Origin of the sequence: Amycolatopsis sp. lyj-109 (assembly GCF_046548995.1) — a bacterium.
In the GTDB taxonomy this organism is placed as follows: Bacteria; Actinomycetota; Actinomycetes; order Mycobacteriales; family Pseudonocardiaceae; genus Amycolatopsis.
In genome coordinates, this window is the sequence record NZ_JAJPWR010000001.1 from 796,099 (window position 1) to 853,769 (window position 57,671).

Consider the following 57,671-nt stretch of genomic DNA (forward strand, 5'->3'; position numbering starts at 1 on the left):
GTCCATCCCGACGAAGTTGCCCTTGCGGAACGTCTCGAAGTCCTCCTGGACCGGCGTGAGCCCGCTGAAGTCGGACGAGAACGCCGCCGGGTCGGACAGCACCCGCGAGACGCCCGGGTGGTCGAGCACCCGCCACGTTCCCGCTTCCTCGTCGTGGTGCACCGGGCCGCCGCGTTCGCGCAGCTCGGCCGAACGCGCCAGCAGGCCTTCGAAGGCGAACGATTCCTGGGTGGTCATGATGTCTTCTCCTCGGTCGTCGTCGGCGGGGATGCGGGGACGAGGGTGTCGCTGCGGGGGAAGCGGCGCAGCGTGGGGCTGACCGTGACGACCAGGGTGACCAGCGCGATCCCGGCCGCGCACAGCACGACGGCGCCGGTGCCGGGGAACGCCTGCACCACCAGGCCGCCGAACGCCGGCCCGGTCGCCGCGGACACCCCGCCGATCACGCCCATCACGCTGGTCAGGCGGCCGCGCAGCCGGTCGGGGGTGAGCAGCAGCTGGTAGGTCCCGATCGTCGTGTTGGCGGTCGGCGGGAGCAGGGCCATGGCGACGAACAGCGCGCCCAGCAGGTAGCCGTCGTGGATCACGGCCGCGAGCGGGGTCAGCAGGGTCAGCACCCAGAACACGCTCATGATCGACACGTAGGGGCTGAGCCGCCGCTGCAGGTAGGGCGCGATCAGCGACCCGGCCACGCCGCCGACGCCGAGCATCGCGGCCATCACGCCGATCTCGCCCGAGGTGACGCCCCGCTCCTTGGCCAGCACGATGATGACGATGTAGTAGGCGCTGAAGAAGAAGTTCAGGCTCACCGCGCACGCCACCGTGACGCGCACGTGCCGTTCGCTCCACACCCAGCGCAGCCCCTCGGCCATCTCCTTGCCGAGGTGCCCGCCCTCGACCGGCGCGGCCTCGCGCCGCGGTGCACGAACGAACGTCAACGCGACCAGCGAGACCAGGTGGACGAGCACGTCGAAGGCGAACGGGACGGCCCGCCCGACGCCGTAGAGGAACCCGCCGACCGCGGTGCCCGACAGCTGCCCGAGCGCGCCGCGCGCGGAGTTCATCGCCACCGCCGTCGGCAGCTGGGCCGGCGGGACGACACCGGCCAGCATCGCGCCTTCGGCCGGGCCGAACAGCGACCGGCAGCAGCCCATCACCGCCGCGACCGCGATCAGGTGCGGAATGCGCACGCCGTCCCACCAGATCGCCGCGACCAGGCTCCCCACCGCCAGCGCGTACCCCGCCTCGCAGCCGAGCAGGATCTTCTTGCGGTCCCACCGGTCCGCCAGCGCGCCCGCGGGCAGCCCGGCGACCAGCTGGGCCATCGCGTCGACGCCGAGGACCAGCCCGGACAGCGCGGGCGAGCCGGTCACCGCCAGCACCAGCAGCGGCAACGCGATCATCGACGCGCTGAACCCGGCCTCGGACAGCGCCTGGCTGCCCCACAGCACCTGGTAGTTGCGGTTGCGCGAAAGCCGCGTGGTCACCGCCGCTCCTTCCGGTGGGCCGGGGCCTGGCTGTCGGCGGCGATCCGCCGCAGCGCGGCCGCGAAGTCGCCGGCCAGCGCTTCGGCGGTCCGCCGGTCGTGGCGGCCCGGCTGGTAGATCAGCGAGAACACGAGTTCGCCGTCCTGGACCGCGCCGACCAGGTCGAGCAGGTGCGGGTGGTGCTCGGCCGGGTCGTGGTCGCGGCCGAGCGAACCGCGGACGGCGGCGTAGAGGCTCTCGGACGTCGTCGTCCCGCCGGACCCGTCCCACTGGCCGAGGTAGTTGAACGAGATCTGCGGTGTGCTTCCCGCGAGCCGCTCCCGGACGTCCGGGGCGCCGAGGTGGCGGAGGGCGCCGTAGCCGAACCCGTTGCCGGGCACGGCCCGCAGCTGCTTGCGGACGGACTTGACCAGCGTCCGCCAGTCTGTGTCCTCTGTGTCCTCGATCGACAGTGCCACCGGGAACAGCGTGGTGAACCAGCCCACCGTCCGGTTGAGGTCGACGCCGTCGAGGACGTCCTCCCGGCCGTGGCCTTCCAGCGCGATCGACACGTCCGGGCGGCCGGTCCACCGGGCCAGTGCCCAGGCCACGGCGGTGAGCAGGACGTCGTTGACGCGCGTGCGGTAGGCCGAGGGCGCCGAGCGCAGCAGGGCGTCGGTGTCGCCGGCGTCGAGCACCACGGTGACCTCCGCGGTGCCGGTGTCGTCGCCGTCGTGGTCCACCGGCAGGTCGCCCGAGGCGGGCAGGCCGGTCCAATACGCCAGTTCGTCGTCGAAGCCGCCGGTGCGGACGTGCTCACCCAGGCGGTGCGCCCAGTCGCGGAACGACGTCGTCCGCGGGCCGAGGTCGATCGGGCCGCCCCGGGCGGCCTGGCGGTAGGCGGTGTCGAGGTCGTCGAGCAGGATGCGCCAGGAGACGGCGTCGACGACGACGTGGTGCGCGGCCAGGAACAGCCGCGGCCGCCACGCCGGATCGGCCGTGGCCAGGACGGCGGCCAGCAGCGGGCCCTGCGTGAGGTCGAACCCGGCGTGGACGTCGTCGGCGACGCGGGTCAGGGCGTCCGGCCGGTCGGCCTCGGGTACGGCGGTCAGGTCCTCGTGGCGCAGCTCGGGCACCGGCTCGACGTCGGCGTTGTGCTGGCGCCAGTCCCCTTCGGTCTTTTCGAACCGCATCCGCAGGGCGTCGTGGTGCGTCCACACCGCGGCGAGGGCCCGGCGCAGGGCGTCGGCGTCGAAGCCGTCGGCGAGCTCGACCAGCATCGACTGGTTGAAGTGGTGCGGGTTGACGGTGTGGGTGGCGAAGAACCAGTCCTGGATCGGGGTCAGCGGCACCGGCCCGGTGACCGGGCCGTCCGCCTCGGTTGTCTCGGCCACCGCGCCGGCTTCGGGGGCCAGTGCGGCGACGGTCTGGTGCAGGAAGATGTCCTTTGTGGACAGCCGGAGGCCGGCCTGCCGGGCCCGGGACACGACCTGCATGCTGAGGATGGAATCGCCGCCCAGCTCGAAGAAGTTGTCGGCGGTGCCGACCCGGTCCAGGCCGAGGACCTGCGCCCAGATCTCGCAGAGCACCCGCTCGGCCGGGGTCACCGGCTCGACGTGCCGGGTGGCCGGCTCGGCCGCGGCGGCGACCACGGGCAGCGCGCGGCGGTCGACCTTGCCGGACGGGCCCAGCGGCAGCGCGGGCAGCTCCAGCAGGGCGGCGGGCACCGAGTGGCCGGGGAGCGACCGGGTGAGGAATTCGCGCAGGGCCGCGGCGCCGACCGGCTCGGTCCCCGGTTCGGCGACGAAGCAGGCGACCAGGCGTTTGTGGCCCGACTCGTCCTGCTGGACGGCGGCCACGGCGGCGGCGACCCCGGGATGCCGGGTCAGGGCCGCCTCGACTTCGCCGAGTTCGATCCGGAAGCCGCGGACCTTGACCTGGTCGTCGGCGCGGCCGGTGAACTCCAGTTGCCCGGTGGCGGTCCACCGGACGACGTCGCCGGTGCGGTACATCCGCTCGCCCGGCGCGCCGAACGGGTTGGCGGTGAACCGGTCGGCGGTCAGGCCGGGCCGGTCGAGGTAGCCGCGGGCCAGGCTCGGCCCGGCGACGTACAGCTCGCCGGCCACCCCGACCGGCACCGGTTCGAGGGCGGCGTCGAGCACGTAGCCGCGGGTGTTCGGGATGGGCCGGCCGATGGGTGGCGGCGTGCCCGGGACGAGGGGATCGCTCCAGGTCGCGACGATGGTCGACTCGGTGGGGCCGTAGGCGTTGATCATGCGCCGGCCGGGCGCCCACCGGTCGACGAGCTCCGCCGGGCAGGCGTCCCCGCCGACGACGAGCGTGCGCAGGTCCGGCAGGTCGGTCGCCGGGACGGTGGCCAGCGCGGCGGGCGGGATCAGGGTGTGGGTGATCCGGTGGGCGGCGAGGAACTCGGCGAGGGGTTCGCCGAGCAGCGGCTCGGGCGGGACCACGACGAGCGCGGCGCCCGAGGGCAGGGCCAGGCAGAGTTCGAGGATGGAGGCGTCGAAGCTCGGCGAGGAGTAGGCCAGGACGCGGTCGCCTTCGGTGACGCGAAGGTGCTCGGCTTCGGCGGCGGCGAAGGACGCCAGCCCGGCATGGGTGACGACCACGCCCTTGGGGCGGCCAGTGGAGCCGGAGGTGTAGATGACGTAGGCGGGGTGCTCGGGGCGGACGGCAACGGGTGCGGCAGGCTCAGGCGCGGCAGCGGGTTCGGCCGATTCCGCCGCGGGCAGCACCGAGCCGCCGCCCTCCGGCGCGTCGCCGAAGAGCGCCGGTTCGTCCAGCGTCAGCACCGCCACGCCCTCGGGCACCGGCGGCGCCAAGCCCTCCAGCGTCAGCACCAAGGCCGGGCGGGCGTCGGCGAGCATGAACGTGATGCGCTCGATCGGGTAGGTCGGATCCACCGGGACGAACGCCCCGCCGGCCTTCCACACCGCGAGCTGGGCCACCACGATCTCCACCGACCGCGGCAACGCCAGCGCCACGATCCGCTCCGGGCCGATCCCGTGCCCGGCCAGCACCCGTGCGAGCCGCGAAGCGCGGGCGTCCAGCTCGGCGTACGTCACCGACTCGCCCGCGATCACCGCCATCGCGTCCGGCGTCTGCCGCGCGCGGGCCGCGACCAGCTCGGGCACCGTGAAGGGCGCCACCGGAACGGCTGTGTCGTTCCACCCTTCCAGGACCAGTTCGCGCTCGGCCGCGCCGATCAGCGGCAGCCGGGCCAGTGGCCGGTCCGGGTTGTCCGCGACGGCCGCCAGCAGCACACCCAGCTGGGAGGCCAGGCGGTCGATCGTGGCCGCGTCGAACAGGTCCGTGTTGTACGTCAACGCCGCGCGCAGCACGTCCCCGTCCGGCTGGAATTCGACGGTCAGGTCGAAGTTCGCCGCCGTCGCGGGCTGGGCGATCTCCTCGGTTTCGAGACCGGGCAGGCTGGTTGCCTCGCGGGGGCTGTTCTGCAGCACCACCATCACCTGGAACAACGGCGTGCGGCTCGGGTCACGGCCCGGCTGGACGGCGTCGACGACCCGGTCGAACGGCAGGTCCTGGTGGTCGAACGCCGCGCGGACGCCCGCCGCGACCTCGTCGAGGAACGCCGTGAACGCCAGGTCGGGGCGGACCCGGGACCGCAGGACCAGCGTGTTGACGAAGAACCCGACGAGCCCTTCGAGCTCCGGCCGCTCCCGGCCGGAGGTGACCGTGCCGACGGCGACGTCGTCCTGGCCGGCCCAGCGGCCCAGCAGCACCTGGCACGCCGCGACGAGCGTGGTGAACAGGGTCGTCTCGCGCTGCCGGCTCACCTGTTCGAGCCGCGCGGTCACCGCCGCCGGGACGGCGATCTCCTGCGTCGCGCCGCGGGTGGTGCGCACCGGCGGCCGGGGCCGGTCGGTGGGCAGTTCCAGCGGCGTCAGGTCGCGCAGGCGCTCGGTCCAGTAGTCGATCTGGCCGGCCAGGACGCGCTCGGCGAGCCGGCCGCGTTGCCAGGCCGCGAAGTCCGCATACTGCACCGGCAACGGCGGCAGGTCCGCCGGTTCGCCGCGCAACGCGGCCGCGTAAAACGCGCTGATCTCTTCGGCGATGAGCCCGTTCGACCAGCCGTCGGTGACGATGTGGTGCACCGCCACGGTGAGCACGTGCTCCCGCGGCGCGAGCCGGATCAGCTTCGCCCGCAGCAGCGGACCTTCGCTGAGGTCGAAGGGGTGTTCGCTGTCGGCACGCAGGATCTCCGCGAGCTCCTCCGCGCGGGCGTCGACGACCGGCAGCGGGACCGGCGACGGCGGGTGCACGACCTGGACGCCGTGGCCGTCGGCCGACCCGAACGTGGTGCGCAGCGGCTCGTGCCGGGCCACCAGCTGGGTGAACGCCGTGGCGAGCGCGTCGACGTCCAATTCGCCGCGCAGGCGCACGGCGGAACTCGTGACGTACTCGGTGCCGCCCGGCTCGAACTCGTCGAGGAACCACAGCCGCTGCTGGGCGAAGGACTGCGGCAGCTCGCCGTCGCGGGGGACGGCCGGGATCGGGTCCTGGGCGGTGGCGCCGACGGTTTCGATCGCGGCGGCGAGCCGGGACACCGTCGGGTGGGCGAACACCGCCCGCGGCGACAGCGATACGCCGCATTCGGCCAGCAGCCGGGACACCAGCCGGATGCTGAGGATGGAGTCGCCGCCGAGCTCGAAGAAGTTGTCCTGCGCGCCGACCCGCTCGACGCCGAGCAGCCGCTGCCAGATCCCGGCGACGGCGCGCTGGGTCGGCGTCGACGGCTCGGCGTAGGGCCGCCGCGACGGCACCGGGCCGTCCGGGGCCGGCAGCGCCCGGCGGTCGACCTTTCCGTTGCGGTTCAACGGAAGCTCCGGCAGCACCAGGATGACGGCGGGCACCATGTACTCGGGCAGCGCCGCGGCGGCGTGCGCGCGCAGTTCGTCCGGATCGGCGGCACGCTCGAGGACGACGTGCGCGATGAGCCGCCGGGTGCCGGCGGCGTCCGCGTGCACGCTCGCGACCGCCTGCGCGACCGCCGGGTGCGCGGCCAGCACGGTCTCGACCTCGGCGGGCTCGATCCGGAAGCCGCGCAGCTTGACCTGGTCGTCGGACCGGCCGAGGAACACCAGTTCGCCGCCCGCGCCGCGGCGGACGACGTCGCCGGTGCGGTACATCCGCTCCCCCGGCGCGCCGAACGGGTCGGGGACGAAGCGCTCGGCGGTCAGGCCGGGCCGGCCGAGGTAGCCGCGGGCCAGGCCCGCGCCGGCCAGGCACAGTTCGCCGGGGGCGCCGGCGGGCAGCGGCCGCAGCTCGGCGTCCAGCACGTACGCGCGCATGCCGTCGAGCGGCCGGCCGATCGGCACCGGCTCGGGCACGCCCGCCTCCCCGGTCATCCGGAACGAAGTCGCGAAGGTGGTCGTTTCGGTGGGGCCGTAGCCGTCGACCACCACCAGGCCGGGGCAGGCGGCCTGGACCGTCCGCACCACGGCGGGCGGGACGACGTCGCCGCCGGTCCACACCTCGCGCAGGCCGCGCAGGGCGTCCGGGGCGTCCTGCGCGAGCAGCCGGAAGAGCCCGGCGGTCAGCCACGCCGACGTCACGTCGTGTGCGGAAACCGCGCGCCGCAACGACACCGGAGTCAGGTCGGGCCCGTCGGGCAGGACCGTCGCACCGCCGGTGAGCAGCGGGACCCACAGCTCGTAGGTGGAGGCGTCGAAGGCCAGCGGCGAGTGGGCAAGCACCCGGGTGTGGGCGCCGCCGGCGAACCGGCCGTCCTGGGCCAGCGCGGTGATGTCGCGGTGGCGCACGGCGACACCCTTGGGGACGCCGGTGGAGCCGGAGGTGTACATCACGTAGGCGAGGTTTTCGGGCCCCGCAAGCGTTTGCGGCGCGATGGGAGACCGCTGCTCGCCGACGGTCAGCACCGGTCCACTGTGGACGGCTTCGGCGGCAGGCACCCCGGTGTCGCCGGCGACCACGACCGTCACCCCGGCCTCGGCGAGCACCGCCCGCAGCCGCTCGTGCGGCGCCCGGGTGTCCAGCGGGACGTAGGCCGCGCCGGCCTTGAGCACGGCGAGTTCGGCGACGACGTGGTCGACCGACGGTTCGAGCAGCAGCCCGATCCGGTCCTCGACGCCGACGCCGAGGCCGGCCAGCCGCCCGGCCAGGTGGTTGGCCCGCTCGTCGAGCTCGGCGTAGGTCAGGGTCCGGTCGCCGGTGAGCACGGCGGGGTCGTCCGGCCGCCGCCGCACCTGGTCGGCGAACAGCGCGGGCACCGTGGACGGCGTCCCGGCGGCGCCCGGGCCGTGGGCGTCGGCGAGCACCCTCGCCCGCTCGGCGGCGTCGACCCACGGCACCCGGGCCAGCGGCCGGTCCGGGTCCGCGGTGACGGCGTCGAGCAGCCGGATCAGCCGGTCGGTCATGGTGGTGACGGTGCCGGCGTCGAACAGCGCCGGGTCGTAGGCGAGGTCGAGCGCGAGGCCATCGTCGAGGGACGCGCGCAGGCACAGCGGGAAGTTCGTGGCGTCGGCCGAGGCGACCTCGACGACCCGGGGCGCGCCCGCGGTGGCGGGCTCGCTGATCGGGTAGTTCTCGAACACCACCATGCTGTCGAACAGGTTCTGCCCCGCGGGGACGTCGCTGAGCGGGCGCAGCCGGGCCAGCGACACGAAGTCGTGGTCGCGGGCCTCGCTCTGGGCCGCCTGCAGCTGCCCGAGCCACCGCGCCACCGGCAGGGTGGCGTCCACGCGGACGCGGGTGGGGATCGTGTTGATGAACAGCCCGATCATGGTTTCGACGCCGGTCAGGTCGGCCGGGCGGCCGGAAACCGTGGTGCCGAAGACGACGTCCCGGTCACCCGAGAGCATCGCCAGCAGCAGCGCCCAGCCGCCCTGCACGACGGTGTTGACGGTCAGGCCGTGGGTCCGGGCGAACTCGCGCAGCCGCAGTGTCGCGGCCGGCGGCAGCTCGATCCGGACCGAGTCGGTGGACCGGGACTGGTGGGCTTCGGCCGGCGGGCGGTCGTAGGGCAACGCCGTGGGCGCGTCGAAGCCGGCCAGGGTGTCCCGCCAGAACGCGTCGGCGGCGGCCTGGTCGCGCCCGGCCAGCCAGCCGAGGTAGTCCCGGTACGGGCGCCGGGTGACCAGGGCGGGCCGGACGCCGGCGGTCGCGGCGGCGTACTGCTCGCAGGCCTCGGCGAAGACCTGCGCGGAGCTCCAGCCGTCGAACAGCACGTGGTGGGACGTCCACACGAGGTCGACCTCGTCGCCGGGCAGGGCGGCGATCGTCAGCCGGGTCAGCGGCGCCCGGGTCAGGTCGAACGGAACCGCACGGTCGGCCGCCAGGGCCTCGGCCAGGGCGGTTTCGCGGTCCGCCGGGCCGAGGTCACGCCAGTCGTGGTGGGTGACCGGCAGGGTCGCCGCGCGGTCCACCACCTGGACGGGCTCTTCGACGCCGGTCCAGACGAGCCGGGTGCGCAGCACCGGGGTCCGGTCGACGACCCGCTGCCAGGCGGCGGCGAGCGCGGCCGGGTCGGTGACGCCGGCGAGCCGGATGCGGACCTGCTCGAAGTAGGCCGGGGAGCCGTCGTCGACCAGGGTGTGGAACACCATTCCGGCCTGCAGTGGAGTGAGCGGGTAGATGTCCTCGACTTCGCGGCCGTCGCCGGCCAGCGTGTCCACTGTGGACTGGTCGAGGCGGACCAGCGGGAAGTCCGACGGCGTGCGGCCGCCGGCGTCCGGAGTGGCGCAGTGGGCGGCGATCTCGCGCAGCGCCGTCAGGACCTGCTCGGCGAGCCCGCGCACGGTGTCCTCGCGGTGAATGTCCGGCGCGTAGGTCCAGGCCAGTTCGAGCCGGCCGCCGTCGACGATGCCGACGACGTCCAGGAGGGCCGTGCGCGGCCGTTCCGGGTCGACGTCGGGACCGAGGTCGCCGCCGAAGCCGCGGTACAGCCCGTCATCGCCGCCGGCGGTCCACTGTCCGTGGTAGTTCAGGGAAACCTGCGGCACCGGGTCGTCGTGCCGCCGCAGCGCGCCGTAGCCGAGGCCCTTGCCGGGCACCGCCCGCAGCTGCTCCTTGACGGCTTTGAGCGTCGGTCCCCAGTCCTCGGCCGCCGGGACGGTGAGCGCGACGGGGTACTCGGCGGTGAACCAGCCGACCGTGCGGGAGAGGTCGAGGTCGGCGAAAATCTCCTCGCGGCCGTGTCCTTCCAGCGAGATCAGCACGCGGTCGCGGCCGGTCCAGCGGGCCAGCACCCGGCCGAGCGCGGCGAGCAGGACGTCGTTGATCTGCGTCCGGTAGACCTCCGGCACCTGGTGGAGCAGGGCGTCGGTGGTCTCGGCGTCCAGACCGACGGTGACCGTGCGGGCGCTTCCGGCGGTGTTCTCCCCCGCCGCGTCCACCGGCAGGTCGGGGACGACGCCGTCGAGCACGCCGGTCCAGTACGGCAGTTCGTCGTCGAAGCTGTGCCCGGCGAGGCGGTCGGCCCAGCGGAGGTAGCTCGCCGGAGCCGGGCCGAGGTCGACCGGCTGTCCGGCGGCCACTTGGCGGTAGGCGGTTTCCAGGTCTTCCAGGAGGATCCGCCAGGACACGCCGTCGACCACCAGGTGGTGCACGACCAGCAGCAGCCGCGGTGGTGTTCCGGGAGACGTGATCAGCACGGGCGCGACGAGCGGGCCCTCCCCGACCTTCAGCGTGGCGCGGGCTTCGGCCGCGACCGTGCTGATGTCCGCTGTGTCCGATTCGGACGCGTGCCGCAGGGCCGGGAGTTCGGCGCCGGGCCGGAACTCCTGCCGGCCGTCGCCGGTGAACCGGGTGCGCAGGGCGTCGTGGCGGGCCAGGACCACGCCCAACGCGGTTTCGAGGGCCGGGAGGTCCGTGTCGGGGTCGAGTTCGGCCAGCGTGGACATCGTGAAGTGGTCGTGGTGGCCGGTCTCGAAGAACCACCGCTGGATCGGCGTGAGCGGCGCCCTGCCGGTGAACCCGGCTTCGGGTTCGGCGGCCGCTTCGGCGCCGGCGACGAGCGCGAGTTCGGCGATGTTCTGGTGGCGGAAGACGTCCCGGGAGGTCAGCCGCAGGCCGCGGCGCCGGGCCCGGGAGACGACCTGGATGCTGAGGATCGAATCCCCGCCGAGGGCGAAGAAGTTGTCGTCCACGCCCGGTTCTCCGACGCCGAGGACGTCGGCCCAGATCTCCGCCAGCAGGCGTTCGGCGTCGGTGCGCGGCGCGGTCCGGCCCTCGGCCGGGGCCGGGTGGACGGCGGGCGCGGGCAGCGCGCGGCGGTCGACCTTGCCGCTGGTGGCCAGCGGCAGCCGGTCGAGGGGAACGAACACCGACGGCACCAGGTGGTCGGGCAGGGTTTCCTTCAGGGCCGTCCGCAGCCGCGCCGGATCCGCCGCGGAACCCGGGACGACGTAGGCGACCAGCCGGGCGTGGCCGTCGTCGTGACGGGCGACGACCACCGTGTCCGCAACCTCGGGCAGGGCACGCAGGGCCGCTTCGACCTCGCCGGGCTCGACCCGGAAGCCGCGGATCTTGACCTGGTCGTCGACGCGGCCGAGGTACTCCAGGTGCCCGTCGGCGGTCCACCGGGCACGGTCGCCGGTGGTGTACATCCGGCTGCCGGGCGGGCCGAACGGGTCGGCGCGGAAGCGATCCGCGGTCAGCCCGGGCCGGTTGAGGTAGCCCCGAGCCAGCTGGACGCCCGCCAGGTGGAGCTCGCCGGGCACACCGATCGGCGCCGGGCGCAGCCGGTCGTCGAGGACGTACGCCTGCACGTTCCCGAGCGGACGGCCGATCACTTCGCGGGCGGTCTCGCCGATCCGGCACAGGGTGGCGTCGACCGTGCACTCGGTCGGGCCGTAGAGGTTGAACGAGGTGACGCCGTCGAGGTCGCTCAGGTCGCGCCACAGCGCCTCGCCGACGGCTTCCCCGCCGATCAGCAGCACCGAAGGCCGGTGTCCCCCGAACCCGGCGTCCAGGAGGTGCCGGATGAACGACGGCGTCGAGTTGACCAGGTCGATCCGGTGCTCGGCGAGGTAGCCGGCCAGCAGGGCCGGGTCCAGGCGGGTGTCGGCGTCGATCACGTGCAGCTCGTGCCCGGCCGTCAGCATCAGCAGCACGGTTTCCCAGGACGCGTCGAAGGTGAACGCGGCGGTCAGCGCCACCCGCAGCCGGTCCTTCCCGGCCGCGGCGGCGAACCGGCCCGCGTGGTCGACGGCGAAATTGGCCAGGGCGCGGTGGCCGACGAGCACGCCCTTCGGCGTTCCGGTGGAGCCGGAGGTGTAGATCGCGTAGGCGGCGTGGTCCGGGCTGATCGAGGTGCGGAGGTTCGCGTCCGTTCCCTCGGCGGCCACCGGTTCGGTGATGACGAGCACCGGCTGGGCGTCGGCCAGCAGCGCTTCCCGGCGCCGGGCGGGCAGCTCGGGGTCGAGGGGCAGGTGGACCGCGCCCGCCTTGAGGACGGCGAGGATCGTCACCACGAGTTCGGCCGAGCGCGGCAGGGCGACCGCGACCAGGCGCTCGGGCCCGGCGCCACGGGCGACGAGGGCACGCGCGATCCGGTTGGCCCGGGCGTTCAGCTCGGCGAAGGTCAGCGTCGTGCCGCCGCAGACCACCGCGGTCGCGTGCGGCGTCCGGGCGGCGAGAGCCTCGAACAGCTCGACGACTCCTGCGTCCGGCACCGGCCGGTCGGTCTTGTTCCACGTCTCGACGACGAGGTCGTGTTCGGCCGCGGGCAGCAGCGGCAGTGCGTCGACCGGCCGGTCCGGGTCGGCCACGACGGCGGTGAGCAGGACCGTCAGGTGCTCGGCGAACCGCTGCACGGTCGCGGCGTCGAACAGGTCGGTGTTGTAGTTGAGCAGGCCGCGCAGACCGTCCGGGCGCTCCTCGAACTCGACGCTCAGGTCGAACCCGGCGGTGGTCATCGGCAGCGTCAGCTCACTCGCCGTCAGCCCGGCGAGCGCGGGCAGGCGGTTGCCCGCGTTCTGCAGGGTCACCAGCACTTCGAACAGCGGGGTGCGGCTGGGGTCGCGGTCGGGGCTCAGCTCGTCGACGATCCGCTCGAACGGCACCTCCTGGTGGGCGAACGCGTCCAGGACCGTCCGGCGGACGGCGCCGAGCAGCTCGCCGAAGCCTCGTCGTCCGTCCACTCGGGACCGCAGGACGACGGTGTTGACGAAGAGGCCGACGAGGTCCTGGACCTCCGGGTGGTCGCGGCCGGAGGTCACCGTGCCGACGGCGACGTCGTCCTGGCCGGACCAGCGCCGCAGGACCAGCTGGCAGGCGGCGACGAGCGCGGTGAACAGCGTCGTGTCGCGGTCCCGGCTGAGCCGGCGCAGCCCGGCGAGGGCCTCGGCGCCGAGGGTGAACGCGTGTTCGGCACCGTTCGACGTCCGGGTGGCCGGGCGTGGGCGGTCGGCCGGCAGGTCCAGGGGGCGCAGGCCGTCGAGTTCGTGGCGCCAAAAGCCGAGCTGCTCGTCGAGGAAGTCGCCGGTGAGGCGCTCGCGCTGCCACGCGGCGAAGTCCGCGTACTGGATCGGCAGCCCGGGCAGCCCGGCCCGCTCGTCGCCGTAGAGCGTGGCCAGTTCGCTGATCAGGACGCCCATCGACCAGCCGTCGGTGACGATGTGGTGCAGGGACAGGACGAGCGCGTGCTCGTCCGGGGCCAGGCGGACGAGCCTCGCCCGCAGCAGGGGGCCCCGGGCGAGGTCGAACGGCCGGGCGAGATCCTCGGCCAGCAGCCGCCGCAGGTCCTCCGGGCCGGTGGCGTCGGTGACCGGCAGCGCGAGCTGCCACGGCTCCCCCACGACCTGGCGCGGGCGGCCGTCGACGGCCGGGAACGTGGTGCGCAGCGACTCGTGCCGGGCGATCAGCGTGGTGAGCGCCCGGGCGAGCGCGTCCGGCCGCAGGTCGCCGCGCAGCCGCACGCCGAAGACCGTGACGTGGTCGGTGCTGCCGGGGGCGAAGTCGTCGAGGAACCACAGGCGCTGCTGGGCGAAGGACAGCGGCAGCTCACCGTCGCGGTGCACCGGCGTGATGGCCGCGGACAACGGTGTGGCGGACGCGGCGGGCAGCGCGGCGGCCAGGCCCGCGACCGTCGGGTGGTCGAACACCGTCCGCGGGGACACGTCGACGCCGAAGGCCTCGCGCAGCGCGGAGGTGAACCGGATGCTGAGGATGGAATCCCCGCCCAGCTCGAAGAAGTTGCCGTCGGCCCCGACGCGCTCCAGGCCGAGCGTCGCGGCCAGGACCGCCGCAACCGTGCGTTCGGCTTCGGTGCGGGGTTCGGAAAAACTCTCGATGGCCGTCGCGGCGGGGGCCGGGAGGGCCCGCTGGTCCAGTTTCCCGTTGCGGGTCAACGGCAGTTCGTCGAGCGTGACGAACGCCGAGGGCACCATGTAGTCCGGCAGCGACCGGCTCAGGTGCTCGCGCAGCCGGGCGGTGCTCGGCGGGGCGTCCGGGGTCGCGGCGACGACGTAGGCGACCAGCCGCTTGCGGCCGGGCTCGTCCTCGCGGGCCAGCACCGCCGCCGAGCCGACGTCGGCCAGGGCGAGCAGGGTGGCCTCGATCTCGCCCGGTTCGATCCGGAAGCCGCGGATCTTGACCTGGTGGTCGGCGCGGCCGTGGTAGCGCAGGGCGCCGCCCGAGGTGCGGGAGACGCGGTCGCCGGACCGGTACATCCGGGATCCGGGCGCACCGAACGGGTCGGCGACGAACCGGGCGGCGGTCAGCCCGGGGCGGCCGAGGTAGCCGCGGGCCAGGCCGTCGCCGGCCACGTACAGCTCGCCCGGCACCCCGGCCGGGACCGGGTTGAGGTCGGCGTCGAGGACGTACCCGGCCAGGTCGGGCAGCACGGTACCGATGACACCTGGAGTGTCCACATCGGACTCCAGGTCGTGGTGCGTGACGTGCACGGTGGTTTCGGTGATGCCGTACATGTTCACCAGCCGCGGGGCACGGTCGCCGTGGCGAGCGAACCACCCGGCCAGCCGGCGCGTTTCCAGGGCCTCGCCACCGAAGATCACGTACCGCAGCGCAAGCCGGGCGCCGGGATCGTCCTCGTCGGCCCGGACGAGCTGGTAGAACGCCGAGGGCGTCTGGTTGAGCACGGTGACGCCTTCGTCGGCCAGCAGGCGCAGGAACTCCCGCGGCGATCGGGACACGGCGTGCGGCACCACGACGAGCCGGCCGCCGTGCAGCAGCGGGCCCCAGATCTCCCAGACGGAGAAGTCGAACGCGTAGGAGTGGAACAGCGTCCAGACGTCGTCGGGGCCGAACTCGAACCGCTCGGCGGTCGCGGCGAACAGGCGGGTGACGTTGCGGTGCGGGATCACCACGCCCTTGGGCAGCCCGGTCGAACCGGAGGTGTAGATGACGTAGGCGGGGTGCTCCGGGGTGCAGCGCAGCGGCGGGTCGGTGTCCGGGCCCGTCTCGACGGTGACGTCTCCGGTGACGTCTTCCGGGGCGAGGACGGCGACGGGGTCGGTGTCGGCGACCATCCGCTCGACGCGCTCGGCCGGCGTGGCCGGGTCGATCGGCAGGTAGGCGGCCCCGGCCTTGAGCACGGCGAGGATGGCGACGACCTGTTCCGGCGAGCGCGGCAGACGCAGCGCGACGAACCGTTCGGGCCCGGCACCGAGCGCGATCAGCCGGTGCGCCAGGCGGTTCGCCCGCGCGTTGAGCTCGGCGTAGGTGAGCCGGCTGCCGTCGCCGGTGAGCGCGACCGCGTCCGGACGCGCCGCCACCTGGGCGGCGAACAGCTCGGTGATGGTCGGTGCGGGCAGCGACCCGGTCTCGTCCGCGACCAGCTGCGCGCGGTCCGCGGCCGACAGCCACGGGAGCCGGGCGATCGGGCGGTCCGGGTTCTCGGCGATGCCGAGCAGCAGGGTCTCCAGCCGGGCGGCCAGCGCGGCGGCGGTTTCCTCGTCGAACAGGTCCGGGTCGGTGCCCAGCTCGAAGCCCAGGCGCCGGTCGACGTAGGCGCGCAGGGTGACCGGGAACGTCGTGGCGTCGAGAGCGGTGACCTCGCGCAGGGTGACGCCCGCCTGTGCGGCCGCGTTCTCGTCGAAGGGGTAGTTCTCGAACGCGACCATGCTGTCGAACAGGTTTTCCCCCGGCGGGACGTCGCTGAGGGCGCGCAGTTTCCCGAGCGCGAGGAAGTCGTAGCGGCGGGCCTGGTTCTGCTCGTCCTGCAGCCGCTGCAGCCACGGCAGCACCCGTTCGCCGCTGTCGATCCGCGTGCGCGTCGGGACGGTGTTGATGAACATCCCGATCATGGTCTCCACGCCCGGCAGGTCGTCGGGACGGCCGGAGACGGTGGTGCCGAACACGACGTCGGACTCGCCGCTGGAGTGGGCCAGCAGCAGCGCCCACGCGCCCTGCACGAGGGTGTTGACGGTCAGGCCGTGGCGCCGGGCCACGTCCCGCAGCCGTGTGGTGTCCTCTGTGGACAACAGCGTCCGGACCGTCCGTGACGAGCGCGTCCGGTGCGCACTCGCCGGCGACCGGTCCCAGGGCAGCGGGGTCGGGGCGGCGAACCCGGAAAGCACGTCCCGCCAATGGTTTTCCGCCGCCGTGACGTCCTGCGCGGCGAGCCAGCCGAGGTAGTCGCGGAACGGCCGGTGGGCCGGCACGCGCGGAACCCGGTGTTCGGTGAGGGCGGCGTACTGCTCGCACACCTCGGTGAAGATCTGCGCCAGGCTCCAGCCGTCGAGCACGATGTGGTGGGAGGTCCACATCAGCAGCACGCGGTCGTGGGTCAGCGCGACGACGGCCAGCCGCATCAGCGGCGCGGTGGTGAGGTCGAGCCCGGCGGCGGCGTCCTCGGCCGAGAGCCGGTCCAGCTGGGCGGCCTGCTCGGCTTCGGAGAGCCCGCGCCAGTCGTGGCGGGTGATCGGGACGACCGCCCGGTGCCGCACGATCTGCAGGGGGTCCTCGACGCCGTCCCAGACCAGTTCGGTCCGCAGGACCGGGGTCCGGTCGGCGACCTGCTGCCAGGCCAGTGCGAACGCGTCGGGGTCGCGGACACCGTCCAGGAGCATCCGGGCCTGGTCGACGTAGGCGTCGGCCGTCGGATCCAGCAGGCTGTGGAACAGCATGCCCGCCTGCAGCGGAGTGAGCGGGTAGATGTCGTCGACGTCGCGGCCGTCACCGGCCAGCCGGTCCACAGTAGACTGATCCAGGCGGGCCAGCGGGAAGTCGGACGGCGTGCGGCCGCCGGCGTCCGGTCCGGCGCAGTGCGCGACGATCTCGCGCAGCCCGGTCAGCATCGCCTCGGCCAGCTCGCGAACGGTGCCGGAGTCGGTGACCTGATCGGAGTAGGACCAGGTCAGCGACAGCGCGCCGGATTCGACGACGCCGGTCACGTCCAGCTGGTAGGTGCTTGCCTCGTCCGGAGCGATGTCCGCGCCCGGGCTGTCGTGCCGGCCGCGGAACAGGCCGTCCGCGCCGGCCTGGGCGTCCCAGCGGCCGTGGTAGTTGAAGCAGATCTGCGGCAGCGGGAACGCCTGCAGCGCGTGCCCCGGTGCGCCGGGCTCGCCGAGGTACCGCAGGGCTTCGTAGCTCAAGCCGCGGCGCGGGACGGCCCGCAGCTGCTCCTTGACCGCCTTGAGGGTGGCGCCCCAGTCCCCCGACGGCGGCAGGTCGAGCGCCACCGGGAACTGCGTGGTGAACCAACCCGCCGTGCGGGAGAGGTCGACGCCGTCGAGGATGTCCTCGCGGCCGTGTCCCTCCAGCGCGATCAGCACTCCGTCCTCGCGCGTGTGCTCGGCCAGTGCCCGCCCGAGCGCGCTGAGCAGCACGTCGTTGACCTGGGTCCGGTAGGTGGCGGGGACGCGGTGCAGGAGCGCGTCGGTGTCCTCCGCGCCGAGGGTCACGGTCAGCGTGCGGACGGAGCCGGTGGTCCCCGCCCCCGCGCGGTCGGCGGCCAGTGCCGCCGGGACCCGGCGCGCCACGGACGTCCAGTGCTCGAGGTCGTCGTCGAACCCGCCGTCGCGGACGTGCTGGTCCAGCAGGTGCGCCCACTGGGTGAACGGCGTGGCCGTGGCCGCGAGCCGGACCGGGGCGCCGGCGACGACCTGGCCGTAGGCGGTTTCGAGGTCGCCGAGCAGCAGCCGCAGCGAAACGCCGTCGGCCACCAGGTGGTGCACGGCCAGGAACAGCAGCGGCGGCCGGGTGCCGCGCAGGAGCAGCACCGCGCCGGTGAGGGTGCCGGTGGTGAGGTCGAGGCCGGCGCGCACCTGCGCGGCCGCCGCCTCGATACCGGCGCGCTGCCCGGCGTCGCCGAGCGAGGACAGGTCCCGGACCCGCAGCACTCCGGTCGGCGGGGTGGGCGTGACCTCCTGCCGCCACTGCCCGTCAAGGGTGAAGAACCGGGTCCGGAGGGCGTCGTGGCAGGCGACGACCGCGTCGAGCGCGGTCCGCAGCGCCTGCTGGTCGACGTCGGCGGGCAGCTCCAGCAACTGCGACATGGTGAAGTGGGCGAGCGGGCCGTGGGTGTCGAAGAACCAGTGCTGGATCGGGGTGAGCGGCGCCGGGCCGGCGACCGGTCCCGCCGCCGGGGTGTGGACCGCGGCCGTCTGCACCGCGGTGGCGAGCCCGGCGATGGTCTGGTGCAGGAAGATGTCGCGCGAGGTGAGCCGCAGGCCGGCCTGACGGGCCTGGGCGACCACCTGGATGCTGAGGATCGAGTCGCCGCCGAGGCCGAAGAAGTTGTCCTCGACGCCGATGCGGTCGTTGCCGAGCACCTCGGACCAGATCGCCACGAGCTGGTGCTCGACGGCGGTGCGCGCGGGCACGTAGGTCCGGCCGCCGTCCGCGGGGGCGTCGGGGGCGGGGAGCGCCCGCCGGTCGACTTTGCCTTGCGGGGTCAGCGGAATCGCGTCGATCGGGACGAACACCGACGGCACCAGGTAGTCGGGCAGGGTGGCCCGCAGGGCAGCACGCAGCCCGTCCGGCGTGGGCGGGACCGCACCGGCGCCGACGACGTAGGCGACCAGCCGGGCGTGCCCGCCGTCGGGGCGGTTGGCGACGACGACGGCCGCGGTGACGCCGGGCAGGCGCACCAGCGCGGCCTCGACCTCGCCCGGTTCGACGCGGAACCCGCGGATCTTCACCTGGTCGTCGAGGCGGCCCAGGTACTCCAGTTGCCCGTCCGCGGTCCAGCGGACCCGGTCCCCGGTGCGGTACATCCGCTCGCCCGGCTCGCCGAACGGATTGGCGACAAAGCTACCCGCCGTCCGGCCGGGCCGGCCGAGGTAGCCGCGCGCGAGCTGGGCCCCGGCGAGGCACAGCTCGCCGGGCACGCCGGCGGGCAGCGGCCGCAGCTCCTGGTCGAGGACGTAGGCGCGGGTGTTGGCGAGCGGGCGGCCCAGTACCGGGCGGGCCGTTTCGCCGACCCGGCACGAGACCGCGTCCACTGTGTACTCGGTGGGACCGTAGAAGTTGTGCGCCACGGTGACTTCGGCGGCGGCGAGGTCCCGCCAGAGGGTGTCATCGAGGGCTTCGCCGCCGAGCATGAGAATCTGCGGCCGGTGCCGCGGGTCGGTCAGCAGCCCGGCGGGGATCAGCCGGCGCAGGTAGGTCGGGGTGAGGTCGAGGAAGTCGATCCGGCGCTCGGCGATGTGGTCGACGAGGGCGTGGGCGTCGAGCCGGACGTCGTCGCCGATCAGGTGCAGCTCGTGGCCGTCGGCCATGAGCAGGGGGCCTTCCAGGGACGTGTCGAACGACAGCGTGGCGGTCAGGGCCACCCGCAGCCGCCGCCCGGGCGGGGCGAAGTCGTGGCGGTGGTTGAAAAGCAGGTTGGTGAGGTTGCGGTGCGGGACGGCCACCCCCTTCGGCCGGCCGGTGGACCCGGACGTGTAGATGACGTAGGCCGGGTTGTCCGGCCGCAGCGGCGCGATCCGGTCGGCGTCGGTGAGGTCCGCGGCGGAGTACTCCTGCGGCGCGGCGGCGATTTCCGGTGGTCCGAGGACCAGGACGGCCCCGGCGTCGCGCAGCAGCAGCTCTTTCCGGTCGGCCGGCAGGGCGGGATCGATCGGCAGGTACACCGCACCGGACTTCAGCACGGCGAGGAAGGCCACGATCGCGTCGGCGGTGCGCGGGAGGGCGAGCGCCACGACCCGTTCGGGGCCCGCGCCCAGCGTGACGAGGTGGCGGGCGAGGCGGTTGGCCATCGCGTTGAGCTCGGCGAAGCTCAGCGCGATGTCCCCGGCGACGAGCGCGGTCTCGTCCGGGCTGCGCTGGGCCTGCGACTCGAACAGCTCGGTGACGGTGGCCGCGGGCACGTCCAGTTCGGTGGCGTTCCACCCGGTGAGCAGCCGCCGCCGCTCGTCCCCGGTCAGCATCGGCAGCTCGCCGACCGGCCGCTGTGCGTCGGCGGCGATCGCGGTCAGCAGCACGGTGAGGTGCTCGCCGAGCGCGACGGCGGTCCGCGCGTCGAACAGGTCGGTGTTGTACTCCAGCGAGCCTTCGAGCGCGTCCGCGGACGGCTGGAACTCGACGGTCAGGTCGAAGTTGGCGGCGCGGCGGGCCACCTCGACCGGTTCGGCGGTCAGCCCGGCGAAGTCCGGCTGCCCGCCGGCGCTTGCGTGCAGCAGCACCATCGCGTCGAACAGCGGGTTGCGGCTGGCGTCGCGGTCGAGGCGCAGCGCTTCGACGAGCTTTTCGAACGGGGCTTCGGCGTGCTCGAAGGACTCCAGCACGGTCGTGCGGACGGCGTCGAGGAAGGTCCCGAACGACGCGGTCCGGTCCACAGTGGACCGGATGACCACGGTGTCGACGAAGAACCCGACCGTCCGCTGCAGCTCGGGGGCGTTCCGGCCGGAAACCACGGTGCCGACGGCGATGTCGGTGCGGCCGGTGTAGCGGGCGAAGAGCACCTGGCAGGCCGCGACCAGCACGGTGTACAGGGTGGTGTCGTGGAGCCGGGCCAGCTCGGCCAGCCCGGAGGCGACCTCGGCCGGGACGCTGAAGTGGTGCACGGCACCGGCCGTGGTGCGCACGGCGGGCCGGGGCCGGTCGGACGGCAGGTCGAGGGGTTCGACGCCGGCGAGCTGGGTCGTCCAGTAGGCGAGGTGCCGGTCGAGGACGGGCCCGGCGAGCCGGTTCCGCTGCCAGACGGCGAAATCGGCGTACTGGACCGCCGGCTCGGGCAGCTCCGCGGTTTCGCCGCGGACGGCGGCCGCGTACAGCGCGGCGAGCTCGCCGACGAGGATGCCCATCGATTCGCCGTCGGTGACGATGTGGTGGGCGGTGATCAGCAGGACGTGCTGCTCTTCGGCGACCCGGACCAGCAGCAGCCGCACCAGCGGGCCGCGGCGGAGGTCGAACGACCGGCCGTACTCCGCTTCCAGGACTTCGTCCAGATCGGCGGGCCGCAGCGCCGGATCGGTGGTCAGGTCGACCGTCCGCACCGGGATCTCCGGATCCGGGTGGACGACCTGCACCGGGGTGCCGCCGGCGTCGTCGATGGTCGTGCGCAGGGATTCGTGGCGCGCCACCAGCCGCGCGAGCGAGCCGGTGAGCGCGCCACTGTCCAGCGGCCCGGTCAGCCGCAGCGCGACGGCGCTGTTGTACTCCGCGTCCCCCGGGCGGAACTCGTCGAGGAACCACAGCCGCTGCTGCGCGAACGACAGCGGCAGGGCGGTCTCCCGGGGCGCCCGCCCGATCACGTCGGACCGCTCCGCCCGCCCGGCCAGGCGGCGCTTGAGCGTCTCCCGCAGCTCCGCGGGCAGCGCGTCGATGCGGCTCTTCCTCGAGGTGGTCATCGCTTTCGTTCCTCACAACGCGAGTCGGGGTGGTCAGCTCGTCGTGAGTGGTAATTCGGGTTAGAACCCGAATTACCACTCACGACAAGCCGCGGCAGAACAAGTCCAGGGGGTTCAGCAAGCGCGCAGGCGGCGCCGGGCGACCCGGCCCCCGGCCTGCATGGCGCTCACCGTTCCGGTGGCCGGATCGGTCAGGAAGCGGCCGCCGATGATCCGGCGGCCGGTGCCGGGTTCGCGGACCGAGAACGACCCGTCGCGCAGCAGCGCCAGCTCCGGGTAGACCTCGCCGTCGACGACGAGGACGGCACCGCCGTCCGCACGGACGTCCACCTGGTACTCCAGGTCGCCGTTGGTGTAGCGGCCGGTCAGGTCGGCGGCCGGGCGGGCCGCCCGGGCGAGGTCGCGGGGCAGCTCGTAGTCGCCGACCGGGAGGCCGTCGGCGCGCAGGGCGGCGACCAGGTCCGTCCAGAGCGCCGAGCCGGTGCTCCCGTTGGTGGTGAGCGCGACGATCCGGCCGTGCTCGGCGTCGATCCGCAGGTGGCAGGAAGTGCCGTCGGCGGTGCCGTCGTGGCCGGTCCAGAGACATCCGAGGCTCCGCCTCGGGCCGGGGGCTCCGCCACCCGGAACCCCCGAACAACAGTGACATCCGAGGCTCCGCCTCGGGCCGGGGGCTCCGCCACCCGGAACCCCCGAACAACGGCAGTCCGCGTCGGCGCCGCGGTAGCCGGCCAGGCCGAGCCCCCAGCCGTCGGCCAGCCCGAACGGCTCGGCGCCCGGCACCGGGCGGCGCATGAGGCCGGCCAGGTCCACGGGCAGCGGACCGGCACCGCCGCAGAACATGCGCCCGAACGTGGCCAGGTCCTCGGCGCTCAGCGCGAGCGCCCCGGCCGCGGCCTCGGCGGGGGTCAGGGTCTGCGCGACCGGCCGGGCGCGGCCGGTTTCCGCGTGCACGGCGTGCCCGCTCAGGTGCGCCCCGGACCGGCGCCGCGCGCCCGGCTCCACGACGAACGCGGCGTCGATGCCGAGTTCGCCGAGCAGCATCGTGTCCACCGCCTCCCACCAGCTCATCCCGGTGATGGCCTCGACCACGTACCCGGCGAGCACGTACCCGGTGTTGGAGTAGGAGAAGCCCAGCCCGGGCGGCTGGACGAGCCCGGCGTCGCGGCAGGCCCGCAGGTACCGGCGGGCCGAGGCGGTCCCGTCGGCGGCGGCACCGAGCGCGGCCGGCAGCCCGCCGGTGTGGCTGAGGACCTGCCCGATGGTGGGTCTGCCGACCTGGGGGCCGAGGCCGTCCAGGTGCTCGCCGAGCGGGTCGTCCGGGTCCAGGTCGCCGTCGGCGACGAGCAGCATCGCCAGTGCCGCGGTGAACGCCTTGGTGATGGAGCCGACCGGGAATTTCGCTTCGGCGGTGATCTCGCCGGCCACGGCGGAGCCCGACCGGCCGCCGTCGTGCACGACCAGCTGGGCGGCCGGGACGCCGTGCTTGTGGGCGAGACCCACGAGCAGCCGCTGCAGCCGCCCGTCGGCCGCGGGCCGCGGGTCGCGGACCGGAACCCCGAGCGAGGACTGGGAAAACGTCGAAGGAGAGGGCATGAGCGGGGGACCTTCCGCGTCGGTTCGGTGGGGACGGCTCCTGCCGCGGCCGGTCGTGAGTGGAAAGCGGCCCCAAGGCGGCCTTCGGTGCGTCACACGCACCCAAGGCGGCCTTCGGTGCGTCTGACGCAACCAAGGCCACATTGGGACGCTGGAAACCACTCACGAGGAGCCGCGGCGGCTCAGCCGTCGGCGGCCATCTGCCGCTGCAGGCTCAGCGGCCGCATGTCGGTCCACACCTCGTCGACGTGGTCCATGCACTCCTGGCGGCCGCCGCGGAAGCCGTCGGCGCGCCAGCCCGCGGGTACCTCGTTGGCGAGCGGCCACAGCGAGTACTGGCCCTCTTCGTTGACCAGTACCTGGAATTCGGCGTCTTCCTGCATGGGTTTCACCTTTCTGGTAAGGGTTTTCAGTGGTCTTGGCCGGCGGCGAGCCGTTCGAGGTCCTGCAGGACCCGTTCTTCGACGAGCTCCGCCAGTGCCAGCACGGTGCCAGCGGTGAGCACGTCCTTGGGGGTGATTTCGACGTCGAAGGCGGACTTCGTCATCGAGGTGATCTGCAGGCTGCGCAGCGAATCGCCGCCGAGGGCGAAGAAGTTGTCCTCGACGCCGACCCGGTCGAGGTCGAGGGCCTCGGCCCAGATGGCCGCGAGAACCTCTTCGGTCTCGGTTTCCGGGGCCGCGTACCCGCCGGTCTCGGCAGGCGCTTCCGGTGCGGGTAATGCCTGCCGGTCCAGCTTTCCGTTGGCCGTCAGGGGAATCTCGTCGAGCCGGACGAACGCCGCGGGCACGTAGTGCGCCGGGAGGGTCGCGGCGACGTGCTCCCGCAGGCCGGTGCCCGGCTCCCCCACGACGTAGGCGATCAGCCGCTGGTCGATCGCGACGACCGCGGCGTCGCGGACTCCGCTGTGCTTGCGCAGCACCGCCACGATCTCGCCGGGCTCCACCCGGAAGCCGCGGACCTTGATCTGGTCGTCGGCGCGGCCGAGGAAGTCGAGGGTGCCGTCGGCGCGCCACCGGACCAGGTCGCCGGTGCGGTACATCCGGGTGCCCGGCGCGCCGAACGGGTCGGCGAGGAACCGGGTGGCGGTGAGCCCCGGCCGGTCGAGGTAGCCGCGGGCGAGCCCGGCCCCGGAGACGTACAGCTCCCCCGCGACGCCGATCGGCACCGGCCGGAGCGCGGCGTCGAGGACGCGGACGCGGGTGTTGCGGATCGGACGGCCGATCGGCGGGGTGGCCCCGGGGTCGAGGGGGTCGCTCCAGGTCGCCACCACCGTGGTTTCGGTGGGCCCGTAGGCGTTGATCATCCGGCGGCCGGGTGCCCAGCGGGCCACCAGGTCGGCCGGGCAGGCCTCGCCGCCGACGACCAGCGTGCGGAACGCGGGCAGGTCGACGTCCGGCACGCTCGCCATGGCGACCGGCGGGATCAGCGCGTGGGTGACGCCTTCGTCGCGCAGCACGGCGGCCAGGTGGTCGCCGAGCAGCGGGCCGGGCGGCGGCACGACCAGCGCGGCTCCCGCGGGCAGCGCCATGCACAGTTCCAGCACCGAAGCGTCGAAACTCGGCGAGGAGAACTGCAGCACGCGGTCGCCCGGCCGGACGTCGAAGTGGGCGATCTCGGCGCTCGCGAAGCTCGCCAGGCCGGCGTGGGTGACGACGACGCCCTTGGGGGTGCCGGTGGAGCCCGAGGTGTAGATGACGTACGCGGGTGCGGTCAAGGGCACGGACCGGCCCAGCGGGGTGGCCGAGCCTGCTTTTCGGGGGTTCCGGGTGGCGGAGCCCCCGGCCCGGGGCGGAGCCCCGGTGGAGCACAGTCCGTCGGCCTCCGAGCCGTCGAGGACGAGCACGTTGTCGACCGGCAGCGGCGTCCCCGGCTGGGTCACCACGACGACCGGTTTCGCGTCGGCGAGCATGAACGCGATTCGCTCGGGCGGGTAGTCCGGGTCGACCGGCAGGTAGGCGGCGCCGGTCTTCAGCACGGCCAGCTGCGCGACGACGATCTCCACCGAGCGTCCCAAGGCGAGCGCGACGATCCGCTCCGGCCCGGCCCCGCGCGCGGCCAGCAGCCGGGCCAGCCGGTCGGCGCGGGTGTCGAGTTCGGCGAAGGTGAGCCGCTCCTCGCGCGATATCACCGCGACGGCGTCCGGCGTGCGAGCCGCCTGGGCCTCGATCAGCTCGGTGAGAGTGACCGGCGGGACGTCGTGCTGGGTGTCGTTGAACGCCACCAGGACCTGGTCGCGTTCGGCGGTGCCGAGGACGTCGAACTCCCGCAGCGGGCGGGCCGGGTCTTCGGCGATCGCGTTCAGGAGGTGTTCGAGCCGTCCGGCCAGCCGCTCGACGGTGGCCTCGTCGAACAGTGCCGGGTCGTAGCCCAGGCCGAGCGACAGGCGCGGGCCGGGCGCGGCGACGACGCTGAGCGGGTAGTTGGTCGTCTCCATCGCCTGCAGGTCGCGCAGCCGCACGCCGTGCGCCGCCACGTCGTCCGCGGTGACCGGGTAGTTCTCGAAGACCACGAGGCTGTCGAACAGGTTCCGGCCGCCCTCGACGCCGCTCCAGGCCTGCACCGCGGTCAGCGGCACGTGCTCGAACCGGCGCGATTCCGCCTGGGCGGTCTGCAGGCCGCGCAGCCAGCCGGCGATCGGGGCCGCCGGGTCGGCGGTGACCCGGACGGGCAGGGTGTTGATGAAGATGCCGGTGATGTCGTCGACGCCGGCCAGCCCGGCCGGGCGGCCGGAGACGGTGGCGCCGAAGCAGACGTCGTCCTGGCCGCTGTGCCGGGCCAGCAGGAGCGCCCAGGCGCCCTGCACGACGGCGTTGACGGTGAGCCGCTCGCGCCGGGCGAACGCCGCCAGCCGGGCGGTCGCCGCCTCGCCGAGGTCACGGCCGACCCACGTCGACGAGCTCGTTTCGTGGGCGGCCGCCGGAATCCGGTCGTAGGGCAGCGGGGTCGGCTCGGTGACGTCGGCGAGCTCGCGGCGCCAGTAGTCCTCGGCGCCGTCGGCGGTCTGGCCGCTCAGCCACGTGACGTAGTCCCCGAACGGACGGCGGTGCGGCAGGGCGGGCGCGGTGCCGTCGCGCAGGGCCGCGTAGGCGGTGCAGACGTCGGAGAGCACCTGGAAGACGCTCCAGCCGTCGAGCAGGACGTGGTGGAAGGTCCAGACGAGCTGGACGGCGTCGCCCGGCAGCCGCGCCAGGGTGACCCGCAGCAGCGGGGCGGCCGCCAGGTCGAACGGCCGGGCGCGGTCCTGCGCGAGCAGCTCGCGCAGGGCTTCCTCACGGTCGCGACCCGACGGGGCACTTTCACGTGAAAGTGCCCACCTGGGCGGCGCTTGGTGCCGCCAGTCCAGCTCGGTGACCGGCACCCGCGCTTCGCGGTGGACGACCAGGAGCGGCTCGGGGACGCCCTCCCAGACGACGCTGCCGCGCAGCACCGGCGTCCGGTCGACGACGTGCTGCCAGGCCTCGCCCATGAGCCGCGGTTCGGCGACCCCGTCGAGGACAGCGGTGACCTGTTCGAAGTAGACGCCCTGTGATTCCTGGGAAAGCCCGTGGAAGACCATCCCGGCCTGCATCGGCGTGAGCGGGTGGAGGTCGGCCACGGCTTTGCCGTCGCCGGCGATCCGGTCCACCTGGCGCTGGTCCAGCCGGGCCAACGGGAAGTCGCTCGGCGTGCGGCCGCCCGCGCCGGGCTCGGCGCAGTGGGCGACGGCTTCGCCCAGCGCGGCCACCAGGTCCGCGGCCAGCCTCTCGACCGTGGCGGCGGTGTGCGTGTCGCGCGAGTAGTACCAGGTCAGTTCCAGGGTTTCCCGGTCCGCCCCACCGCTCCGTTCCCTGAGGAGACTGTCGCTTTCACGTGAAAGCGACGGGGTGGGGATCACGCGGCCGACGACGTCGAGCAGGTGCGCCCGGCCCGCGCCCTCGCCGGCCGACGAGTCGAGGCTGCCGGCCGCGCCGTCGAGGCGGCCCAGGTAGTTGAAGCCGATCTCGGGCCGGAGCGCGGGCGCGGTTCCGGTCAGGTACCGCAGCGCGCCGAAGCCCACCCCGCGGCGGGGCACGGCGCGCAGCTGTTCCTTCACCGACTTGAGCAGCGCGCCCCAGCCGTCGTCGCCGATGCGCAGCGCGACCGGGTACAGCGAGGTGAACCAGCCGACCGTGCGGGACAGGTCGACGTCGTCGAACAGGTCCTCGCGGCCGTGGCCCTCCAGGTCGATCAGCACTCCTTCGCGCCCGGTCCAGCGGGACAGGACCCGGCTCAGCGCGGCCAGCAGCACGTCGTTGACCTGCGTCCGGTAGACGCCGGGGACGTCCTGCAGCAGCGCTCGGGTCAGCTCGGCGTCCAGGCGGGTGGTGACCGTGCCGGTGCCCGCCTCGGCGGCGGCGTCGTCGATCGGCAGGGTGGCGTCGATGGCGAGAGCGGTGCGCCAGTAAGGCAGTTCGTCGTCGAAGCCGCCGGCCTCGGCGTGGGCGGCGAGCCGGTTGGCCCAGTCGCGGAACGACGTCGTCTTCGGCGGCAGCGGACCACCGCGGTAGGCCGTTTCGAGGTCCTCCAGGAGGATTCGCCACGAGACGCCGTCGACGACGAGGTGGTTGACCGTCAGCCGCAGGACCGCGGGCTCGAGGAGTTCGGCGGTGAGCAGCGGCCCGCGGGTCACGTCGATCTCCGCACCGAGGATCTCGGCCGGTCCAGCCGGGGCGTTCTCCTGGCCGACGACGGTGAACCGCATCCGCAGGGCGTCGTGGTGCCCGGTCAGCGTGGCCAGCGCCGCACGCAGCGTCCCGACGTCGAACGGCTCGGGCCGCTCGATCCGCACCGACTGGGTGAACCCGTTCGGGTCGCCGAAGTCGCCGGCGAAGAACCAGAGCTGGATCGGGGTCAGCGCGGCGAAGCCGGTCACCGGTCCCTGTTCGGCGACGGTGACCGCGGCCGAGCCCGCCGCGACGGCCAGCGCGGCGACGGTCTGGTGGGCGAACAGGTCCCGCGGCGTGAGCGCGAGGCCGTGGCGCCGGGCCCGGGACACGACCTGGATGCTGAGGATGGAGTCGCCGCCGAGTTCGAAGAAGTTGTCCTCGACGCCGACGCCGGGCACGCCCAGCACGTCGGCCCAGACCTCGGCGAGCACGCGTTCGGTGTCCGTGCGCGGCGGCACGTACCCGGCCACCGGTTCCGCGGCGGGCTCCGGCAGCGCCTGGCGATCGACCTTCCCGTTGGCGCTCAGGGGAAGCGCGCCGAGCGGCACGAAGGCCGACGGCACCATGTAGTCGGGCAGGTCCCGCTGCAGCCACCCCCGCAGGTCCGGCTTTCCGGTGGTGACGACGTAGGCGACCAGCCGCCGGTCGCGCGGCACGACGACGGCTTCGGCGACGTCCGGGTGCGCGGCCAAGGCCGACTCGATCTCCCCCAGCTCGATCCGGAAGCCGCGGATCTTCACCTGGTCGTCGGCGCGGCCGACGAACTCCAGCACGCCGGTGCCGGACCAGCGGACGACGTCCCCGGTGCGGTACATCCGCGCACCCGGCTCGCCGACGGGATCGGCCACGAAGCGTTCCGCGGTCAACCCCGGCCGGCCGAGGTAGCCGCGGGACACCCCGGCACCGGCGATGAACAGCTCCCCCGTCACGCCCGGCGGGACCGGCCGCAGCCCCTCGTCCAGGACGTAGGCGGCCATGTTGTCCAGCGGCCGCCCGATCGGCATCGCGTCCGGGACCGCGTCTTCGGGAGCCAGGACGAACCGGCTGGCGAAGGTGGTCGTCTCGGTGGGGCCGTAACCGTCGACGACGGTCAGCCCGGGGCAGGCCGCCCGCACCTGGCGGACGGCGGCGGCGGGCACGACGTCGCCGCCGGTCCACACCTCGCCGACGCCGCGCAGGCACCCGGGATCCTCCTGCGCCAGCAGCCGGAACAGCCCGGCGGTCAGCCACAGCGCGCTGACCCCCTGCCGGGTGACGACCGCGCGCACCACCTCGGCATCGACGTCGCCGGGCGGGGCGACGACCACTCGCCCGCCGTTGAGCAGCGGCACCCACACCTCGTACGTCGAGGCGTCGAACGCCTGCGGCGAGTGCAGCAGCACGGTCCGGTGCGCCTCGCCCGCGAACGAGCGGTCCGAGGCCAGCGCCACGATGTCGCGGTGGGTCACCGCCACGCCCTTCGGCTTGCCGGTCGACCCGGACGTGTACATCACGTACGCCAGGTTTCCGGGCCGCACCGGGACCTCCGGTGCCCGCGCCGGGCCGGTCTCGTCCACCCGGATCGTCGGTCCACTGTGGATGTCCTGATAGGACTCCGCCGCGATGACCAGCGAGACGCCGGCTTCGGCGAGGACCAGGCGCATGCGGCTCTCCGGCGCACGCAGGTCGACCGGCACGTACGCGGCGCCGGCCTTGAGCACGGCCAGTTCGGCGACGACGAGGTCGGCCGACCGCTCCAGCAGCAGCCCGACCCGGTCCTCCGGCCCGGCACCGAGGGAGATCAGCCGGGACGCGAGCCGGTCGGCGCGGGTGTCCAGCTCCGCGTAGGTCAGGTCGTCGACCGCCGGGGCGTCCGGGGTCCGGCGGACCTGCTCGGCGAACCGGCTCACCACGGTGGCCTCGGGCACCGGGTGTGCCGTGTCGTTGAACGTCCGCAGCACGCGCTCGCGGTCGTCGCCGGTGAGCAGGTCGAGTTCGCCGACGCGCTGTCCGGGGCTCGCGGCGATGCGTTCCAGGGCCAGCAGCAGCTGTCCGGCGAGCCGGTCGATGGTGGCCCGGTCGAACAGGTCCGGGTCGTGGTCGAACGACACCGTCAGCCGCTCGCCCGGCGTGACGACCACGCTGAGCGGGTAGTTGGTCGGCTGCAGCTCACCGTCTTCGTGCAGGCCGATCCCGTGCGCGGCGACGGCCTCGGCGTCGAACGGGTAGTTCTCGAAGACCAGGATGCTGTCGAACAACGTGGTGCCCACCCAGGTCTGCAGCTGGGCCAGTGACACGAAGTCGAACCGGCGCGAACGCGCCTGGGCCGTCTGCAGCTCCCGCAGCCAGTCCGTCACGGTGTGTCCGTCGTGGACGGTCACCGGGGCGGGCAGGGTGTTGATGAACAGCCCGGCCATCGACTCGACACCCGGCAGGTCGGCCGGGCGCCCCGACACGGTGGTGCCGAAGACGACGCCGGATTCCCCGCTGTAGCGGGACAGCACGAGCCCCCACGCGCCCTGCACGATCGTGTTGAGCGTCAGCCCCGCCCGGCGGGCCAGCTCCCGGAGCCCGTCGGCGGGCGCCGACACCCGGACCGACGCCGCGGACCGCGCGCGGTGCGCTTCCACCGGACGGCGGTCGTAGGGCAGCGGCGTCGGCGTCCGCAGGCCGGCGAGCTGGTCGCGCCAGTGCGTTTCGGCGTCCGCGGTGTCCTGCCCGCCGAGCCAGCGCAGGTACTCGCGGAACGGCGGGCGGCGGCCCGGAACGGCGGCGCCCGCGTACCGGGCACACACCTCGCCGAACAGCTGCGCCGCGCTCCAGCCGTCGAGCAGCACGTGGTGGAACGTCCACACCAGCAGCACGTCGCCGCCGGGCAGCCGGGCGAACGCCAGCCGCAGCAGCGGGGCGGCCGCCAGGTCGAAGCCCCGCGCGCGATCGGCCTGGAGGAACCGCTCCTGCTCGCGGGCGCGCTCGTCGTCGTCCAGTGCCGTCCAGTCGAGGTGGACGACCGGGACCGTGACGGACCGCTCGACGACCTGCACGGGCTCGTCGAGGCCCTCCCAGACGACGCGGGTGCGCAGCACCGGCGTGTCCGCGACGACCTGCTGCCACGCCCGGGCGAGGCGCTCGGAGTCGGCGATGCCGGTCAGCCGCAGCCGCACCTGGTTGAGGTAGGTCCCGGCCGCGCCGTCGACGAGGCTGTGGAAGACCATGCCCGACTGCATCGGGGTGAGCGGGTAGATGTCCTCGACCGTCCGGCCGGTGCCGGCGAGCCGGTCCACCGCGGCCTGGTCGAGGCGGGCGAGGGGGAAGTCCGACGGCGTGCGGCCGCCCGCGTCCGGCCGGGCGCAGTGCCCGACGATCCCGGTGAGCGCGGCCAGCAGCGCGTCGGCGAGCCGGCGCACGGTGGCCTCGGTGTGCACACCTTCGGCGTAGTGCCAGGTCAGTTCCAGCTCGTCGCCGACGACCGCGCCGACGACGTCGAGCTGGTGCGCGCGGGTCTGTTCGGGGTGCGCCGCGCCGCCCAGCCCGCCGCCGTGGTCGAAGCGGCCCAGGTAGTTGAAGCTGATCCGCGGTTCGAGGCGCGGGGCGGTGCCCGCGAGGTGGCGCAGGGCGCCGTAGCCGATGCCGCGGCGGGGAATCGCGCGGAGCTGTTCCTTCGTCGTCTTCAGGGCTTCGCCCCAGTCTCCGCCGGACGACGTCAGCTCGACCGGGAAGATCGAGGTGAACCAGCCGACCGTGCGGGACAGGTCGATGCCGGGGAACAGGTCTTCCCGCCCGTGGCCTTCGAGGTCGACCAGGACGCGGTCACGGCCCGTCCAGTCCCCCAGCACGCGGCCGAGCGCGGTCAGCAGGACGTCGTTGACCTGCGTCCGGTACGCCCCGGGCACGTCGTGCAGCACCGCCCGGGTCTCCGCCGCGGGCAGCCGCACGACCACCGAGCGGGCCGAGCCGTAGGTGTTGTCGCCCGCCGCGTCGACCGGCAGCGCCGGGTCGGCGTCTCGGGGCACTTTCACGTGAAAGTGCCCGGGGGCACTTTCACGTGAAAGTGCCCTCCAGTGGGCGAGTTCGTCGTCGAAGAAGCCGTCGGCTGTGCGGCTCGCGAGGGTGCGCGCCCAGTCGCGGAAGGACGTCGTCTTGGCCGGGAGCTCGCCGCCTGCGAGGAGGGTTGCCAGGTCCTCCAGGAGGATCCGCCACGACACGCCGTCGACGACCAGGTGGTGTGCCGTGAGGGTCAGGGTCGTGCCGGACAGCTCGGCCCGCAGCAGCGGTCCCTTTTCGAGGTCGATGGTGGCGCCGAGGACGTCCTCGGCGTCGGGCGCGTGGTGCGGCCCGTCGGGGGTGAACCGCAGCCGCAGGGCGTCGTGGTGCAGCTGGAGGTCGCGCAGCGCGCGAGGCAGCGCCGCGGGGTCCGGCAGGTCCACGGAGACGGACTGGACGAACTGCTCGGGGTGCACCGGCCGCGGGTCGAGGTACCAGTGCTGCACCGGCGTCAGCGGCAGCTCGCCGGTCACCGGCTCGACGTCGGGGGCGGGGGCGGCCACCGCCGGGGTGGCGGCGAGGGCGAGCGCGGCGACGGTCGGGTGGTCGAACACCTGGCCGGGCATCAGGTCGAGACCGGCCCGGCGGGCCCGGGAGACCACCTGGATGCTCAGGATCGAGTCGCCGCCGAGCTCGAAGAAGTTGTCGTCGGCACCGACGCGGTCGACCCGCAGCACCTCGGCCCAGATGCCGGCGAGCAGCCGCTCGGCGTCCGTGGCCGGTTCCCGGTAGCCGAGGCCGGACACGAAGTCGGGCGCGGGCAGCGCCCGGCGGTCGACCTTCCCGTTCTGGTTGAGCGGCAAGGTTTCGAGCGGCACGAACACGGCCGGCACGAGGTAGTCCGGCAGCGACCGGAGCAGGAACTCGCGCAGGTCCGGCGTCCCGGTCGCGACGACGTAGGCGACCAGCCGCTTGCTCCCGGCGTGCTCGGCCGCGACGACGACGGCTTCGGCGACGTCCGGGTGGGCGGTCAGCGCCGTCTCGATCTCACCGAGCTCGACGCGGAAGCCGCGGATCTTCACCTGGTCGTCGGCCCGGCCGACGAACTCCAGCACCCCGGCGCGGGTCCCGCGGACGAGGTCGCCGGTCCGGTACATCCGGGCCCCCGGCGCCCCGAAGGGGTTGGCCAGGAACCGTTCGGCGGTCAGCGCGGGCTGCCCGAGGTAGCCCCGGGCCAGCCCGGTGCCGGCCAGGTACAGCTCGCCGACCGCACCCGGCGGCACCGGGCGCAGCCCGTGGTCGAGGACGTAGGCCGCCGTGTCGTCCAGCGGCCGCCCGATCGGGAGCACGTCAGGCACCGGTTCGCCCGGCGGCAGGGGGAAGCGAGTGGCGAACGTGGTGGTCTCGGTGGGGCCGTAGACGTCCACCACGGTCAGCCCGGGGCAGGCCGCCGCCAGCTGGCGCACCGCGGCCGGAGGCACGACTTCGCCACCGGTCCACACCTCCCGGACCCCGCGCAGGCAGGCGGGATCCTCCTGCGCCAGCACCCGGAACAGCCCCGCCGTCAGGAACAGCGCGGTCACCCCGTGTGCGGCGACGATCCGGCGCAGCACGTCGGCGTCGAGGTCGCCCCGCGGCGCGACGACGACCCGGCCGCCGCTCAGCAACGGCACCCACAGCTCGTACGTCGACGCGTCGAAGGCCAGCGCGGAGTGCATCAGCACAGTCCGGTGCGCGGGATCGGCGAAGGCCCGCTCCCGAGCCAGGCCGACGATGGCCCGGTGGCTGACCGCGACGCCCTTGGGCGTACCGGTCGAGCCCGAGGTGTACATGACATACGCGAGGTTTTCGGGCCGGATCAGCACATCCGGCGCCTCGGCCGGCTCGTCGCCGTCGTCCTCGATGGACACCACCGGTCCACTGTGGACCTCCTGGGCGAGCGCCCGGCCGGCGTCGTCGGTGACCAGCACGCGGACGCCGTCGAGCAGCGCCGTCAACCGGCTCCGCGGCGCGCGGGCGTCCAGCGGCAGGTACGCGCCGCCGGCCTTGAGCACCGCCAGCTCGGCGACGACGACGTCGGCCGAGCGGCCGAGCAGCAGCCCCACCAGGCCGTCCCGCCGCGCGCCGACCGTGCGCAGCCGGTGGGCCAGCCGGTTCGCCCGGGCGTCCAGTTCCGCGTAGGTCAGGGTCACTTCGCCGGTGACGGCGACCGCGCCGGGCGTGCGGCGGACCTGCTCGGCGAACAGGGCCGGCACGGTGGTGTCCGGGTGGTCCTGCGCGGTGTCGTTCCACCGGTCCACGACGTCGTGGTGTTCGGTGCCGGTGAGCATGCGCAGTCGGGCGAGCGGCTCGTGCGGCCGGGTCGCCAGCTCGGACAGCAGGGTCTGCAGATGCCCGGCGAACCCGGCGATCGTCTCGGCGTCGAACAGCCCGGGGTCGTACCCGAACAGGAATTCCAGGCGCTCCTCGCCGGGGTAGGCGACGACGCTGAGCGGGTAGTTGGTCGTCTCGACGCCCCGCAGGTCGCGCAGCCCGAGCTCCGCCGTGACCGGGTAGTTCTCGAAGACCAGCAGGGTGTCGAACTCCCCGCCCCAGCTCTGCAGCCGCGCCAGGGACAGGTGGTCGAACCGCCGGGCCTCGGCCTGGGCGTCCTGGAGGTCGCGCAGCCAGTCCACGGCCGCCGCCCGCTCGTCGACGTCGGCGACGACCGGCAGCGTGGTGATGAACATGCCGGTGATCTCGTCGGCCCCGGGCAGTTCGGCGGGCCGCCCGGCGACCGTGCTGCCGAAGCAGACCTCCGGCCGTCCGGTGTGGCGGGCCAGCAACATCGCCCAGGCGCCCTGGACGAGGGTGTTGAGGGTCAGTCCGTGGCGTTGCGCGGCGGCGCGCAGCGGCGCGGCGGGCAGCGCGATCCGCAGCGAGGCCGTCGACTCGACCGGGTGCCCGTCGAGGGCGCGGTCGGTGCGCAGCCGGGCCGGCTCGGGCCAGCCGGAAAGCTTGTCCCGCCAATACCGTTCCGCCGCCGGTGTGTCCTGTTCGGACAGCCACCGGACGTGGTCGCGGAAGGGGCGGCGGGCCGGCAGCGGACGCCCGGCGTGCGCCGCCGCGACGTCGGAGAGCACCTGGAAGAGGCTCCAGCCGTCGAGCAGCAGGTGGTGGAACGTCCAGATGACGCGAACCTCGGTCGGCGAGACGCGCGCGAGCAGCAGCCGCATCAGCGGGAGCTCGCCCAGGTCCAGACCGGCGTCCCGGTCGGCCGTCAGCACCGCGTCCAGGTCTTCCTGCGCGGCCCGGTACTCGATGGGCAGGGTGACCTTCCGGTGGACCACCTGCACGGGGGCGTCGAGGCCGTCCCAGACCACCTGGCTGCGCAGGACCGGGGTCCGGTCCACGACCTGCTGCCAGGCGCGGCCCAGCGCTTCGGGATCGGGGACGCCGCTCTGCACGAACGTCACCTGCTGGAGGTAGGCGTGGCGGCCGCCGCCGGTGAGCCGGTGGAAGAGCATGCCGGCCTGGGCCGGAGTGAGCGGGTAGATGTCCTCGACGGCGCGGCCGTCGCCGGCGAGCCGGTCCACCGCGGCCTGGTCGAGGCCGGCCAGGGGGAAGTCCGACGGCGTCCGGCCGCCGGCGTCCGGTCCGGCGCAGTGCGCGGCGATCCCGGCGAGACCGTGGACGAGGTCGTCGGCGACCGCGCGGATCGTGGCTTCCGCGTGGAGCTGTTCCGAGTAGAACCAGGTGATCTCCAGGCGGCCTCCGGCGACCCGGGCGACGACTTCGACGGCGTGCGCGCGGACGTCCGCGGGGTGCTGGTCGAGTTCCAATTCCCGCTCGAGCCCGCGGTAGAGCCCGCCCTCGGCCTCGAACCGGCCGAGGTAGTTGAAGCCGATCCGGGGTGTCACCTCGGGAGCGGTCCCGGCGAGGTGCCGGAGCACACCGTAGGACAGGCCACGGGCCGGGATCGCGCGCAGCTGCTCCTTGACGGACTTGAGCAGAGGCGCGACATCGCTCTCGGGCACGTCGAGCGCCACCGGGAACAGCGACGTGAACCAGCCGACCGTGCGGGACAGGTCGACGTCGTCGAACAGGTCCTCGCGACCGTGGCCTTCGAGGTCGACGAGCACGCGATCGGCGCCGGTCCAGCGGCGCAGGGCCCCGCCGAGTGCGGCCAGCAGGACGTCGTTGACCTGGGTCCGGTAAACGCCCGGGACGTCCTGCAGCAGCGCCCGGGTCAGCTCGGCGTCGAGCCGGGTGGTCACCGTGCGGGTGCTCGCCACTGTGTTGGCGCCCTCGGTGTCGAGGGGGATCTGGGCGCCTTCGACAGCCTGCCAGTACGGGAGGTCGCCGTCGAAGGAGTGCTCGGCGAGCCGGCCGGCCCACTCCTGGAAGGACGTCGTGCGGGGGCCCAGGTCGCGCCCCTGGTAGGCGTGCTCGAGGTCCTCCAGGAGGATCCGCCACGAGACGCCGTCCACGACCAGGTGGTGCACGGCCAGGCGCAGCGTCGTGCCGGTCAGCTCGGCGCTCACCAGCGGGCCGTGCTCGATGTCGATCTTCGCGCCGAAGACGTCGGCTGCCCCGGGTCCGGCGTGTTCCTGCGTCCAGCCTCCGGCAGTGCGGCGGAAGCGCAGCCGCAGGGCGTCGTGGTGGGCGACGACCGTGTTCACGGCCGCGCGCAGGCGGTCTTCGTCGACGTCGTCGGCGAGCCGGACGCTCAGCTGCTGGACGAAGTGGTCCGGGTCGGCCGGGCCGGTGTCGAGGAACCAGTGCTGGATCGGGGTGACGACCACCGCGCCCGCCGCCGCCGGCCGCCCCTCCGCGGCAGCCGGGGCGACGGTGCCGGTCGCCGCGGCCAGCGCGGCGATCGTCTGGTGGCGGAAGACGTCCTTGGTGGTGATCCGCAGGCCGGCCTTGGCCGCCTCGGAGACCAGCCGGATGCTGAGGATCGAGTCGCCGCCGAGCTCGAAGAAGTTGTCCTCGACGCCGACCTCGGGCAGCCCCAGCGCGTCGGCCCAGATGGCGGCGAGGAGCCGTTCGGTCTCGGTGCGGGGCGCGACGCGGGTGGTGCCGCCGGTCCAGTCGGGGGCGGGCAGGGCCCGCCGGTCGAGCTTGCCGCTGGGGTTGAGCGGCAGCCGGTCGAGGGGCACGAACGCCGACGGCACCAGGTGTGCGGGCAGCGACGCGCCGAGGAATTCGCGCAGGTCCGCGGGCGCCTCGGGGACGACGTAGGCGACCAGCCGCTGGTGCCCGGCGTCGGTGCGCGCGACGACCACTGCTTCGATGACGTCCGGGTGCTTCCGCAGCGCGGCCGCCACCTCGCCGGGCTCGATCCGGAAGCCGCGGATCTTGACCTGGTCGTCGGCGCGGCCCAGGTACTCCAGCTCGCCGCTGTGACAACCGGGGCTTCGCCCCGGGCCGGGGGCTTCGCCACCCGGACCCCCGGAAAGCGAGCCGTGGGTCCACCGCACGACGTCGCCGGTCCGGTACATCCGGGCGCCCGGCTCGCCGAAGGGGTCGGCCACGAACCGGCCGGCGGTCAGGCCCGGCCGGCCGAGGTAGCCGCGGGCCACCCCGGCGCCGCCGAGGTGCAGTTCGCCGGGCACGCCGACCGGCACGGGCCGCAGGCCGCGGTCGAGCACATACGCGCGGATGCCCGCGATCGGGCGGCCGATCGGCGGGGTGCGGTCGGTGTCGTGGTACCACGCGGTGGCGTACACAGTGGACTCGGTGGGCCCGTAGATGTTCGCGATCCGGCTGCCCGGCAAGGCTTTCCGGATGTCGTGCAGCGCGTGCAACGTCAGCGCTTCGCCGGCCAGGACCACAGTGGACGGCCGCACCGACACCGCGCCCTGGGCCAGCAGCTGGGCGAACGCCGAGGGCACGCCGCTGACCAGCCCGACCGACCGGCCGGTGTGCTCGCCTTCGCCGAGAGCGAGCACGTCCCGGACGATCTCGACGGTGGCGCCGGTCATCAGCGGCGCGAAGATCTCGAACACCGAGACGTCGAAGTTGAGCGACGTCGAAGCGACCACGGTGGACCCGGGCCGGAACACGTCCCGGAAGGCGGTTTCCGCCCAGGCCATCAGGTTCGCGGCGCTGCGGTGGGCGACCACGACGCCCTTGGGGCGGCCGGTCGAGCCGGACGTGTGGATCACGTAGGCGGGGTGGTCCGGGTTCGTGGCGCGGGTGAGCGGCGCGGCGGAGACGCCGTCGAGCAGGGCGGGGCCGTCGAAGGCGAGGGTGGGCACGGAGCCGGGGCCGTGGCCGTCCGGGGTGAGCAGCAGGGCCGGGGCGGCGTCGTCGAGGATCAGTTCCTGCCGGTCGGCCGGGTAGGCGGGATCGACCGGGAGGTAGGCGGCGCCGGACTTGAGCACCCCGAGCAGCGCCACCAGGATCCGTTCGGTGCGCGGCAGGGAGACGGCGACGAACCGCTCGGGCCCGGCGCCCCGTTCGACCAGGACCCTGGCCAGCCGGGTGGCCTGCTCGTCGAGCTCGGCGTAGGTGAGCGAGCGGCCCTCGCAGGCGACGGCGACCGCGTCCGGCGTGCGGGCCGCCTGGGCCTCGAACAGCTGCGGCAGCGTGGCTTCCGGCGCTTCGAGCGCCGGCCCGCGGGACAGCTCGTGAAGGTGGGCGAGTTCGGTGTCACCCATGAGCGGCAGCTCGGCCACCGGCCGGTGCGGCTCGGCGACCACGGCCTCGGCCAGCACCCGCAGGTGCCCGGCGAGGCGGTCGATCGTGACGGCGTCGAAGAGCGCGGTGTCGTACTCGATCGCGACGCTGCGGCCCTGCGGCTGGAACTCCAGGACGAGGTCGAACCGGGCCCGGGGGCGGGGCAGATCGTGCTCGCCCATGCGAAGGGCGCCCGCCTCCCGGGGCCGGACGAGGTCCTGCTGCAGCACCAGCAGGACCTGCACCAGCGGGGTCCGGCTCGGGTCGCGAACCGGCCGCAGGTCGTCGACGACCTGGTCGAAGGGCACTTCGGCGGCAGCGAAAGCCGCCAGCGTCGTTTCCTTTACCTGGCCAAGGAATTCCTCGAACGGCTGGGCCGGGTCGACCGCGGACCGCAGGACGAGGGTGTTGACGAAGAACCCGGCGAGCCGTTCGAGCTGGTCGTGGTCGCGGCCGGACACGGCGGTGCCGACGGCGACGTCGTCCTGCCCGGTGTAGCGGGCCAGCAGCACCTGGACGAGCGCGGTCAGCGTCGTGAACAGCGTCGCGCCGGTGTCGTGGCTCAGTTCGGCGAGTTTCCCGGCGAGTTCCGCGGGCAGGGCGTACCGGCGGAGCGCGCCCCCGGTGGCGCGGACGGGCGGGCGGGGCCGATCGGTGGGCAGGTCGAGCGGTTCGAGGCCGGCGAGCTGTGTGCGCCAGTACGCCAGCTGCTGCTCGCGCAGCGGCCCGGCCAGCCGGTCGCGGTGCCACCGCGAGTAGTCGCGGTAGCCGATGTCGAGGGCGGCGGGCTTCTCCCCCGCGTAGAGCGCGGCGAACTCGTCGACGAGCAGGCCGACCGACCAGCCGTCGGTGATGATGTGGTGCTGGCACAGCAGGAGCAGGTGCTCGTCCGGGCCCCGGCGGATCAGCGTGGCGCGGGTGAGCGGCCCGGTCGTCAGGTCGAAGGGGCGGTCCAGTTCGGCCGCGAGCTGCGCGTCCAGGTCCGGCTCGGCATCGGTTTCGCGCAGCGGGACGGTGGCCTCGTCGGCGACCACCTGGACGCCTTCGCCGTCGACGGTCCGGAACGTCGTCCGCAGCGACTCGTGGCGGGCAGCCAGCCCGTCCAGGGCGGCGCGCAGGGCGGCGCGGTCCAGCGGGCCGGAGAGGGTGAGGCCGACGCCGGCGTTGTATTCGGTGTTGCCGGGGTGCTGCTGGTCGAGCACCCACAGCCGGCGCTGGACCGGCGAGAGCGGCACCACGGCGTCGTGGGGCCCGGGCTCGATCCGGCCGGCCGGGGCGCCGTCGTCCGGCAGCAGCTCGGCGAGCTTCGCGATGGTGCGGGCGTCGAACACCACCCGCGGGGACAGCTCGGCGCCGAAGCGGGCGCGGATCCGGGCGAGCGCCCGCGCGCCGAGGATGGAGTCCCCGCCGAGTTCGAAGAAGTCCGCGTCGACGCCGATGTCCGGGGTGCCGAGCACGTCGGCCCAGATTTCGGCGAGCGCGTGCTCGGCCGGGGTCCGCGGCGCGGTGTGGGTGGCCCGAACCTGGGCCTGCCAATCGGGTTCCGGGAGCGCGTCGCGGTCGAGCTTGCCGTGGTGGGTCAGCGGCATCGCCTCGAGCGGGACGAACGCGGCCGGGACCATGTACGGCGGCAGCCGGTCGGCTGTGGCGGCGCGCAGCTCCGCGGGATCGGCGTCTCCGACGAAATAGGCGACCAGGCGCTTGACGCGGTCCTCGCGGGCGACGACGACGGCCTCGCGGACGCCCGCTTGCGTCAGCAGCAGGGCTTCGATTTCACCCGGTTCGATCCGGAAGCCGCGGATCTTGACCTGGTGGTCGACCCGCCCGGCGAACTCCAGCTCGCCTGTGGTGGTTCTTCGTACGAGGTCGCCGGTCCGGTACATCCGGGCGCCCGGTGCGCCGAAGGGATCGGCCACGAACCGGCTCGCGGTCAGCCCCGGCCGGTCGAGGTAGCCCCGGGCCAGCCCGGGACCGGAGACGTAGAGCTCGCCGGTGGCGGCCGGGCGCAGCGCCTCGTCGAGCACGTACGCGGTGGCGTCCGGCAGCGGGCGGCCGATCGGCGGGGTGCCGCCGGGGACCAGCGGGTCGCTCCAGGTCGCGACGACGGTGAACTCGGTGGGACCGTAGGAGTTGATCATCCGCCGCCCGGGAGCCCAGGTCCGGACCAGGTCGGGCGGGCAGGCATCCCCGCCGACGATCACCGTACGGAAGTCCGGCAGCGCGTGCTCCGCGGACAGGGTGGCCAGCGCGACCGGCGGGATGAGCGCGTGGGTGACCTTGTGCTCGGCCAGGACGCCGGCGAGCCGGTCGCCCAGCAGCGGACCGGGCGGCGGCACGACCAGGGCCGCACCGGCCGGCAGCGCCATGCCGAGCTCGAGGATCGAGGCGTCGAAGCTCGGCGAGGAGAACTCCAGGACCCGGTCGCCGGGCCGCACGTCGTACTGCTCCCGCATGGCGGCGAAGAAGCCGGCCAGGCCGCGGTGGGTGACCAGCACGCCCTTGGGGACTCCGGTCGAGCCGGACGTGTAGATGAGGTAGGCCGGGTGGCCGAGGTGCAGCGGGCGCGTCCGGTCGGCGTCGGTGGGATCGGTGTCGGGCAGGCCGTCGAGCAGGCGTGGTTCGCCGAGGTCGACCATGGTGGTGGCCCCGTTGCCGCGGGTGGTGTCCGCATTCCCGCGGGTCACGACGAGCACGGGCCGCGCGTCGGCGAGCACGAAGGCAAGCCGCTCGGCGGGCTGGTCGGGATCGACGGGCAGGAAGGCGGCACCGGCCTTGGCCACCGCAAGCTGCGCCACGACGAGGTCGGCCGACCGCGGCAGGACGAGCGCGACGACCCCTTCCGGGCCGGCGCCGTGCCGGATCAGCAGCCGCGCCAGCCGGTTCGCCCGCGCGTTCACCGTCGCGTAGGTCAGCGTGCCGTCGGCGCCGGTCAGCGCCGGTTCCGCGGGGGTCCGGGCGGCTTGCGTTTGGAACAGCCCGGCAAGGGTACGCACGGAGGTTGATCTGTCGTCATCGGCGGCAGGAACCGAGACGTCGTATCGCGGCATTGCGGAAACCTTTCGAGCACGGGGTGACGTCAGCGCAGGGTCGTCCAGGCGCTGGGAGATGACCCACAACCGGGGCCCACGACCAGGGAATTCACGAAAAACGACAGCCGGATCCGGACATTGCTGCCGCCTCGGCAACCGGCTTTTTGCCGCTCGTTCAACAAATCGGCCCGGCGTGCCACACACCGGGCGAACCGGCAGGAACGAGCGCAAGACACATTGATCCTTTCCAGCGTGACAGCCGTGCGGCAACCCCGGAAACAGTTCCGATTTCGACAGCACCCGCCGTGCCCGATTAGGCACCGACGACCGCCGAACACGCGCGACAAGCCAGCGTTCTTCGTGCAACAGGTGGGTCACCCGGCAGTCGAGTACCCCCAAGACCAGCCGGATTAACATCACGCTACCCAGCGAACGCCTAGCTCGTACCGCCGAATGGAGCATTGGCGAAAATGTCCAAAAATCGCGGCAGTTTGCCCGGACAGCGAGTAGCTCAACGACGGTTATTGTTCACTCTTCTGCCGGAAAATGTTACCTCGATTGGGAGGTTTGACTTTACGGTAACGCGCTCACCTGGGAAGACGCCACGTCACTCGGGTGACGACGGCGGCAGCGAAGGAAGTGAGCCCGGTTTCGGAAGTTGTGCTTCAGGTTACGGCACGTCACCCGATTGGCGGGTAACGCGGATGACGCGGGCACTTCGGTGAAATGATCGATTGATGAGGAGGGTCCGATGGGGTAGTGCAGATCCTTCGGAGCCTTGCCAAGCAGGCAAAGTGGCGACGGGAATGCGCCGGTCTCCGATTGCCCGGATGGTGAACGGCGTTCACCGGGAAGGCCGGGTGCCGAGCGCTGCCGGAGAGGGACGGTCGGGCATGGCCGGCCGACAAGGCGGGGAGCTCACCGCGCCGACCGGGGCACGACCGGGGCACGACCGGTGGCCGGCCGCACCGGGCGAGGCACCCTCCGCGGCAGCGACCATCGCCGGCACGGTCGGGGCCGCCCGCCGGCCCCCCTCTACCGGACCTGCCGCAGGACACCGTCGCTGCCGGACACCGTCCCCCGAGCCCCCTACCGGCCCAGCCACGCCGGGCAGGCCCAGCCGGCCGGAGCGGCCAACACGGCGGCCGCAACGGCCAACACGGCGGCCGCAACGGCCAACTCGCCGGAGAACCCCGGCGAGTTGGCCGGTCCGGCGGGCGAGTTGGCCGGTCCGGCCTCAGCACACCCGCCCGAATAAGCCAACAGCACCGGCTGACGCCAGGAATGAGTCATTCAAGACACCGGCGGCAGCCCGCAGCGACCCCCGACCACCCGCGAAGGACCACCCCAGCGATCGACTTCGCCGGAACCAGCGGGAACAGGGGCAACAACAGGGCGACACCAGCGCCAACCGGCCGCCCCTCGGACCGGCATTTCCGGAACAGCTCGGACACCGACCCCGGAAACAGCCGGGCACCGGCGGCCGCCGCCGCGCAGGCCGGCCCGCAGCCGTCCGGAAAGGACGTCCACAATAGACTCGAAGACGCCCATACCGGGAGGTCTCAGCGTCTTCACGTCACGACGCCCACTCCCACCCGGGTCCGCCGCCCGCCGATCCGGGCCGATGTTGTTCTTCACCCATTGAGGCGACGCCGACCCGCTTCCTGCTCCGATCCGGGCAATTACGCCGAACGGACCCGCCCCCGTTTACCCGCGAGTTGAATTCCCTTTCGGGCCGGTTGTGGATACACTTCGCGGCGAACGCTGCGCATTGTGCTGTCGCGTTCTCGAGCGCACATCCACACCGGAGGAGCACCCCAGTGGCCCAGAAAGTCTCCGTCGAGATCCTCGACGACATCGACGGCAGCACCGCCGCCCAGACCGTCCAGTTCAGCCTTGACGGCGTCACCTTCGAAATCGACCTTTCGGACCGGAACGCATCCGCCCTGCGCACCGAACTGGCCCGCTACATCGGGGCCGGCCGGCGCGTCGGCGGCCGCAAGGTGCGGGTGGCCACCGGCCAGTCGACCACCGCCTCCGATCGCGAGCGCAACCAGCGGATCCGGGCCTGGGCGAACGCGAACGGCTTCGACGTCTCCGAGCGGGGCCGCCTCTCCTCCGAAGTCGTCGCCGCCTACGAGTCGGCGAACGGCGACGAGGCGGAATCGTCCGCGCCGTCCCCGCGCAAGCGCGCTCCGCGCAGGAAAGCCGCCGCCTGACTCCCGATTACGGCCGGGCCGCGCGGCCCGGCTGAAGCCGCGGGAAAGAACAAGACTGTTTCTCGGCCGAATCGCCGTGCACCCTCGATGTCACCGATCACCGGATGACAAGGGGAGCTCAGGCGTGCCCGCCAAGAACGAAACCGATCGCGAACTCGACGTCGAACAGCAATATCTGACCACCCTGTACGCCGAAGCGGACACGCTGCGCGAACAGGCCTCCGCGCGGCTGGCCGCGGCGGATCCCGCCACCGCGCCGTTCTGGCGAGCGGAATTGCGCCGGCTGGAGGCCGCGGAAGACGGGCTGTGCTTCGGACGCCTCGACATGCAGGACGGCAGCCGCGTCCACGTCGGCCGGCTGGGCCTGTTCCGCGACGACGAGCCGCTGCTGCTCGACTGGCGCGCACCCGCGGCCCGGCCGTTCTACACCGCGACCATGGCCGACGACCACGGCGTGCGGCGCCGGCGGCGGATCACCACCCGCGGCCGGGTGGTCCTCGCCCTCGACGACGAACTGCTGGCCGCCGAGGCGGGCAGCGAAGTCCTGGTCGGTGAAGTCCTGGTCGGCGAAGGGGCGCTGATGGCGGCGCTGACCGCGCAGCGCACCGGGCGGATGCGCGACGTCGTCACCACGCTGCAGGCCGAGCAGGACCGGATCGTCCGCGACGACCACCCCGGCGTCCTGGTGGTGCAGGGCGGCCCGGGCACCGGCAAGACCGCCGTCGCGCTGCACCGCTTGGCCTACCTGCTCTACACCCGTCCGCACCTGCGCGGCCGCGGCGTCCTGGTCGTCGGCCCCAGCCGGGTCTTCCTGACCTACATCGGGCAGGTCCTGCCCGGCCTCGGCGAGCACGCCGTGGTGACGTCGACCGTTGCCGAACTCCACCCGGGCGTCCGGATCGGCCGGACGGACCCGCCCGGGACCGCCGTGGCAAAGGGCCGGGCCGAGATGGCCGGCCGGATCGCCGCCGCGGTGCGCGCCCGGGTACGCCCGCCCGCCGAGCCGGTCGAGATCGCGTTCGAGCAGGAAACGCTGGCGCTGGACCCGGATACCTGCCGCGAGGCCGTCGAAGCGGTGGCGGGCACGGGATTGCCGCACAACCCGGCGCGGCTCGTCTTCCAGCAGCGGATCGTCGCCTCGCTCGCGCAGGACCTGCTCGACCGCATGGAGAACGTCGTGTTCACCGACACCGGCGAGGCCCTCGACGGCGGCAGTGCCGACGGCCGGCTGAGCGCGGCCGACCTGCACGCCTTGGCCGCCGCCGGTGTCGTCGTCGATCCCGGTCAGGACGACGGCCCGCGGCGGCTGCTCGACGAGACCGACGCGGCCCGGCTGCGGGCCGCGCTGCTGGCCGACGCCGGGGTGGGCGCCGCGCTGGACGGGCTGTGGCCGCCGCTGACCGCGCCCGAGGTGGTCGCCGACCTGCTCGGCATCCCCGGCGACGTCTGGAGCCCGGCGGACGTGCCGCTGCTCGACGAGGCCGCGGCCGTGCTCGGCGACCTCGGCGGCGTGACGTTCGGGCACGTGGTCGTCGACGAGGCGCAGGAACTGTCCGAGATGGCCTGGCGGATGCTGCTGCGGCGGTGCCCCACCCGGTCGATGACCGTCGTCGGCGACCTCGCCCAGACCGGCGATCCGGCCGGTGCCACGTCGTGGGCGGGCCTCCGGCCCCCGGTATCCAGTTTACCGGGGGCCACCGACAGTTCCGGGACCGACGACGGTCTGCGGTCGCATGTGGACGGTCGCTGGCGGCTGGCGCAACTGACGGTGAACTACCGCACTCCCGCGGAAATCATGGCTGCCACCGTCCCGCTGTTCGCCGCCCATCACCCCGGTCTCCGGCCGCCTCGGTCCGTCCGGCGCGCGGGCGAACACCCGTGGCGCCGGCGCACCACGCTCGCGGAGCTGCCCGGTGTCCTCGCCGGCATCGCCGCCGCCCACCGGGACGGCCGCCTCGCGATCATCACCCCGGCGGCGCACCACGCCCGGATCACCGCGGCCGTGCCGGTGCGCACGCCGCCCGAGCTCACCGACCCCGTCGTGGTGCTGACGCCCGGGCAGGCGAAGGGCCTGGAGTTCGACGCCGTGATCGTCGTCGATCCGGCCGGGATCCTCGCCGGCCCGTTGGGGCACAACGATCTCTACGTCGCCATGACCCGCGCGACACGGCACCTCGGGATCGTGCACCCCGGCCCGCCGCCCGCCGTGCTGGCCGACGTCCGGGAACGCTCCCACTGACCGATTCGCTCTTGTGGTCCAGACCCCGGAAGCCCTACGGTCGAGCGGGTCCGGGTCGTCGCGGGGAGGAGCCTCGGATGTGGGGAACGGTTCTGGCGAGTGCACTTCTGCTGACCGGCGCCGCGCCCGCGGTGGCCGACGCCGCGCCCGCGGTGGCCGACGCCGGCTGGACGCCGGCCCCGATCGTCTGGACTGCCTGCCCCGCCGACCCGGACAACCCCACGCCGCCGGACGGCGAGTGCGGCACACTGCGGGTGCCGCTCGATTGGCGTTCTCCGCACGGGCCGTCGATCTCCCTCGCGGTGGCCCGGCACCGCGCCACGGATTCCGCGCACCGCCTCGGGGTGCTGCTGGCGGATTTCGGCGGCCCCGGCTCGTCGAATGCGGAACTCGCCGTGACGCCGAGCGTGTTCAGCCCGGAGGTCCGGGCCCGGTTCGACGTCGTGGGCTTCGACGTGCGCGGCACCGGCCGCAGCGAATTCATCGAATGCGACGATCCGGGCGGGGCGCCGAGCGACGAGCCGGCCGGGCCGGCCGAGTTCGCGGCGCTGCGGACCTACAGCGAGAAAAAGGTCTCCGCCTGCCGCGCCCGCAACCTCCCGGTCTTCGACCACGCCGACACCGGCGTCAACGCCCAGGACATGGACGCGGTCCGCCGCGCGCTGGGCGAAGCCCGGATCAGCTTCTTCGGCATCTCCTACGGCACGTTGCTCGGCCAGCAGTACGCCGAAAAGCACGGGGACCGGCTGCGGGCGCTGGTGCTCGACAGCTCCATCGACCACAGCGCCGGCCTCGGGCGGTTCCTCGGCGACCGGGCCGCCGCCGCGGACGACGCGTTCCGCCAGTTCGCCGCGTGGTGCGACCGGACGACGACCTGCGCGTTGCACGGCCAGGACGTCTTCGCCGTCTGGGAGAAAGCCCTCGCGATGACCGCGGGAGTACCACGGGCGCAGAGCGAACTGCGCGACCGGGTGCTGAAGGACATGTACCGCCCGGTTTGGGACGACCTGGGCCAGGCGATCGCCGAAGCCGCCGCCGGCAATCCGCCGATGACCGCCCAGTTCTCCTACAACTACGACTCCATCCGGCTGGCCGTCGTCTGCCAGGACTTCGATCTCCGGATCCGGAGTTTCGCGCAGTACTCGGTGCTGCACGCCGAAGAGCTGCGCCGCGGACCGCTCATGCGCGGCAGCACGTTGGGCCACGGCGAAGCGATGGCGTGCCTGGGCGTCCAGGGCCCGCCGTCGAACCCGCCGCACCGGCTGAGCATCCCGCGAGCGCCGCGGATCCTCCTGCTGAACTCCCGCCACGACCCGGCGACCCCGTACGCCTGGGCCCTCGCGATCCACCGCCAGGCCCCGGCGAACACGACGTTGCTGACGTACGAGGGTTCGGGCCACGGGGTCTTCGACAGGAACACCTGCACCCGGTCGGCCGTGGACCGCTACCTGCTGGCGCCGGCGGTACCGGAGCACGACTTCAGCTGCCCGGCCTGACCGCTACCGGTATTCGGGTGCCTCCGGGCCGGGTGCCGTCGTCCACACCCGACACTGCCACCGGAAGTGTGACAGGGCAGTCCGGTCACCAGCGGTAGTTGCGGCGCAGCGCCCGCTTCACCACTTTCCCGGTCGCATTGCGCGGCAGCTCGTCGACGAACACGACGTCCCGCGGCACCGCGAACCGCGCCAGCCGCTCGCGCACGTGCGAGCGCACGGTGTCCGCGTCCAGCTGCGCGCCCGGCACCAGCACCAGATAAGCCGCCAGGCGCTGGCCGTACTTGGCGTCGCGGACGCCGACCACCGCCGCCTCGCGGACCTCCGGCAGGCTCAGCAGGACTTCCTCCACCGGGGCCGGGGCCACGTTCTCACCGCCGGACACGATCATCTCGTCTTCGCGGCCCTGGACGAACAGCAGGCCGTTCGCGTCGACGTACCCGAGGTCGCCGGTGTCCATCAGGCCGTCGCGGACGTCCAGCTGCTCCCCCTCCGTGTACCCGTCGAACAGCAGGCGGTTACCCACGTAGAGGCGGCCCGTCGCGCCGGGCGGAACCGGGTCGCCCGCTCGGTCGAGGACGCGGATCGCGGTGCCGATCGGGGGGCGGCCCGCCGTTCCGCGGGCCGCGCGGAGGTCGTGCGGTCCGGCGATCGCCGCCCAGGACACCTCCGTCGAGCCGTACAGGTTGTAGAGGATGTCGCCGAACGCGTCCATGAACTCCTCGCCCAGCCGGCCCGGCAGGCCCGCGCCGGAGCTGGCGACCACGCGCAGCGAGGACAGGTCGTAGCGGGCCCGCGTCTTCTCCGGCAGGTCCAGCAGCCGCCGCAGCATCGTCGGTACCGCGAACAACGCCGTGCACCGCTGCCGTTCGATCATCGACAGGGTCGCTTCCGGGTCGAACCGCCGGGGCAGCACCAGACCCGCCCGCAGCGCCATGCCGAGCTGGAGCGCGGCGAGACCCCAGGTGTGGAACAGCGGGGCGGCGACCAGGATCGGTTCCCCGGCCCGCAGCGGGATCTCCGACAGCACCGCGGCGGCGTCCGCGACGTTGTTCGGCGTCGGGCGGCGCGCGCCCTTCGGCGGGCCGGACGTGCCCGAGGTGAGCACGACGAGCCGGCCGGGCTTGGCCGGCGGGGCGATCCGGGCGGGTGACTGCGCGTCGATCAGTTCTTCGATCGTCGACCCGTGCCACCCGTTGCCGGGCGGCCACGTCCACAGCTGGGGGATGTCGGGCGGCAGCTGCCCGCGCAGGGCGGCGAACTCGGCGTCGGCGAGCACGAGCTGGGAGCCGTGCCGCAGGGCGAACTCGGCGGCCTGCCCCAGTGCCAGCCCGGTGTTCATCAGGGCCACGTCCGCACCGAGCTTGCTGCAGGCGATCATCGTCTCGACCATCGCGTTGTGGTTGCGGCACATCAGGAGTACCCGCGACCCCTCCGTGATGTCGTAGCGCTTCAGCACCCCGGCCAGCCGGGTGGTGCGGTCGTCGACCTCGCCGAAGGTCCGCTCGGATCGCTCGTCGCACAACGCGAGGGACTCCGGCGCGCGGCGCGCCACCGCCTCGTAGCCACCGGCCAGGGTCGAGCCCCAGCGGCCCACCGACCTCAGCTGCCGCAGCGTCCCGGTGGGCTGGGCCGGGGTGAGGACGCCGGCCTTGACGAGGATCCGCACCAACTCCCGCTTCGACGGGCGGGGCGGCAGCGAATCCGCCGCGGGGACACCGCCGAGGTGGTCGCTGACCGCCGCGACCGCGTCCAGGATCCGCTGCCGGATCCGCGGGACCGCGGGCGACCGGCCGTCGAGCAGGGTGAGCAGGATGGTGATCGCGCAGCCTTCGGACACCGGGCGCAGCACGACGGACATCCGGTGCTGCCGGCCGGACCAGGCCAGGTGCTCGTCCCGGCGGTGGACGAAGATCTCGGCCTCGCCTTCGCCGCCGGCGCGGTACCGGTAGCGGGCGCCCCGGCCGGTCGCCTCGGAAACCGGCTCGCACGAGGTGATCCCGCGGACGAACCGCGGGTAGAGCTGCGGACTGCCCACGATCGTCCACACCGCCGCGGGGGTGTGCGGCACCGTGACGGTGATCTCGAGGAGTTCCGGCTCCATCAGGACACGACGGGAGGTATCGCCGGCACGGTGGTCATGACTCGGCTTTCTCCCTTTTGTCGATCCGGGGGTTCGGCCTTTCGGCCGGTACGCCGAGCATCCGTTTGCGCCGACGGTCGTGTCAACACACGGTCCCACGATTCGATGTATTCAATCGCGAAGGGCGCGCAAAAACCAGCGAACTGCGGAACGCTTCACGCGTTTCTCACGCGGCGCGGATCACCACGGCGGCGGGCCGGTGCTGCCCCGGACCACCAGCGACACCGGAACCCGTTCGAGCGTCGCCGCCCGGATCCCCGACCTGACCTCGCCGAGCACCGTCCGCACCACCTGGCTGCCCAGTTCGGCGAACGACTGCCGGACTGTGGTCAACGGCGGCCAGAAGCTTGCGGCTTCGGCCATGTCGTCGAACCCGACGACGCTGACTTCGCCCGGCACCGAACGGCCGGATTCGTGCACCGCCCGCAACAGGCCCAGCGCCATCTGGTCGTTGGCCGCGAAGACCGCGGTGACCGCCGGGTCGTGGGCCAGCACCCGGCCGAGCGTGTAGCCCGATTCCGCCGTCCAGTCCCCGACCACCGGCACCGGCGCCGCGCGGTCGAACCGTGTCAGCGTCCGCCGCCAGGCCCGTTCCCGGTGTTCGGCGGCGAAGGAATCCATCGGGCCCGCGATGTGCCAGACGGTTTCGTGACCGAGCTTGAGCAGGTGCTCGGTCGCGAGCACCGCACCCTGCGCCTGATCGGTGTCCACCGTCGGATACCCGGCGCGGGCGTTCGAATCGACGACCACCACCGGGATGTCCTGCGGGAAAACGATGCCCGGCCAATCCAGGTCGTATTCCTCGACCAGGACGACCAAACCGTCGACGTCGTGGTTCCGCAGTTCCCGGAAGGCGTCGATGACCGCGTGGCGGGTCGGTTTGCCCAGCGGCATGAGCTTGATCGCGTACCCCTCGGCCGCGGCCGCCCGCGCGATGCCGTCGAGCGTCCGGCTGTTGCCGAGCGTGGCCAGTGTCGAGATGAGCACGCCGATCGAGCGCGCCGGGTCCGGCAGCACGACGGCCGTGCCACCACAGGGATCCCCTGTCGTCTGCTTCTGCACGCTGCCCACCCCTCTCCGAGAACTCACCCGACGGCCTTGTTACGTCGAGGTCACCACAGCGACCGGAAATGTTCACCTTGACGTCGGCAACACCACCGTTCGCGACGCTCGTCAACCAACCGCCATCCCCTGGCGGAAATGGCTCCCACCTGGGCACCTGTCCCGCCCAAGATCCCGGCGAGCGACGACCGATCCGGGCGCGTGGTGAACAAGGTCACTAAGCGACCGCTCAGTAACAAGCGGGCCCCGGCAGCGACTACGGAGGTCTTGAATGACTCATTCAGGACCTCGGAGGTCCTGAATGAGTCATTCAAGACCTCGGGGCCGGGCGCCGGTCAGGCGGATTCCCGCACCACGAGCGTGGTACCCAGCACGACGCGCCGTGGCTGCCGGGCCGTCCCCCCGATCGCCGCGAGCAGCTCCCCGGCCGACCGGGCGCCGAGCGCCTCGACCGGCTGGCTCACCGTCGTCAGGGGCGGATCGGTGGTGCGCGAGATCGGCAGGTTGTCGAAGCCGATGACCGCGACGTCGTCGGGAACCCGGCGGCCGGCGCGGCGGAGGGCGCGCAGCACGCCCACCGCCATCACGTCGGAGGCCACGAACACCGCGTCCAGGCCGGGCCTGCGGTCGAGCAGCTGCCGCATCGCGTGTTCGCCGGACGCCTGCCCGAAATCGCCGTGGGCCACCGATCCCGGGTCGACGACGCCCGATCCGGAGATGGCGGCGACGTAACCGGCGAGCCGGTCCCGCCCCGGCGCCATGTCCTTCGGGCCGGCGACGGTCGCGATCCGCTGCCGCCCGGTGGCCTGGAGGTGCCGCACGGCCGCCTCCGCGCCCCCGCGGTTGTCGACGTCCACGTAGGTGTACCGGGCGGGGTCGGGGACCATCGGCCGGCCGGCGCTGACGACCGGGAAGTCCGCCCGGGACAACGCCGTCGTGTACCGCGCGTGCGTGCTCACGAACAGGGCCCCGTCGACGTGGCCGCCGCCCAGGTACCGGAAGGTGGTGGCCTGGGCCGCCGCCTGCATCATCAGCACCACGACCTGCACACCCGCCGCGGTGAACTCCCGGTTGATCCCGTTCATGATGCGGCCGAAGAACGGGTCGGAGAACAGCCGCAGGCCGTCTTCGCACAGCACGACGGCGACCGTGCCCGTCCGCTGCCCCTCCTCCGCGCGGGCCCGCTGCCGGACGTAGCCGAGGGCGCGCACGGCCTGTTCGACCTGGCGCCGGGTCTGGTCGCGCACCTGCGGGAATCCGTTGAGCACCCGCGACGCCGTCGCCGACGAGACGCCGGCGGCGCGGGCCACGTCGGCCAGGGTGGGCCGCGGATCGGAAAAGTCGAGAACGGTCATGGTCACCTCCGTGGGGACAGCACGTACCGGGAGCGCAACTTCCGCCGGGAAACCGCGACGCGGCACGGACCCAATTCCCGGAGAGCCGAGCTGAGTGTTAACGCTAACATTTCCGGGAAAGCGATCCGGGCCACCGATCGGGTTTCGGTGGTCTCCGCGTTCACCACGGGCTAACGGGGGTCGGCGCGACGAGGGCCGGGGTACCGGTTCTTGATCACATCCGCACATCCTTGGGCGAGAGTGGTTCGAACGGGTGAGCCGCGGCCACCACCGGCACATCCGGTGATCTTTTGACCGCCTGCTCGGCAGCATTGATGTTGGAACCACCCGACCCAATGTGTCAACCGGATGAACAAAATTGCCCGAAAAGTCGTGACTCCTCGTCGAATACCGTCGAATAAGTTCAGCTCTTGTCGTTTCGGTGGTGACCGGGTACATCTCGGGTGTGGCGACACAGCGTCCGGCGGCGCGGCCGGGGAACCACGAACGGGTCGTCGAGCTCCTGCGCACCCGCGGCCCCCTGACCCGCGCGGACATCGCCCGCTTGCTGGACGTGTCGCGGGCGACGGTGTCGAACGTCGTCGGCGCCCTGTACCAGGACGGCCTGATCGTGGAGAGCGGCAGCCCGGACCCCGGCGGGCCGCCGAAACAGGGCCGGCCGGGCACCCTGCTCACGCTCAACCCCGCTGCCGGCGCGGTCGTCGGCATCGACTTCGGGCACACGCACATCCGCGTGATCGTCGCCGATCTGGCGCACACGGTGCTCACCGAGCTGCTCCGCCCGCTCGATCGCGACCACGACGCCCGCGACTCGCTGCGGATCGCGGCCGCGCTGGCGCGGGACGCGCTCGCCGCGGCGGGTGTCAAGGCCGGCAAGGTGATCGGCGTGGGCGCCGGGCTGCCCGGCCCGGTCAACACGCTGACCGGCACGGTCGGCTCGTCGAGCATCGCGCCGAGCTGGGTCGGACTGCGCCCGGCCGAGGAACTCGGCGCCCTGCTCGGCCTGCCGGTGATCGTCGACAACGTCGGCAACCTCGGCGCGCTGGCCGAAGTGACCTGGGGTGCGGGCCGGGGCGCCCAGGTCGCCGTCTACATCAAGCTCGGCACCGGCGTCGGCGCCGGGTTCGTGCTGGGCGGCAGGCTGTTCCGCGGCTCCTGCGGCACGGCGGCGGAGTTCGGGCACATGACCGTCGACCCGACCGGGCGGATCTGCCGCTGCGGCAACCGGGGCTGCCTCGAAACCTACGTCAGCCTGCCGGCGCTGCTGGACCAGCTGCGGGCCCGCCACGGCACCGGACTGGCGCCCGGCGACCTGATCCGGCACGCCGTCGCGGGCGACCGCGCCTGCGTCCGGGTCCTGACCGACGCGGGACACCGTCTCGGCACCGCCATCGCCGTCCTGGGCAACCTGGTCAACCCGGACCGGGTGATCATCGGCGGGGAACTGGCCGCCGCCTACGAAATCCTCCTCCCACCGCTGCGCAGCGCCCTCCTGCGCGACGCGCTCCCCTTCGCCGGCGCGCAGGTGACCGTCTGCAAAGGACAGCTGGGGGACCGCGCGGTCGCGCTCGGCTCGGTCGTGACGGTCCTGCACGCCACCGCCCGGCTCGCCGACCGCGCCCGCGCCGTGGCGGCGGCCTCGCGCTGAAAGTTTCACCCTTCGCACTGGGCCGCCCGGGTGGTGCGGTGGCCCGCCGGACACGCGGTCACCGCAAGCCCTGGCGCAGGTCCCGGCGGGTTGCCCGGGTTCCCGTGCCGTCGCTTCACGTCCGCCGCGGGCTGGACAAGCACCGCGGCGAGCGGCCACGTTCTCCTCACGACCGCAACGGTTTCGACAGGAGTCAGCCGAATGGGAAACGCCGCACCCGGCCGGGGCCGGATCCTGGCCTGCGCACTGGCGGTCACCGCCTCGGCCGTGCTGCCGGCGGCGCCCGCCGCCGCGGCCGCCCCGATCTCGGCGCCGCCGATGGGGTGGGCGTCGTGGAACACGTTCGCGGCGAAGATCACCGCGAGCGTGATCAGGGCGCAGGCGGACGCCCTGGTGTCGTCGGGCATGCGGGACGCCGGCTACACCTACGTCAACATCGACGAGGGCTGGTGGCAGGGCACGCGCGACGCGTCGGGGAACATCACGGTCGACACCGCCGAGTGGCCGGGCGGTATGAAGGCCATCGCGGACTACCTGCACGGCAAGGGCCTCAAGGCGGGCATCTACACGGACGCGGGCAAGAACGGCTGCGGCTACTACTACCCGACCGGCCGCCCGGCCGCGCCGAACAGCGGCAGCGAGGGGCACTACGACCAGGACTTCCTGCAGTTTTCCCGCTGGGGCTTCGACTACGTCAAGGTCGACTGGTGCGGCGGCAGCGCCGAGCACCTCGACCAGGCCCGCACGTACCAGTCGATCAGCGCGGCCATCGACCGGGCGACCGCGCAGACCGGGCGCCCGATGGTCCTGTCGGTGTGCGAATGGGGCAGCGGGGCGCCGTGGAACTGGGCGCCCGCCATCTCGAACCTGTGGCGCACCAGCCAGGACATCATCTACTACGGCCAGCAGGCGTCGATGAGCCGCGTCCTGGCGAACTTCGACGCGGCCCAGCACCCGTCGGCACAGACCCCGGGGCACTACAACGACCCCGACATGCTGGTCGTCGGCATGCCCGGCTTCGGCGGCGCGCAGAACCGCACGCACCTGGCGCTGTGGGCGGTGTCCGGAGCGCCGTTGCTGGCGGGAAACAACCTGGCGACGATGTCCGCCGACACCAAGGCGGTGCTGACCAACCGCGAGGTGATCGCGATCGACCAGGACCCGCTGGGCAGGCAGGGAACGGTGGTGGCGGACGACCGGGCCGGGCACCAGGTGTACAGCAAGGTGCTCTCGGGCACCGGCCGCCGGGCGGTGGTCCTGCTCAACCGGGGCGGCTCGACGGCGACGATCACCGCCGGCTGGGCCGCGCTGGGGTTGAGCGGGCCGGCGCAGGTGCGTGACGTGTGGGCGGCCCGCTCGGCGGGGACGTACACCGGCAGCTATTCGGCTTCCGTCCCGGCCGGGCAGGCGGCGCTGCTCACGGTGACCGCGGGGTGACGTGCCGGTCTTGCCGGCCATCTTCCGCCCATGGGCGGCAGGTGTTCCTCGCGCGGGGCCGGGTAATCAGGCCCCCGGCATGTTCAGCGGCAGCTGTTCGGCCGCGATACCAGCCGTGTTCCACGCACCGGCGGCAAGTTTCCTCCACACGGCCGGTAACCGGCCCCGGCACGTTCAGCGGCAGCTGATCGGCCGCGACACCACGGCTCACTGTGCCGCCACCGCGGTGCCTTCGGCCTGATCGCGCGGCTCCTCGGCGGTGAGCGTGGAACGGGTGAACTCCCAGTCCGGGCGCAGGCCCGGGACGGCGGCCGGTTTCAGCTGCTCCTCGAGCATCGACTCGGCGCCCGTGACGGACAGGCCCGGGTGCAGCTTCACCAGCAGGTCGATGTGCAGCAGGCGCAGCGCCTGGAACTTCCGGTTGACCAGCCTCAGCTGTTGCCGCTGCTGGTGGTGCTCGACGAACTGCTCGCCCTGTGCGGTGACCGAACCTTCCCAGTAGTCTGCCTCCTCGCGCAGCTTGTCGTGGGCGTGCTGGAGCTGCATGTACTCCCGCAGGACCTGACTGAGGACGATCTTCGTCTTCTCGAGCTCGGCACGGACAGCGCGGACGGCGGACGGCTCATCCGTGCTTGCCGGCACCTCACCCACCTCCACACCGCCGGCCAGCATGGCCGTCACGTCGGCGATGATCGCTTCGGTGGTCGCCCGCGTGTGCCGGGCCCACAACGGCAAATGAACCGGCCCGGCGAAGTCCGGGGCCGGGCGCTCCCTGCCGTCGGCCTTGCAGAACAGTCCCGCCGCGGCCGCCCGGACCGGCTGCAGGTACTGCGGCGGCACTTGCAACCGCAGGAACTCCTCGATCCGATGCCACGGCGGACGCCGGACGGCGGCCTTGCCAAGCCATTTCGCGGTCGAGTTCGGCAGCTTGTCCGCCGGCCGTCCGGCAGCCCAGTGTTCCGGGTCGCGCGCGGCGGCGACGGCCAGCCGCCGGTGCAGCGTGGTCAGCCGCCCGTGCTCATCGGCCAGGACGACCAGCAGGAACAGGATCAGCATCCGGTCCGCGACGCCGAGGACGCGATGGTTGGTGAACGCATCGGTGTGCGGCAGCCTGCTCAACGCGGACTGGCCTCGCTTGCGGTTCGAGCAGTCCGCACGCACCAGGGGAAACCCGGCGACCGGGTTCGTCATGACACTTTCCTCGCACTCCAGGGTCATGCTCCCCCAGGCCGGATCCCCATTTTCCGCGCCCCTCGCCCGGCTGCGATCAAGGAGAGATTCAATTATGGATCTTCGCCGCGGTGGAACGGCACACGTCCGGCTCGCGAAGAGCCGTGACCCCAGGTGGTCGCCCCGCCGGAAGGACAACCGTATCCAGTGAATTGAGACAAGATACTCCCCCGAGGCGACTACCGCACGTAGCCCCCGCCGAACAGGAACAGAAATCCATTGCCGATCTTCGGACGGCCACTTGCCGGTCACTTGCCGCGCCGCGCAGCCGATATAGTCCGGAGCGGCGACAGGACACCCGGACGGCGCTCGGCCGGACCAGGGGTGAAATGCGGAAACGGCCGGGCGGCCGGAGATCCCTTTGCCCAGGGCGCTCCAGTGCCCGGCCCTCGATTCCCACCCGCCGGACGAGCATCGAGTTGACGTCGGACGACACGGAGATCCACATCTGGCGACGCGGACTCGAATCTAGGGCCCCCGATGTCCGCCTGACCAGACGCCGTCCGGGGCACCGGACAGGGCTCGAATGCCACAGTCTGTCACCTTTTTGACCCAAGTGGACCTGACCAGCGAAAACCCCGCCCGGCGGCGCCGGGGCACATAAAACGGCACGTGATCCACATCACGGCGCCGCCGCGGTAGGTTTCCGCCGGTTTTCCAGCCGTTACGGGCCGGACAGATCCGGACACCTTCCTGCTTGTGCAGGACCCGATTCTTCGTGTTCGATCAACACAACTCAGAACGCCGCCGGAATGTGCGCAGAGCCGTCGAAACCGCGTTGCCCCGCGGACGGTCATGGCGCCTTCCCGTCGGCGTGCTCACCCGCACTGACACATCGAGATTGGGCAGATCATGACCTCCTGGGTCCCGCCAAACCCGTTCCTCGGCGCGCCCCGCCGGCGCTGCCGCACGCTGGGCCTGCACCAACCACTGCTCACCCTGGCTGCGATGACGTTCGCGGCACTGCTCATGGTCCGCGGGCTGGACCCGGGCAGCGCGGTGGCGCTGAGCCTGACCGTGCTCGCCGCCGCACGTGAGCAGAACCACCCGGCTCGTCACCTCGCCCGGCCGGGGCGGCGCCGGTGACGTCGATGGCCACGCCGGGCCCCGCGCTGCGGGCCCTCCACGAGGCGATGGCGTCGTTTCCAGTCGACAGCAACCTGTTCGCGGTCATCTCCACCATGCCCGACGTACAACCCAGCGTGTTGCAGGCCGCGTGCGACCCCACGTCGCCACGGCTGCTCGCCTGGCCCGTCTACCGCGGCATCGTGCAGGCCTGCGGCGCCGGTGAAGCCGAAGCCAAGGTTGTGTTCGCCCGGTTCCTGGCGGCCAAGGCCGAACAGGACGACGGCGACGGCGTCCTCGACCCGCCGGCCCGCGGCCGGCTCGACCTCGCCTCGGTTGCGCACCCCACGGCCGTCGCCCCGCCGCCGGAGCCGGCCGATCCGCCGACGGTCCCACGGTTGCGCCTGCCGGCGCGGCTCACCCGGCGGCCCCGGGCCGAACCGCCGCCGCCACGGCTGCGGCAGATCACCAGCCGGTCGGACTTCGCCCGCTACCTCAAGGCCCTCGTCGAAGAAACCGGGCTGACCTACCGGGCGATCGAGGACCACACCCGCAAGCTGGACCACAAGGCCGTTTCCTGCCGGAGCACCCTGTCGGAAAACCTGCGCAACCACAAAC

General features: G+C 73.4%; 17 protein-coding genes (2 of these 17 only partly in view). 7 read left to right on the forward strand and 10 right to left on the reverse strand.

The genetic code is table 11. The features are described 5' to 3' along the window. From ACLJQF_RS03615 to ACLJQF_RS03640, 6 genes are all read right to left on the reverse strand, one after another. Positions 1 to 237 carry the 5' portion of a cytochrome P450 gene (locus ACLJQF_RS03615; RefSeq protein WP_410606753.1) on the reverse strand. 963 nt of this gene lie to the left of the window's left edge, so 237 of the gene's 1,200 nt are visible here — the first part of the coding sequence; the start codon lies at positions 235 to 237; its stop codon lies beyond the left edge, outside the window. Beyond that, entirely contained in the window at positions 234 to 1,487 is a 1,254-nt protein-coding gene (locus ACLJQF_RS03620) for an MFS transporter (RefSeq protein WP_410606754.1), read from the reverse strand. The genes ACLJQF_RS03615 and ACLJQF_RS03620 overlap by 4 nt, the downstream gene beginning before the upstream one ends. Then, positions 1,484 to 21,226: a non-ribosomal peptide synthase/polyketide synthase gene (locus ACLJQF_RS03625; protein WP_410606755.1), complete on the reverse strand. Its 19,743-nt coding sequence runs from the start codon at positions 21,224 to 21,226 to the stop codon at positions 1,484 to 1,486. Before ACLJQF_RS03625 ends, ACLJQF_RS03620 begins: the two co-directional genes overlap by 4 nt. 114 nt (positions 21,227 to 21,340) lie before the next feature. After that, positions 21,341 to 22,819 carry a serine hydrolase domain-containing protein gene (locus ACLJQF_RS03630; protein WP_410606756.1) on the reverse strand — a complete coding sequence of 493 codons (1,479 nt, stop codon included), beginning with the start codon at positions 22,817 to 22,819 and terminating at the stop codon, positions 21,341 to 21,343. Between the two features lie 182 nt (positions 22,820 to 23,001). Further along, positions 23,002 to 23,202: an MbtH family protein gene (locus tag ACLJQF_RS03635; protein ID WP_410606757.1), complete on the reverse strand. Its 201-nt coding sequence runs from the start codon at positions 23,200 to 23,202 to the stop codon at positions 23,002 to 23,004. Between the two features lie 26 nt (positions 23,203 to 23,228). Further along, a complete protein-coding gene (locus ACLJQF_RS03640; protein WP_410606758.1) occupies positions 23,229 to 41,180 on the reverse strand; it encodes a non-ribosomal peptide synthase/polyketide synthase in 17,952 nt (5,983 codons plus the stop codon). Between the two features lie 1,802 nt (positions 41,181 to 42,982). Here ACLJQF_RS03640 and ACLJQF_RS03645 point away from each other — a divergent pair. The 3 genes from ACLJQF_RS03645 (at position 42,983) to ACLJQF_RS03655 (ending at position 47,116) form a co-directional block, all read left to right on the forward strand. Continuing rightward, positions 42,983 to 43,381 carry a histone-like nucleoid-structuring protein Lsr2 gene (locus ACLJQF_RS03645; RefSeq protein ID WP_410606759.1) on the forward strand — a complete coding sequence of 133 codons (399 nt, stop codon included), beginning with the start codon at positions 42,983 to 42,985 and terminating at the stop codon, positions 43,379 to 43,381. A gap of 124 nt (positions 43,382 to 43,505) precedes the next feature. Further along, on the forward strand, positions 43,506 to 45,620 hold the full coding sequence (locus tag ACLJQF_RS03650) for a HelD family protein (protein WP_410606760.1): 2,115 nt from the start codon (positions 43,506 to 43,508) through the stop codon (positions 45,618 to 45,620). A gap of 77 nt (positions 45,621 to 45,697) precedes the next feature. Further along, the gene (locus ACLJQF_RS03655) at positions 45,698 to 47,116 is read left to right on the forward strand and encodes an alpha/beta hydrolase (protein WP_410606761.1); all 1,419 of its coding nucleotides are present in this window, start codon (positions 45,698 to 45,700) and stop codon (positions 47,114 to 47,116) included. An 85-nt stretch (positions 47,117 to 47,201) separates the two neighbouring features. Here the strand turns inward: ACLJQF_RS03655 and ACLJQF_RS03660 are convergent, their stop codons facing one another. The 3 genes from ACLJQF_RS03660 to ACLJQF_RS03670 all read right to left on the reverse strand — a co-directional run bounded on the left by ACLJQF_RS03660 (position 47,202) and on the right by ACLJQF_RS03670 (position 51,673). Continuing rightward, on the reverse strand, positions 47,202 to 49,217 hold the full coding sequence (locus ACLJQF_RS03660; protein ID WP_410606762.1) for an AMP-binding protein: 2,016 nt from the start codon (positions 49,215 to 49,217) through the stop codon (positions 47,202 to 47,204). Positions 49,218 to 49,436: 219 nt separating this feature from the next. Continuing rightward, entirely contained in the window at positions 49,437 to 50,318 is an 882-nt protein-coding gene (locus ACLJQF_RS03665; RefSeq protein WP_410606763.1) for a substrate-binding domain-containing protein, read from the reverse strand. 335 nt (positions 50,319 to 50,653) lie between these two features. Further along, positions 50,654 to 51,673, reverse strand: coding sequence for a LacI family DNA-binding transcriptional regulator (locus ACLJQF_RS03670; RefSeq protein WP_410606764.1), 1,020 nt, complete (start codon positions 51,671 to 51,673; stop codon positions 50,654 to 50,656). Positions 51,674 to 52,097: 424 nt separating this feature from the next. Here ACLJQF_RS03670 and ACLJQF_RS03675 point away from each other — a divergent pair, with 424 nt between their 5' ends. Together ACLJQF_RS03675 and ACLJQF_RS03680 are read left to right on the forward strand one after the other, a co-directional pair. Continuing rightward, on the forward strand, positions 52,098 to 53,321 hold the full coding sequence (locus ACLJQF_RS03675) for an ROK family protein (protein ID WP_410606765.1): 1,224 nt from the start codon (positions 52,098 to 52,100) through the stop codon (positions 53,319 to 53,321). 201 nt (positions 53,322 to 53,522) lie between these two features. Beyond that, positions 53,523 to 54,758: a glycoside hydrolase family 27 protein gene (locus tag ACLJQF_RS03680; RefSeq protein WP_410606766.1), complete on the forward strand. Its 1,236-nt coding sequence runs from the start codon at positions 53,523 to 53,525 to the stop codon at positions 54,756 to 54,758. Between the two features lie 207 nt (positions 54,759 to 54,965). Here ACLJQF_RS03680 and ACLJQF_RS03685 read toward each other — a convergent pair whose 3' ends face one another. Further along, positions 54,966 to 55,949, reverse strand: coding sequence for a hypothetical protein (locus tag ACLJQF_RS03685; RefSeq protein ID WP_410606767.1), 984 nt, complete (start codon positions 55,947 to 55,949; stop codon positions 54,966 to 54,968). Positions 55,950 to 56,840: 891 nt separating this feature from the next. Between ACLJQF_RS03685 and ACLJQF_RS03690 the strand changes: the two genes are divergently transcribed. Beyond that, positions 56,841 to 57,074, forward strand: a complete 234-nt coding sequence (locus tag ACLJQF_RS03690) for a hypothetical protein (protein ID WP_410606768.1) — start codon at positions 56,841 to 56,843, stop codon at positions 57,072 to 57,074. A gap of 5 nt (positions 57,075 to 57,079) precedes the next feature. Beyond that, positions 57,080 to 57,671, forward strand: the 5' portion of a protein-coding gene (locus ACLJQF_RS03695) for a hypothetical protein (RefSeq protein WP_410606769.1). Its footprint extends 302 nt past the window's final position; only the first 592 of its 894 coding nucleotides appear in the window; its start codon is at positions 57,080 to 57,082; the stop codon falls past the right edge of the window.

Excerpts from the sequence above, each read along its gene's own strand:
- ACLJQF_RS03635 (WP_410606757.1), bottom strand. The coding sequence starts at position 23,202 with ATGCAGGAAGACGCCGAATTCCAGGTACTGGTCAACGAAGAGGGCCAG.
- ACLJQF_RS03660 (WP_410606762.1), bottom strand. The coding sequence starts at position 49,217 with ATGGAGCCGGAACTCCTCGAGATCACCGTCACGGTGCCGCACACCCCC.
- ACLJQF_RS03685 (WP_410606767.1), bottom strand. The coding sequence starts at position 55,949 with ATGACGAACCCGGTCGCCGGGTTTCCCCTGGTGCGTGCGGACTGCTCG.
- ACLJQF_RS03625 (WP_410606755.1), bottom strand. The coding sequence starts at position 21,226 with ATGACCACCTCGAGGAAGAGCCGCATCGACGCGCTGCCCGCGGAGCTG.
- ACLJQF_RS03690 (WP_410606768.1), top strand. The coding sequence starts at position 56,841 with ATGACCTCCTGGGTCCCGCCAAACCCGTTCCTCGGCGCGCCCCGCCGG.
- ACLJQF_RS03640 (WP_410606758.1), bottom strand. The coding sequence starts at position 41,180 with ATGCCGCGATACGACGTCTCGGTTCCTGCCGCCGATGACGACAGATCA.
- ACLJQF_RS03680 (WP_410606766.1), top strand. The coding sequence starts at position 53,523 with ATGGGAAACGCCGCACCCGGCCGGGGCCGGATCCTGGCCTGCGCACTG.
- ACLJQF_RS03630 (WP_410606756.1), bottom strand. The coding sequence starts at position 22,819 with ATGCCCTCTCCTTCGACGTTTTCCCAGTCCTCGCTCGGGGTTCCGGTC.
- ACLJQF_RS03655 (WP_410606761.1), top strand. The coding sequence starts at position 45,698 with ATGTGGGGAACGGTTCTGGCGAGTGCACTTCTGCTGACCGGCGCCGCG.
- ACLJQF_RS03670 (WP_410606764.1), bottom strand. The coding sequence starts at position 51,673 with ATGACCGTTCTCGACTTTTCCGATCCGCGGCCCACCCTGGCCGACGTG.